The organism is Cytobacillus sp. QJM3NY_8, from assembly GCF_056173585.1.
Genome location: NZ_CM149681.1, coordinates 4758158 through 4815828 on the forward strand (window position 1 = coordinate 4758158; position 57671 = coordinate 4815828).

Annotated in this window: 51 protein-coding genes, 2 pseudogenes and 3 riboswitches (2 of these 56 running past the window's edge); of the genes and pseudogenes, 12 read left to right on the forward strand and 41 right to left on the reverse strand. The window is 42.1% G+C overall.

Translation table 11 applies throughout. From position 1 onward, the window contains the following. The 3 genes from uvrA to AC0VZ9_RS24435 all read right to left on the reverse strand — a co-directional run. Nucleotides 1–2219: the 5' portion of an excinuclease ABC subunit UvrA gene (gene uvrA / locus AC0VZ9_RS24425; RefSeq protein ID WP_217026076.1), read on the reverse strand. Its footprint begins 658 nt before the window's first position; only the first 2219 of its 2877 coding nucleotides appear in the window; the start codon lies at nucleotides 2217–2219; its stop codon lies beyond the left edge, outside the window. A 7-nt stretch (nucleotides 2220–2226) separates the two neighbouring features. Next, nucleotides 2227–4206 (reverse strand): excinuclease ABC subunit UvrB, encoded by a 1980-nt coding sequence (gene uvrB, locus AC0VZ9_RS24430; protein WP_251156257.1) that lies wholly within the window; start codon nucleotides 4204–4206, stop codon nucleotides 2227–2229. 393 nt (nucleotides 4207–4599) lie between these two features. Further along, on the reverse strand, nucleotides 4600–4836 hold the full coding sequence (locus AC0VZ9_RS24435) for a DUF2198 family protein (protein ID WP_251156256.1): 237 nt from the start codon (nucleotides 4834–4836) through the stop codon (nucleotides 4600–4602). Between the two features lie 149 nt (nucleotides 4837–4985). On the opposite strand from AC0VZ9_RS24435, the gene AC0VZ9_RS24440 reads away from it, so the two are divergent. Next, nucleotides 4986–5261 carry an alpha/beta-type small acid-soluble spore protein gene (locus tag AC0VZ9_RS24440; protein WP_071156405.1) on the forward strand — a complete coding sequence of 92 codons (276 nt, stop codon included), beginning with the start codon at nucleotides 4986–4988 and terminating at the stop codon, nucleotides 5259–5261. A gap of 157 nt (nucleotides 5262–5418) precedes the next feature. On the opposite strand, the gene AC0VZ9_RS24445 is transcribed toward AC0VZ9_RS24440, so the two are convergent. The 5 genes from AC0VZ9_RS24445 to AC0VZ9_RS24465 all read right to left on the reverse strand — a co-directional run bounded on the left by AC0VZ9_RS24445 (nucleotide 5419) and on the right by AC0VZ9_RS24465 (nucleotide 10573). Then, a complete protein-coding gene (locus tag AC0VZ9_RS24445) occupies nucleotides 5419–6627 on the reverse strand; it encodes a M20 family metallopeptidase (RefSeq protein WP_251156304.1) in 1209 nt (402 codons plus the stop codon). Between the two features lie 27 nt (nucleotides 6628–6654). Then, the gene (locus AC0VZ9_RS24450; protein WP_009331870.1) at nucleotides 6655–7482 is read right to left on the reverse strand and encodes a MetQ/NlpA family ABC transporter substrate-binding protein; all 828 of its coding nucleotides are present in this window, start codon (nucleotides 7480–7482) and stop codon (nucleotides 6655–6657) included. A gap of 18 nt (nucleotides 7483–7500) precedes the next feature. Continuing rightward, a complete protein-coding gene (locus AC0VZ9_RS24455; RefSeq protein ID WP_019383329.1) occupies nucleotides 7501–8151 on the reverse strand; it encodes a methionine ABC transporter permease in 651 nt (216 codons plus the stop codon). Beyond that, the gene (locus tag AC0VZ9_RS24460; RefSeq protein ID WP_009331872.1) at nucleotides 8141–9172 is read right to left on the reverse strand and encodes a methionine ABC transporter ATP-binding protein; all 1032 of its coding nucleotides are present in this window, start codon (nucleotides 9170–9172) and stop codon (nucleotides 8141–8143) included. Before AC0VZ9_RS24460 ends, AC0VZ9_RS24455 begins: the two co-directional genes overlap by 11 nt. Before the next feature lie 109 nt (nucleotides 9173–9281). After that, nucleotides 9282–9382, reverse strand: a riboswitch (SAM riboswitch). Between the two features lie 102 nt (nucleotides 9383–9484). Next, nucleotides 9485–9584, reverse strand: a riboswitch (SAM riboswitch). A 74-nt stretch (nucleotides 9585–9658) separates the two neighbouring features. Then, the gene (locus tag AC0VZ9_RS24465; RefSeq protein WP_009331873.1) at nucleotides 9659–10573 is read right to left on the reverse strand and encodes a DMT family transporter; all 915 of its coding nucleotides are present in this window, start codon (nucleotides 10571–10573) and stop codon (nucleotides 9659–9661) included. A gap of 131 nt (nucleotides 10574–10704) precedes the next feature. Here AC0VZ9_RS24465 and pdxR point away from each other — a divergent pair, with 131 nt between their 5' ends. Continuing rightward, nucleotides 10705–12129: a MocR-like pyridoxine biosynthesis transcription factor PdxR gene (pdxR, locus tag AC0VZ9_RS24470; RefSeq protein WP_284951436.1), complete on the forward strand. Its 1425-nt coding sequence runs from the start codon at nucleotides 10705–10707 to the stop codon at nucleotides 12127–12129. Between the two features lie 125 nt (nucleotides 12130–12254). Beyond that, a complete protein-coding gene (locus AC0VZ9_RS24475) occupies nucleotides 12255–13670 on the forward strand; it encodes a PAS domain-containing sensor histidine kinase (protein WP_475396805.1) in 1416 nt (471 codons plus the stop codon). Nucleotides 13671–13700: 30 nt separating this feature from the next. Here the strand turns inward: AC0VZ9_RS24475 and AC0VZ9_RS24480 are convergent, their stop codons facing one another. Both AC0VZ9_RS24480 and AC0VZ9_RS24485 read right to left on the reverse strand, forming a co-directional pair. Continuing rightward, nucleotides 13701–14456 (reverse strand): NRDE family protein, encoded by a 756-nt coding sequence (locus AC0VZ9_RS24480; protein ID WP_217026073.1) that lies wholly within the window; start codon nucleotides 14454–14456, stop codon nucleotides 13701–13703. A gap of 219 nt (nucleotides 14457–14675) precedes the next feature. Next, entirely contained in the window at nucleotides 14676–15776 is a 1101-nt protein-coding gene (locus tag AC0VZ9_RS24485; RefSeq protein ID WP_009331877.1) for an AI-2E family transporter, read from the reverse strand. 263 nt (nucleotides 15777–16039) lie between these two features. On the opposite strand from AC0VZ9_RS24485, the gene AC0VZ9_RS24490 reads away from it, so the two are divergent. Then, the gene (locus AC0VZ9_RS24490) at nucleotides 16040–16177 is read left to right on the forward strand and encodes a hypothetical protein (RefSeq protein WP_019383337.1); all 138 of its coding nucleotides are present in this window, start codon (nucleotides 16040–16042) and stop codon (nucleotides 16175–16177) included. A 260-nt stretch (nucleotides 16178–16437) separates the two neighbouring features. Here AC0VZ9_RS24490 and AC0VZ9_RS24495 read toward each other — a convergent pair whose 3' ends face one another. The 3 genes from AC0VZ9_RS24495 to AC0VZ9_RS24505 form a co-directional block, all read right to left on the reverse strand. Next, the gene (locus AC0VZ9_RS24495; protein ID WP_019383338.1) at nucleotides 16438–16611 is read right to left on the reverse strand and encodes a hypothetical protein; all 174 of its coding nucleotides are present in this window, start codon (nucleotides 16609–16611) and stop codon (nucleotides 16438–16440) included. A gap of 21 nt (nucleotides 16612–16632) precedes the next feature. Continuing rightward, nucleotides 16633–17262 carry a TetR/AcrR family transcriptional regulator gene (locus AC0VZ9_RS24500; RefSeq protein ID WP_009331878.1) on the reverse strand — a complete coding sequence of 210 codons (630 nt, stop codon included), beginning with the start codon at nucleotides 17260–17262 and terminating at the stop codon, nucleotides 16633–16635. 301 nt (nucleotides 17263–17563) lie between these two features. Beyond that, nucleotides 17564–17884, reverse strand: coding sequence for a hypothetical protein (locus tag AC0VZ9_RS24505; RefSeq protein WP_284951434.1), 321 nt, complete (start codon nucleotides 17882–17884; stop codon nucleotides 17564–17566). Between the two features lie 595 nt (nucleotides 17885–18479). Here AC0VZ9_RS24505 and AC0VZ9_RS24510 point away from each other — a divergent pair. After that, nucleotides 18480–20036 (forward strand): amidase family protein, encoded by a 1557-nt coding sequence (locus AC0VZ9_RS24510; protein WP_284951433.1) that lies wholly within the window; start codon nucleotides 18480–18482, stop codon nucleotides 20034–20036. 234 nt (nucleotides 20037–20270) lie between these two features. On the opposite strand, the gene AC0VZ9_RS24515 is transcribed toward AC0VZ9_RS24510, so the two are convergent. From AC0VZ9_RS24515 to AC0VZ9_RS24530, 4 genes are all read right to left on the reverse strand, one after another. Then, entirely contained in the window at nucleotides 20271–20804 is a 534-nt protein-coding gene (locus AC0VZ9_RS24515; protein ID WP_009331882.1) for a hypothetical protein, read from the reverse strand. Between the two features lie 276 nt (nucleotides 20805–21080). After that, nucleotides 21081–21977: an endonuclease/exonuclease/phosphatase family protein gene (locus tag AC0VZ9_RS24520; RefSeq protein WP_251156253.1), complete on the reverse strand. Its 897-nt coding sequence runs from the start codon at nucleotides 21975–21977 to the stop codon at nucleotides 21081–21083. Nucleotides 21978–22706: 729 nt separating this feature from the next. Next, a complete protein-coding gene (locus tag AC0VZ9_RS24525; RefSeq protein ID WP_475396806.1) occupies nucleotides 22707–23156 on the reverse strand; it encodes a hypothetical protein in 450 nt (149 codons plus the stop codon). A 101-nt stretch (nucleotides 23157–23257) separates the two neighbouring features. Continuing rightward, a complete protein-coding gene (locus AC0VZ9_RS24530; protein WP_192907887.1) occupies nucleotides 23258–24043 on the reverse strand; it encodes an alpha/beta fold hydrolase in 786 nt (261 codons plus the stop codon). Nucleotides 24044–24791: 748 nt separating this feature from the next. On the opposite strand from AC0VZ9_RS24530, the gene AC0VZ9_RS24535 reads away from it, so the two are divergent. Beyond that, nucleotides 24792–26030 (forward strand): MFS transporter, encoded by a 1239-nt coding sequence (locus tag AC0VZ9_RS24535; protein ID WP_475396807.1) that lies wholly within the window; start codon nucleotides 24792–24794, stop codon nucleotides 26028–26030. Between the two features lie 188 nt (nucleotides 26031–26218). Here the strand turns inward: AC0VZ9_RS24535 and mgtE are convergent, their stop codons facing one another. From mgtE to AC0VZ9_RS24555, 4 genes and pseudogenes are all read right to left on the reverse strand, one after another. Beyond that, nucleotides 26219–27577, reverse strand: coding sequence for a magnesium transporter (gene mgtE / locus AC0VZ9_RS24540; protein WP_251266864.1), 1359 nt, complete (start codon nucleotides 27575–27577; stop codon nucleotides 26219–26221). A gap of 199 nt (nucleotides 27578–27776) precedes the next feature. Beyond that, nucleotides 27777–27942, reverse strand: a riboswitch (M-box (ykoK) riboswitch). Between the two features lie 103 nt (nucleotides 27943–28045). Further along, a pseudogene (locus AC0VZ9_RS24545) lies at nucleotides 28046–28656 on the reverse strand (undecaprenyl-diphosphatase). A gap of 334 nt (nucleotides 28657–28990) precedes the next feature. Next, the gene (locus AC0VZ9_RS24550; protein WP_475396808.1) at nucleotides 28991–30184 is read right to left on the reverse strand and encodes a PDZ domain-containing protein; all 1194 of its coding nucleotides are present in this window, start codon (nucleotides 30182–30184) and stop codon (nucleotides 28991–28993) included. A 176-nt stretch (nucleotides 30185–30360) separates the two neighbouring features. After that, nucleotides 30361–31812: a S41 family peptidase gene (locus AC0VZ9_RS24555; RefSeq protein ID WP_217034581.1), complete on the reverse strand. Its 1452-nt coding sequence runs from the start codon at nucleotides 31810–31812 to the stop codon at nucleotides 30361–30363. Between the two features lie 253 nt (nucleotides 31813–32065). On the opposite strand from AC0VZ9_RS24555, the pseudogene AC0VZ9_RS24560 reads away from it, so the two are divergent. Continuing rightward, nucleotides 32066–32833 (forward strand): annotated as a pseudogene (locus tag AC0VZ9_RS24560) (manganese catalase). Between the two features lie 83 nt (nucleotides 32834–32916). Here AC0VZ9_RS24560 and AC0VZ9_RS24565 read toward each other — a convergent pair. The 5 genes from AC0VZ9_RS24565 to AC0VZ9_RS24585 all read right to left on the reverse strand — a co-directional run bounded on the left by AC0VZ9_RS24565 (nucleotide 32917) and on the right by AC0VZ9_RS24585 (nucleotide 37837). Then, nucleotides 32917–34248, reverse strand: coding sequence for a murein hydrolase activator EnvC family protein (locus AC0VZ9_RS24565; protein WP_475396809.1), 1332 nt, complete (start codon nucleotides 34246–34248; stop codon nucleotides 32917–32919). A gap of 157 nt (nucleotides 34249–34405) precedes the next feature. After that, a complete protein-coding gene (ftsX, locus tag AC0VZ9_RS24570; protein WP_009331895.1) occupies nucleotides 34406–35299 on the reverse strand; it encodes a permease-like cell division protein FtsX in 894 nt (297 codons plus the stop codon). Then, nucleotides 35289–35975, reverse strand: coding sequence for a cell division ATP-binding protein FtsE (gene ftsE / locus AC0VZ9_RS24575; protein WP_009331896.1), 687 nt, complete (start codon nucleotides 35973–35975; stop codon nucleotides 35289–35291). The genes ftsX and ftsE overlap by 11 nt, the downstream gene beginning before the upstream one ends. Before the next feature lie 589 nt (nucleotides 35976–36564). Further along, complete coding sequence (gene cccB, locus AC0VZ9_RS24580) at nucleotides 36565–36918, reverse strand: cytochrome c551 (protein WP_019383351.1); 354 nt, start codon at nucleotides 36916–36918, stop codon at nucleotides 36565–36567. 52 nt (nucleotides 36919–36970) lie between these two features. Beyond that, nucleotides 36971–37837 (reverse strand): YitT family protein, encoded by an 867-nt coding sequence (locus tag AC0VZ9_RS24585; protein WP_251156752.1) that lies wholly within the window; start codon nucleotides 37835–37837, stop codon nucleotides 36971–36973. A 293-nt stretch (nucleotides 37838–38130) separates the two neighbouring features. On the opposite strand from AC0VZ9_RS24585, the gene AC0VZ9_RS24590 reads away from it, so the two are divergent. Continuing rightward, a complete protein-coding gene (locus AC0VZ9_RS24590) occupies nucleotides 38131–38712 on the forward strand; it encodes a hypothetical protein (protein WP_475396810.1) in 582 nt (193 codons plus the stop codon). An 88-nt stretch (nucleotides 38713–38800) separates the two neighbouring features. Here AC0VZ9_RS24590 and prfB read toward each other — a convergent pair. The 6 genes from prfB to AC0VZ9_RS24620 form a co-directional block, all read right to left on the reverse strand. Continuing rightward, nucleotides 38801–39914, reverse strand: a protein-coding gene (prfB, locus tag AC0VZ9_RS24595) for a peptide chain release factor 2 (protein WP_099049186.1) whose coding sequence is annotated in 2 segments (ribosomal slippage) — nucleotides 38801–39841 and nucleotides 39843–39914 — 1113 coding nt in all. Because the reading frame shifts where the segments join, the coding sequence is not laid out codon by codon here. Between the two features lie 348 nt (nucleotides 39915–40262). After that, nucleotides 40263–42773 carry a preprotein translocase subunit SecA gene (gene secA, locus AC0VZ9_RS24600; RefSeq protein ID WP_282141036.1) on the reverse strand — a complete coding sequence of 837 codons (2511 nt, stop codon included), beginning with the start codon at nucleotides 42771–42773 and terminating at the stop codon, nucleotides 40263–40265. Nucleotides 42774–43133: 360 nt separating this feature from the next. Beyond that, entirely contained in the window at nucleotides 43134–44189 is a 1056-nt protein-coding gene (locus AC0VZ9_RS24605) for a YecA family protein (RefSeq protein WP_475396811.1), read from the reverse strand. Between the two features lie 289 nt (nucleotides 44190–44478). Next, a complete protein-coding gene (locus AC0VZ9_RS24610) occupies nucleotides 44479–45009 on the reverse strand; it encodes a chromate transporter (RefSeq protein WP_009331952.1) in 531 nt (176 codons plus the stop codon). Then, nucleotides 45006–45581, reverse strand: coding sequence for a chromate transporter (locus AC0VZ9_RS24615; protein WP_009331953.1), 576 nt, complete (start codon nucleotides 45579–45581; stop codon nucleotides 45006–45008). The genes AC0VZ9_RS24610 and AC0VZ9_RS24615 overlap by 4 nt, the downstream gene beginning before the upstream one ends. A gap of 159 nt (nucleotides 45582–45740) precedes the next feature. Continuing rightward, complete coding sequence (locus tag AC0VZ9_RS24620) at nucleotides 45741–47351, reverse strand: gamma-glutamyltransferase family protein (protein WP_475396812.1); 1611 nt, start codon at nucleotides 47349–47351, stop codon at nucleotides 45741–45743. 479 nt (nucleotides 47352–47830) lie between these two features. Here AC0VZ9_RS24620 and AC0VZ9_RS24625 point away from each other — a divergent pair, with 479 nt between their 5' ends. The 4 genes from AC0VZ9_RS24625 to AC0VZ9_RS24640 all read left to right on the forward strand — a co-directional run bounded on the left by AC0VZ9_RS24625 (nucleotide 47831) and on the right by AC0VZ9_RS24640 (nucleotide 51515). Continuing rightward, nucleotides 47831–48220 (forward strand): sporulation protein, encoded by a 390-nt coding sequence (locus AC0VZ9_RS24625; protein WP_009331955.1) that lies wholly within the window; start codon nucleotides 47831–47833, stop codon nucleotides 48218–48220. Nucleotides 48221–48456: 236 nt separating this feature from the next. Next, nucleotides 48457–48735 carry a YkvA family protein gene (locus tag AC0VZ9_RS24630; protein WP_009331956.1) on the forward strand — a complete coding sequence of 93 codons (279 nt, stop codon included), beginning with the start codon at nucleotides 48457–48459 and terminating at the stop codon, nucleotides 48733–48735. A 130-nt stretch (nucleotides 48736–48865) separates the two neighbouring features. Beyond that, nucleotides 48866–49840, forward strand: coding sequence for a BMP family lipoprotein (locus AC0VZ9_RS24635; RefSeq protein WP_475396813.1), 975 nt, complete (start codon nucleotides 48866–48868; stop codon nucleotides 49838–49840). Between the two features lie 13 nt (nucleotides 49841–49853). Further along, nucleotides 49854–51515, forward strand: coding sequence for a methyl-accepting chemotaxis protein (locus AC0VZ9_RS24640; protein ID WP_475396814.1), 1662 nt, complete (start codon nucleotides 49854–49856; stop codon nucleotides 51513–51515). A 213-nt stretch (nucleotides 51516–51728) separates the two neighbouring features. On the opposite strand, the gene hpf is transcribed toward AC0VZ9_RS24640, so the two are convergent. The 9 genes from hpf to flgL all read right to left on the reverse strand — a co-directional run. Beyond that, nucleotides 51729–52286 (reverse strand): ribosome hibernation-promoting factor, HPF/YfiA family, encoded by a 558-nt coding sequence (gene hpf, locus AC0VZ9_RS24645; RefSeq protein ID WP_009331959.1) that lies wholly within the window; start codon nucleotides 52284–52286, stop codon nucleotides 51729–51731. Between the two features lie 229 nt (nucleotides 52287–52515). After that, nucleotides 52516–52716, reverse strand: coding sequence for a YjfB family protein (locus tag AC0VZ9_RS24650; RefSeq protein WP_251266853.1), 201 nt, complete (start codon nucleotides 52714–52716; stop codon nucleotides 52516–52518). Between the two features lie 35 nt (nucleotides 52717–52751). Beyond that, nucleotides 52752–53141 (reverse strand): DUF8042 domain-containing protein, encoded by a 390-nt coding sequence (locus tag AC0VZ9_RS24655; protein ID WP_475396815.1) that lies wholly within the window; start codon nucleotides 53139–53141, stop codon nucleotides 52752–52754. Between the two features lie 7 nt (nucleotides 53142–53148). Further along, nucleotides 53149–53493, reverse strand: a complete 345-nt coding sequence (gene fliT / locus AC0VZ9_RS24660; RefSeq protein WP_475396816.1) for a flagellar protein FliT — start codon at nucleotides 53491–53493, stop codon at nucleotides 53149–53151. Then, nucleotides 53493–53894, reverse strand: a complete 402-nt coding sequence (fliS, locus tag AC0VZ9_RS24665) for a flagellar export chaperone FliS (RefSeq protein WP_251266851.1) — start codon at nucleotides 53892–53894, stop codon at nucleotides 53493–53495. Before fliS ends, fliT begins: the two co-directional genes overlap by 1 nt. A gap of 18 nt (nucleotides 53895–53912) precedes the next feature. Next, complete coding sequence (fliD, locus tag AC0VZ9_RS24670) at nucleotides 53913–56033, reverse strand: flagellar filament capping protein FliD (protein WP_475396817.1); 2121 nt, start codon at nucleotides 56031–56033, stop codon at nucleotides 53913–53915. 13 nt (nucleotides 56034–56046) lie between these two features. Further along, nucleotides 56047–56406 (reverse strand): flagellar protein FlaG, encoded by a 360-nt coding sequence (flaG, locus tag AC0VZ9_RS24675; protein WP_475396818.1) that lies wholly within the window; start codon nucleotides 56404–56406, stop codon nucleotides 56047–56049. Between the two features lie 553 nt (nucleotides 56407–56959). Next, nucleotides 56960–57190, reverse strand: a complete 231-nt coding sequence (locus AC0VZ9_RS24680) for a hypothetical protein (RefSeq protein WP_217034557.1) — start codon at nucleotides 57188–57190, stop codon at nucleotides 56960–56962. 75 nt (nucleotides 57191–57265) lie between these two features. Further along, nucleotides 57266–57671, reverse strand: partial view of a flagellar hook-associated protein FlgL gene (flgL, locus tag AC0VZ9_RS24685; protein WP_475396819.1) — the final stretch only. Its footprint extends 869 nt past the window's final position; only the last 406 of its 1275 coding nucleotides appear in the window; its start codon lies beyond the right edge, outside the window — the gene reads right to left on this strand; it ends in the stop codon at nucleotides 57266–57268.

Below are 57671 nucleotides of genomic sequence, written 5' to 3' on the forward strand. Positions count from 1 at the left end.
GCTTCACATCGTCCGCCTTTTACATTGAAGCTGAAGCGCCCCTTTTTGTAGCCGCGAACTTTTGCTTCATTGGTTGAAGCAAATACATCACGAATATCATCAAACACTCCGGTGTATGTTGCCGGGTTGGAACGAGGTGTCCGTCCGATTGGAGATTGGTCGATATCAATGACTTTGTCGAGGTGATCCACACCCTTAATTTCTTTATGCTCACCCGGCTTTGATTTGGCTCTATGAAGCTTTTGGGCAAGCCCTTTATGAAGGATTTCATTAATCAATGTACTCTTGCCCGATCCTGATACACCAGTAACGGAAATAAAAGTGCCGAGCGGGAACTTAACGCTTACATTTTTAAGATTGTTTTCCTTAGCCCCTTTAATTTCGATAAAGCGTCCGTCATTCTTTCGGCGCTCAATTGGAAGCGGAATGAATTTCTTGCCTGACAAATATTGCCCTGTCAGGGAGTTTGGATCATCCATTACCTCCTGAGGGGTACCAGCTGAAACGATTTGTCCGCCATGAACCCCTGCTCCCGGACCTACATCAATTAAATAGTCGGCTGCCACCATTGTATCTTCATCGTGTTCTACCACGATCAGGGTGTTGCCGATATCCCGCATATTTTTCAGTGTATCAATCAAGCGGTCATTATCACGCTGATGGAGACCAATGGAAGGCTCATCCAGAATGTAGAGTACGCCTGTCAGGCGCGAACCGATTTGTGTGGCCAGGCGGATACGCTGGGCTTCACCGCCGGACAAAGTTCCCGCTGCCCGGCTTAATGTCAGGTAATCCAGCCCGACATTAATGAGGAAGCCTAGCCTCTCCTTAATCTCACGGAAAATGAGTTTGGCAATCTTCATTTCTTTTTCAGACAGTGTCAGATTCTCAAAGAAGCTGAATGCTTCCTCAATCGAATATTCTGTCACATGGCCGATATGCTTTCCTGATACAAGCACCGCAAGCGTTTCCGGCTTCAGACGGTAGCCTTTACAGGAAGGACATGGATGCTGGGCCATGTATTTTTCCATTTGCTCCCGGATATAATCAGAACTTGTTTCTTTATAGCGGCGCTCCACATTGCGGATGACACCTTCAAAATGGATATAATTCTCCCGCACCTGGCCAAAATCGTTTTCATATCGGAAATAAATGCTGTCCTTGGCGGATCCGTATAAAACTTTTTCAAGCAAGTGTTCAGGAATATCCTTAACCGGAACGTCCATATCAATTCCATAATGATTGCATACTGCCTCCAGCAGCTGAGGATAATATTGAGAGCTGGTCGGTTCCCATGGGGCAATAGCATTTTGCTTTAATGAAAGATCCTTATTGGGTATGACCAGATCAATATCTACCTCCAGCTTTGAGCCCAATCCGTCACATTCCGTACAGGCACCAAACGGACTATTAAAAGAGAACATTCTTGGCTCAAGTTCGCCGATTGAAAACCCGCATTGAGGGCATGCGTGGTTCTCGCTGAACAGCAGTTCTTCTTCCCCGATTACATCCACAAGCACCTTGCCATTGCCCAGATTCAACGCGGTTTCCAATGAATCTGCAAGCCTTGGTGCTACGCCTTCTTTTACGACAATCCGGTCTATTACTACTTCTATAGAGTGCTTTTTATTTTTTTCCAGCTCAATCTCATCACCGAGATCCATCATTTCTCCATCGACACGGACACGGACAAACCCCTGCTTTTTGACATCTTCAAACACTTTTACATGTGTCCCTTTTCGGCCGGATACAAGCGGAGCCATAACCTGGAGTTTTGTTCTTTCAGGGTACTCCATAATCCGGTCAACCATTTGCTCTATGGTCTGTGAGGAGATTTCAATATTGTGAATCGGACAGGTTGGACGCCCCACCCTTGCAAATAATAATCGCAGATAATCATAAATTTCTGTCACCGTTCCCACTGTGGAACGAGGATTTCTGCTTGTCGTCTTTTGGTCAATTGAAATGGCAGGAGACAGACCTTCGATCGCATCCACGTCAGGCTTATCCATCTGGCCGAGGAATTGCCGGGCATAAGCAGATAATGATTCCACATAGCGGCGCTGCCCTTCTGCATAAATCGTATCAAATGCCAGTGAGGACTTTCCTGAACCTGAAAGTCCTGTCAGGACGACAAGCTTATCTCTCGGAATGGTGACATCTATATTTTTCAGATTATGGGCTCTGGCACCCTTTACAATCAGTTTATCCATCGCCATTTTTACGTCATCCTTCCGCTTTCAGCTCTAATATTAGATCACGAAGCTCGGCAGCCCTTTCGAAATTCAGGGATTTGGCCGCTTCCTTCATTTCTTTTTCCATATCGCCGATCAGCTTCTCGCGCTCTTTCTTGTTCAGCTTGCCGAGCTTTGCTGACGGCTGGTATTCTTCCTGCTCTTCTGCCGCATGTGTTGCACGGATTGAATCGCGTATATCCTTCTGTATAGTCATTGGCGTGATGCCATGCTTCTTATTGTACTCTTCCTGAATGGACCGGCGGCGCTTTGTTTCACTGATGGCTTTTTCCATGCTGTCAGTGATCCGGTCTGCGTACATAATGACATGGCCATTCGCATTACGCGCTGCACGTCCAATCGTCTGGATGAGTGAACGTTCCGAACGGAGGAAACCTTCCTTATCAGCATCAAGTATAGTAACGAGAGACACTTCCGGTATATCAAGTCCTTCCCTTAGAAGGTTGATTCCGACTAACACATCGTATTTACCTAGACGAAGCTCTCTGATAATCTCAATCCGCTCAAGCGTTTTTACCTCTGAGTGCAGATACTGCACTTTAATGCCGATTTCTTTTAAGTAGTCTGTCAAGTCCTCAGACATTTTCTTTGTTAATGTAGTGATAAGAACACGTTCATTTTTCTGAATGCGATCCTGGATTTCACCGATAAGGTCATCAATTTGCCCTTCGATTGGACGGACATCAATAGTAGGATCAAGCAAACCGGTAGGGCGGATAATTTGCTCAATCATTTCCGGTGTATGCTCAAGCTCATAAGGGCCAGGTGTTGCCGAAACAAAGACAGCCTGTTTCACATGCTTTTCGAACTCAGTAAACGTAAGCGGCCTGTTATCCATGGCTGAAGGCAAACGGAAGCCATGGTCCACAAGCACGGATTTCCTTGCCTGGTCACCATTGAACATACCGCGGATTTGCGGCAGAGTTACGTGCGACTCATCAATCACAATTAGAAAGTCTTCCGGAAAATAATCCAGAAGGGTATACGGTGTTGAACCAGGCGGCCTTAATGTAAGGTGGCGGGAGTAGTTTTCTATGCCGGAACAAAAACCCATCTCCCTCATCATCTCTAGGTCATAGCGGGTCCGCTGCTCGAGGCGCTGGGCTTCAAGCAGCTTATCGTTTTCTCTTAATTCAGCAAGGCGCTCTTCCAGTTCTTTTTCAATGTTCTGGACGGCGATCCGCATTTTTTCTTCACGCGTTACGAAGTGGGATGCCGGGAAGATCGCAACGTGCTCACGTTCACCCATAATTTCTCCGGTGAGGGCATCTACTTCACGGATCCGGTCTATCTCATCCCCGAAAAACTCTACACGGATACAATGCTCATCCCGTGATGCCGGGAAAATCTCCACTACATCCCCGCGTACACGGAAGGTGCCGCGCTGGAAGTCGATATCATTGCGTTCATACTGAATGTCAACGAGCCTGTGAAGAAGCTGGTTCCTCTCAATCTCCATGCCGGTTCTGAGGGATAGCACCATTTCACTGTATTCTTCAGGAGAACCCAAACCATATATACAAGACACACTGGCAATTATAATGACATCTTTGCGCTCAAATAATGAAGAAGTCGCCGAGTGGCGGAGCTTATCAATTTCATCATTGATGCTTGCATCTTTTTCAATAAAGGTATCTGTAGAAGGCACATATGCCTCCGGCTGATAGTAGTCATAATAGCTGACAAAATACTCAACAGCATTGTTTGGAAAAAAGTCCTTAAATTCACTGTATAACTGTCCTGCAAGTGTCTTATTATGGGCAATGACAAGCGTCGGCTTGTTAACCTCTTGTATAACATTTGAAACCGTGAAGGTTTTTCCCGTTCCTGTTGCACCCAAAAGCGTCTGGTGCTTCTTGCCGGATTTAATTCCCTCCACAATTTTTTTGATTGCCCCAGGCTGATCGCCCTGAGGGGAATATTTTGAGACTAATTCAAATTGATCCTTCACCTATAAGCCTCCCGTTCAAATTACTTTTATCTATATATTAATCACAAACCAGCATTGAAAGAATTTAAGTTCCGGGATGCATGGCTGATTTGTCAGTTTTTTACTCAAAACTCATATCATCATTCTACCACAAAGAGCCTAAAACAAACCAACAATATGCGAACGGATATTCGTTTTTTATTTTTACAGGGAAAATATTGCTTGGGAAATATGCCGAATTATCAAGGGGGGTGTCGAAGCAAGGTTAATCAAACGTTTGATTAACCTCCTGAAATTAAATCAATCGTTTGATTGATATTAATTAATAGCTGATCTTACGCGGACATAAATACAGCTGAAATTTCATTATACAAAAAACCTGTCGATACGTTTGTTCGACAGGTTCCGCAAAAATTATTCCGCACTTGGCTTTGTTTTGGGCTTCAGTTTTTGAGCGTACCAAAACCCGACAGTCAATGAAAGTGCGTCTATAACAATCAAGGCAAATGAATTTGTATACCCTTTATAGACAGAAGCAGCAATCAGTCCCACCGTCAATATAAGCCCAATCACACGATTATAGCTTACTCTCGTAAAGAGCAAAACCAGCAAGCCGGGCAGCAGCAGAGCTGACAAGTATTTTAATGCCAACCAAAACACCTTCTTTTGTTTATTCACAATGATTCAGGGTTTCTAACATTAGAATATCTTTTCATAAGAAGATGTACAAGTTTTTTCAGTGTTATTCCCTATGTTCTATCACATAATAAGAAAAAGTACTTATTATGGAGGAATGCATCATGGCAAGAAGAAAAAGACGCCCGCTTGTGCCGGAATCAAGAGCGGCATTAGACCAGCTTAAAAATCAGGTAATGGCAAACCAGGGATACCATGTTGACAATGAAAATCCCGATGTCGTGAAATATGAAATTGCCGAGGAGGCCGGTGTGCCATTGAAGCCGGGATATAACGGCCGTCTTACATCCAAACAGGCAGGAACAGTGGGCGGGAAGATTGGCGGAAGTATGGTGAAGGAGCTTATTCGGATGGCACAGGAACGGATGAAGGAACAGTAGGTAATCGTGAACTTCGGGAAAAGAATGAGAAAATTGGGGAAACGCGGACTTAATTCACGGAAAATATTCAGCAAATTAAGGAAAGAAACCTCCAAATTGAGGAAAAGACTCACTAGAATAAGAAAAAGCTATCCCGCAAAGAGGATAGCTTTTGTTCTTATTCAGCGGCTTTCCGCTCTAAAAATTCCTGTTTAATGGATTTAAGCAGCTCCTGGTCTGTTACCAGCTGGAAGGCAGTGAGTGCGAGCCCTTTTGCCCCGGTTATCAGTGCTTCGTCTCCTTTTACAGATGCTGCAGCCTCACGAAACGGAACTGTATGGGCAACAAGATCATCTGCACCAATTTTAATATAAGGATGAATGGTTGGCACCACTTGGCTGATGTTGCCTGCATCCGTCGAGCCGATTCCATCTCTGTCCCCTTCAACGACCGTTTCTCCCAAGTCTTCAATCACTTCTTTAAACACTTGGTCATATGTCTTGTTTAACAGCAGGTTATCAACTTCATTTTGAAAAGCAATAACATTGAGCTTTGCTCCGGTTGCCAATGCGGCGCCTTCAGCGACAGCTTTAACCTTCCGTGTTACCTCATTAAGACTGGTTCTGGTTGTAGCACGGATGAAGAATCTGGCTTTTGCATACTCAGGGATAATATTTGGAGCATCCCCGCCATGAGTAATAATGCCATGGATTCGTACATCATCCTTTAATTGCTGACGAAGGGCATTAATTCCGTTAAATAGCTGAATAACTGCATCAAGGGCATTGATTCCTTCCTCCGGTGAAGCTGCCGCATGGGCAGGCTTACCGATAAACTCGAAGTCAAGCGGATCAACTGCCAGTGATGAACTGGTCAGGCGGGTATGGTTTGATGGATGAACCATTAGGGCAGCGTCAATGCCTTCAAGTAAGCCATGCTTCACAAAGCTGCCTTTTGCACTTCCATTTGGCCCGCCTTCTTCTGCCGGGGTTCCAAATACTACTGCCTCTCCTCCGGTCTCATCAATAACCTTGCTCAATGCAATGGCTGCTGCCACACTTGTTGTGCCAATGATATTGTGGCCGCATCCATGACCCAGCCCGGGAAGGGCATCATATTCTGCAAGGAATGCAATAGACGGCCCTGGTTTATCGGATTTTTTCCGGGCAAGGAAAGCTGTTTCATGCCCGGCCACTGCCCGCTCAACTTCAAAACCTTCCTTCTCAAGGATGCCTGAAAGCAAGCCAGAGGCAAAAAACTCCTCATTTCCTATTTCCGGGGTCGCATGGATCTGGTGGCTTGCGGAAAGATAAACTTCTTTATTTCCCTCAACATTTTTCTTGATTGCTTCTTTCAGTTCAGATAGTGCTTTTACAGGTGCCGCCATCATTGTTCCTCCTTTATAAATAATTTTTTACCAGCCAATATCACTTAAAGGAATAAAAGTCGGGATCATGCTTCCGTCATATTCCTTCGTAATGAAATCAGCTACATCATCTTCCTGGTAAAGTTCAGCAATTCTCTTAAGCGTTTTGTTATCCTTGTCTTCTGTTCGGACAGCAATGATATTTACGTATGGAGTAGCGGTTTCACTTTCAATAAAAATTGAATCCTTAGTTGGGTTAAAGCCTGCATCTACGGCAATTCCGTTATTGATTACAGAAGCAGAGACATCCGGAAGTGCACGCGGTGTCTGCGCTGATACCATTTCTACAAATTCAAGGTTCTTCGGATTTTCAACGATTTTATTCAAGTCCAGGTTTCCGTCATAGTCCTCGGATAATTTAATCAGGCCGGCTTCCTCCAGTAAAAGAAGGGCTCTTCCGCCATTTGAAGCATCATTTGGAATGGCAATTTTGCCGCCTTCCGGAATGTCTTCTGCCGATTTTACTTTTTCAGAATAAAGCCCCATTGGTGCTAAAACAGTTGTCGCTATTGGGGTAAGATCCATATTATGCTCTTTAATAAAAGTGTCAAAATAAGCGACTGTTTGGAATGCATTCACATCAAGATCTCCTTCTGCAAGGGCAACATTGGGCTGCACATAGTCAGAGAATGTCACAACTTCAATTTCAATGCCTTCCTTTTCAGCCTTTTCTGCAATAAAGTCCCAGATGCGTGTATCAGAACCGCTTACACCTAATTTAATCTTCTTTGTTTCTTCTCCTCCAGTTGTGCTTGAGCATGCTGCAGTGAACACACCCAATGCTAAAATAATGAATGTTAAGAATAGTTTTTTCATGATGTATTTCCTCCTTATTTATCTTCTTCTGATTTTTTTGGATAAGATATTTCCGAATGACTGCAGGCCTTGAACCATGACAACTAAGATCGCAACGGTAATCAGCATGACTGTTGTATCGAATCGCTGGTAGCCGTAGGTAATGGCGAGGTCACCAAGCCCGCCGCCTCCGACTGCCCCGGCCATGGCTGATGCTCCGACCAATCCGATTGTTGCAATTGTAAAGCCTAATACCAGCGAACTAAGTGCTTCCGGAATCAGGAATTTTAGTATTATCTGGCCTGGTGTTGCTCCCATTGCTTCTGCAGCTTCTATAACACCCGGATCTACCTCAAGCAATGAGTTTTCTATTAATCTTGCAATATATGGCCCGGCATAAAAGACTAGCGGCACTACGGCTGCAGCCGTACCTATCGATGTTCCGACAATCAGCCTGGTAATGGGGATAATGGCTACCATTAAAATAATGAAGGGAACTGATCTGAAAATATTAATAATGCTGTTTATGATATTAAAAACAACGAGGTTTTCCAGCAGATGCCCTTTCCTTGTTACGACAAGCAATATACCAAGCGGCAGTCCGATAACAGCTGAAAACAGCAATGAGAATGCCACCATTTGAATCGTTTCGATTAAGGCTTCGATGATTTTTTCCTGATTAACTAGCACGTGTTGTCACTTCCTTTATTGAAACTTTTTCCTGGCTGATGTACTGAATAGCACGTCTGATTTCACTGTCTGGACCCTGGAATTCGACAATCAGGTTGCCAAACGGTGTTCCCTGAAGTTCAGTAATATTTCCAAACAGGACGTTGAAGTCGATATTAAACTTTTTGGCAACCTGCGAGAGGAGCGGCTGCCCGGCAGAATTTCCAACAAAGTTGATTCTAAATACCTTTTGAAGCCCTTGCTGTTTTTCAATCACTTCTTTAATGGAGTCAGGTATTTGATCATTCATGACAGTGCTGACAAAGTTTTTCGCTGTTTGCGTCTTTGGTGATGAAAAGACATTGAAGACGGTTCCTTCTTCGATAATTTTTCCTGCCTCTATTACAGCGACACGATCACAGATCTCTCTGATTACAGACATTTCATGGGTAATGATCAGTATAGTAATGTTGTATTCTTTATTTATTTTTTTCAGCAGCTGCAGGATAGAGCTGGTTGTCTGCGGATCCAGCGCTGAAGTTGCTTCATCACATAATAGAATGGAAGGCTGGGTCGCCAGCGCCCTGGCAATTCCGATCCGCTGCTTTTGCCCGCCTGACAGCTGATCGGGATAGCTGTTTGCCTTGTCTGCAAGCCCCACGAATTCTAATAGTTCATGGACACGCTTTTTGATGTCATCTTTAGGGATCTTAGCCAGTGTGAGCGGCATCGCCACATTGGCAAACACTGTTTTCGAATTTAAAAGGTTAAAATGCTGAAAGACCATCCCGATGTTTCTTTTCACTTCGCGAATTTCTCTTACAGATAAAGCCGTCAGATCATGTCCACTGACAATGACCTTTCCTGAAGTCGGCTTCTCCAGCCAATTGACACAGCGGATCAAAGAGCTCTTTCCCGCACCGCTGAAGCCGATCACACCGAAAATCTCACCTTTGTTAATCTTTAAGTCTATTCCATTTAAAGCAGCTACCTGCTGTCCTCCGCTTTCATAGATTTTCTTTAAATTCTGAAACTCTATCATTCAGCATCTCTCCTTTTCTAAATGTTATATATAATTAATCCTATATGAAAACTAAGAATTATATCCTGAAATTTACCCCTTCTAACAGAAGAGGTTTTTTGAAGTCCCCTCCTTATCTTTCAGGCTATCGCCTGCTGGATTTGGCACAGTGCAGTCTGCCTGCTGCCGAAGCTTCATTGGGCCAGGTCCCTCTGCTTCTCTCGATAAGAATTATTCATATGTTTATGAATAGAATCTTGATGCATTTTTTTCGGATAAAAACAAAAACCCTCTTCTAAAGAAAGAAGAGGGCAGCATTTATCAATGGTCCTCTTCTTATCTTTCAAGCTACGCTTGCTGGATTTGGCACGGTACACTTTTGTCCGCTGCCGAGGTGTCATAGGGCCAGTCCCTCAACCTCTCTGGATAAGAAGATTTTTATTATTCGGTTGTTTAATATGCTTATTACTTTACCACCATAAAGAAAAGGATGTCAATCATTATTTTTCAAATATTTTCACTTGGGCCATTTTCAAAAATTTCCGTTACTTTAACAGAGCTGTCTTTACGGTGAATAATCATCACACCTGCCAGAGCGATTATACCACCCGCAACGGATAACATAGTCGGCACCTCTCCCAGCCAAACCCAAGCAATGACAAATGCTATTGCTGGTGTCAGATAAAGAGAGCTTGTCGCTTCAGAAGTCCCTCCTATGGACGCAAGAAAAGCTAGGGCAATATATGGAATTACCGTTGGAAAAATCCCCAAATAGATGACACTTAAAGTGGATTCGGCCGATGCATGAAAGATCTCATTACCAAGCCCAGGAAGATAAATCAGCATAAAACCAGTCCCTGCCCATACCGTATAGGATGTAAATGACAAAAATCCGTATTTATTAAAATATTTAGTCTGAAACACGAAATAGATGCTTTCTGAAATGGAAGCAAGCAGGACAAATAAAATACCGGTTTGGATTTCAAACCCTCCTCCTGCACCAAGCGAAATAAGTGCGGCACCAGCAAAACTGACTGCGGAACCAGTCCACCTGACCCTTCCAAACCTTTCCCTTAAAAATAAAGCAGCCAACGCAGCCGAAAAGATCGGAGTCATTGATACAATCAAGCTTGCCGGCCCGGCGCTTACTGTTTTTTCCCCAATGTTGAGAGCTGTATGATAAACCGTAAAACCAAGGAATCCAAGTATAAAAATAGCAGGAAAATCTTTTATATCCGGAAGACGCATCCTTGTCAGCAGTGCTAAGACACCAAGTGCAGCCGAACCAACTAAAAGTCTAAAAAGGGCAAGGTGCTCAGGGGAGTACGATTCAAGCCCAGCCCGAATTCCCGGGAATGCGGATGCCCAAAGAATGATGATAGAACTATGCGCCCCGATAATCATAAATTTCTTATTTGCCAACTTCATCCCCCTTATCAACATTTCCAGCCATTATCTGTGCTGCTTTTCAGGATAATCAATAACTGATACAATGTCCTCAACCAATTAGGAAAGAATTTTGCCAGCCAATTTTCATAAAGGCGGTTATATGGATGGATACAGCACAATTGCCAAAATATCAGCAAGTTATTGAGACTATTAAAGGAAAGATTTCCAAAGGGGAATGGCCAATCGGAAGTAAAATTCCAAGCCAGCGGAAACTGGCTGAGGAGTTTGGAGTAAACCGAAGCACAATTATCACTGCTCTGGAAGAACTTGCTGCAGATGGACTAATAGAAGGGAAAACGGGGGTTGGCACAAAGGTTATTAATAATACTTGGACCTTGCTCGCTTCAAGGCAGTCTGCCAACTGGAGTGAATATATCGATACAGGGATACACAGAGCCAGCGAAAAAATCGTTCAAGAAATTAATGATTTAGAAATGGATCCCGCTTTTATACAGCTCAGCAAAGGAGAGCTTTCCCCTGAGATTTCCCCTGTGCAAACGATGCAGAAAGTTCTAAAGGAAGCTGCTGATGAATTGAGTGAACTCGGTTATGAGGAACCAAAGGGGTATTTGCCATTAAGACAGGCAGTTAGTGAATATTTGGCAGCATCTGGAATAGACGCTTCTCCTTCCTCGATACTTATTGTTTCTGGAGGGCTGCAAGCCCTGCAGCTTGTTTCATTGGGCCTTGTGCAAAGAGGGGCACCCGTATTTCTGGAAAAGCCCTCTTACTTATATTCTTTACAGCTTTTCCGGTCATCAGGCATGAATTTAAAAGGATTGCCGATGGATAAAGAGGGAGTTATCACGAAAAGCATCTCTTTGAAGAAATATGAAAAAGGGAAATCCATTTTATATACGATTCCTTCCTACCATAACCCGACTGGAATTTTAATGACAGAAAAAAGACGGAGGGAACTGCTTGATGTTTGCAGAATAGAACAGCTGCCAATTGTGGAAGACGATATTTATCGTGAGCTATGGCTTGATGAAATGCCCCCTCCACCATTAAAAGCAATGGACAAAAACGGCCAGGTCCTTTATATGGGAAGCTTGTCAAAAACATTGAGTCCCGGACTTCGAATAGGCTGGGTAGCAGCACCTGAACCTGTTATCGACCGGCTTGCAGATCTTAAAATGCAGACTGACTATGGTTCAAGTTCACTTTCACAAAGGGTAGCTGAAAAATGGCTGTCCACCGGCCTCTATCAAAAGCATATGGAAAGGGTACGTGAGCAGCTGAGAATTCGTCGTAATACTGCCCTGAATACATTAGATGCTCACTTGTCCGGGATAGCAGAATGGAATTCTCCGGAAGGAGGTTTTTTTATATGGCTGAAAGTACCGTCCAGTATTCCAATTCGAAGCCTCTATCGGCAGGCTATTTTAAGAAAACTGCTGATTAATCCCGGCAGCATATACAGTGACGGGCCGAATCATTTTATACGAATTTCCTATGCTTATGCCTCGCTGAGGGAACTGCAGGAAGGCATATTCATCCTTGGAGAGGAAATTAGAAAGCTCCTATGAGTTTGATACCTGACAAGGGATCCTTTTCACAGTTTGCATAGAGTGAAATTTATCCTATATGTCAATCCAAACATGTATTGTATAATGATGGAAAAGTGCCATTTTTCAAAAAGGAGGGACAGAAAATGATCATGACCGAGAATCCTGCAGATTTATTCGCGGATAAAGTCGAAGCGAGGAATCTGCAGCTGGCCATTCAGCATTCCAGCGATGTGATTGCAAGAGTAACCAAAGAAGGCATTGCTTTATATGTCTCCCCTTCCTGCTTGCCGATGCTGGGGTACTCACAGCAGGACTTTTATCGAAGCAGCCTTTATACATACTGCCATCCAAATGACCGGGACCTCTTAAGAGATGCTTTGGCCGAGCTTGAACAGCTTCCGCATAAACGGGAGACCTTTCGCTTCAGGCATAAGGAGGGGCATTATCTGTGGCTTGAAGCCAATTTTTCAGTCATTAATGACGATAAAGAAATGATGTGCATCATCCGGGATATGACACAGAGAATTATCATGGAAGAGGAGATTCTTGAAACACAGGAGAAGTACCGCTTTCTGGTGGAGTTCTCCAAGGATACGATAGGAATGGTCACACAAAAGGGGATTTGGACCTACATCAATAATGAAGGAAAAAAGCTTTTTGGATTCACGAGCATCAAAGAGATGATCGGCACCTCCCTCCACGACTACATTCCTCCTTCAGAACATTCCACTCTCGATGATTTTCTGCAAACAAAGCTAAGTGTGAATTTTGAGCTTAATCTGATCCGGACTGACGGACAAACGAGAAAAGCCGAAGTCCAGCTGATTCCAACCACTTTCAAGAACAGAAAGGTCTACCAAATCATTATTAAAGACGTGACCGGACAAAAGAAGACAGAGGAAAAGCTGCAGAATGCCGAAAAACTTTCCGTTGTCGGTCAGCTTGCCGCAGGCATTGCCCATGAAATCCGCAACCCGCTTACAGCCATAAAAGGCTTTACACAGTTATTATATGAAGAACATAAAGGAGACTTCGCGGAGGTCATCCTAAGTGAGCTGGAACGGATTGAAGGCATCGTCAATGACCTGCTCGTTCTCGCCAAACCTCAAATAACCGAAATGGAAGAAACCTGCCTGACAAACGTTGTAAAAAGTGTAATCACTCTCTTAAACAGCCAGGCTGTTATGGAGAATATCGTGATCGAACTAACACAGTCACCAGGCGAGTTTTATGTGAAATGTGAAAAAGATAAAATTAAACAGGTGCTGATTAACATCATTAAGAACTCGATTGAAGCCATGCCGGCGGGCGGAAAAATAAACGTGGATATCCGCCAGGAGGACCATTCTGTCATCATCAGAGTCGAGGATGAGGGAATTGGCATACCCGAAGAACGCCTCGCCAAACTGGGAGAGCCGTTTTACAGCACAAAAGAAAAAGGCACAGGCCTTGGCATCATGATCTGCAAAAAAATCATTAAAAACCATGGCGGAAATCTTTACATCCACAGCAGGGAAAATGAAGGAACAACGGTGCGGATTACTTTACCGCTTGCCTAATGAAAGAAGCCAGATGCCTGAACTGGCTTCTTATTTTTGAATAATAAACTCCTGTTCCTGCGGGCTATCCCCTATATGTACCCTTTCCTTATAAAAAATCTCATCCTCTGACATCAGCATCACAGTTGAACTCCTGGTTCCGTAGCCTTCACTTCTGATAAATAAAGGAGACAACATCCGCTCCCACTCCAGTGAAACTCCTGTTTTCGGAAGCATGTCATCAGGGGCAGGGTCTGCATTCTGGAGAAGTGTGAACAAGGCTTCCGTAAAATCCCCTGCTGCATGATCTATTATCTTAGATAACCCTTCCTTCCCCTTTTTCACCTTTGGCCACTCGGTATTCAGCACATGATTGCTCACCCCGTACACTCCTGGTCCAAGCTGTTCTATTCTATCTTCCACGTTCGAGTAATAAAAGAGCTCCTCCAAATTGCCCGCAAGCAGATTGTATCCGGGATAGCTGTTGCGGTGTTCAGATGCTATTTTCATAAATCTAGAAGGCGAAGCACTGCCTTTCAAGAAATCCGCTACGAGATCTCCTCTTGATCTTTTGCCATCTGTCACTGCGTTCGGATCACGGTAGTTTGTAAGAGCTGCAAATCGCCCATTCTTTGTGACACCCATCCATGTCCCCATCTTGCTTAAATCACGTCCAGCCAGAATGGCAGGATGGTCCTCCCAAAAATGGGCCGGTGCAGTCGGGCGCCTATAAAATTCATCGCGATTGGCAGCAACGATAAGCTTGTATGCCGGATGAACCTTATATGCGAAAAGGATTAAACACATTCGGATCACTGCTTTCGTTTTATTTATTATTTTAACTTTTCGGGAGGGAAAAACAAAAAATACCCGCTTTAATTATGTGAAATGTTAGATAAGAAGGGATCATGCCTTAATCTTTTTAAAGGCTAGAAAAGCCCAACAAGCTGTAACCTATTTGATGAATTATGTTAAATAAATTCAGCAATAGAAAAAGCCCCTTTTTTTAAAGGGAGCTTTTTCAATTTAAGTAACCGCTTCTTCCCTCGCTGTCTTCCTCGCCCTTAAAAATCTAACTGTATTTAAGACGATCGTTTTGGTCACAGCATAGGTAGGTATTGCCAGAATCATGCCGAGGATACCGGCAAGATTGCCTGCAACCAGCAATAGGATGATGATGGTGGCCGGATGTGTGTTCAAGGTTTTTCCGAGAATCAGCGGCGACAGCACATTTCCTTCAATCTGCTGAGCAATCACAATGACTACGACCACCAGAAAGGCTTTAGTCGGCGAGTCAAAAAGTGCAACGATTACGGCAGGTGCACCGCCCAGAAACGGCCCAACATAAGGAATAATATTGGTTATGGCAACAATAAGCGCCATGACTAGCGCATATGGCAAGTCGATGATTAAATAGCCAATAAATGAAAGTGTCCCAACAAATAATGCTACTGTAATCTGCCCCTGAATGTAGGAAGAAAGTGTCTCTCCTGTTTCCTTAAGCGTTTTAACCCCCTCTTCCCTGTAAGAAGCAGGAAGGAACTTCGAAACGGCAGCAGGGAACTTATCTCCGTCTTTAAACATATAGAAAAGCAGGAATGGCACCGTTACTATTGTAATCGCAATATTGGTGACCAGGCTGACTATTCCAGCTACCCCCTGTGTCACACGGCTTGGCAGGGTATTGGCATATTCCATAATGCGTGCTTCAATTTCTTCAATCGATATGTAGTCCTGCTCCAAAAACCATTTGAACTCTTCGGTGCTGGACATGGAGTTAACAAAGTCTCTTGTCGTCTTCGCATACCCCGGCAGGTCGTTGAATAATTCAGTCACCTGTCTGCTGATAAGCGGAGCAATGTTGCCAATAATCAGCATTACTAAACCGATAACAGCTGCATAGATGATCAATATCGCTGCCGTTCTCGGCACCTTGTAGCGCTGCAGCAATCTTACCAGCGGGTTCAATAGGAAATAGAGAAATCCTGAAATAATAATTGGAAAAAATAATGTTGATGCAAAAATGCCCACTGGTTCAAACAAAAAAGAAATTTTAGTTGATACATAAATAATTGTTAAGATAAGCAGCAATTGCAAAGTCCAGTATTGCAGTTTTTTCTTTGCCACAATGTCACCTTTTTCTTTGAATTGGATTAACTAAAGAATACCATATTCGTGTGTTTACTCCTAAGAAGATGCTACTTCTATTACGATTCGGAATTGAAAAGGTTTCGGAAAAAGCAATCCATATAATTAAAAATCACACATTCTGCAAGTGGATATATTTACCCATAAATATCTCATTTTTTGGTTTCATCAATCCCATACAGGGTATAAAAGACTATAAATAACAAGCTTTTCCCCTCTTAAAGCCAGGAGTGAACAGACACATGAGTACAATAGACATTTTCAAGAAGGAACTCGTATTACTGAAAAGCGAAATGAATCGCTGTAAGAATGAAAAGATAAAAAAACAAATTTTTAATGATATCCTTCTCATCCAGAATGCAGTCCAGAACTTACTTTAATCTGCTCATAAATTAGATTCCAGCTGCTTTCTTTCCTCACTTGAAGAACAAAAAACCAGCATCCCATTGGCTGAAATACTGGTTTTAGAAGTTATCTTCAAGCTTACTTTAATTTCCTGGCATTTCCCGGAATGGCCCCTATAATATCCCTGTTTTATATCGTTTTTCTTAATTTCGCGGAATTAGATACCTGTAACTTGGATCAAATAGTTTGTCAAAAAGAAACGGAATAAACCTTTAGTAACAACCTTCTTCAACCGTTAGTTTAAGTATCTAAAGAAATTTTTAATTGCATCCATACGTATCTTATGACTACAATCCTCGCAACAAAAAATCTTAGCCTTATTTTCCTTAAATTGTTTATAATTTAGTGAACCTTCGTATACTCTGAAAATCCTTTTACAACTATAACAAAGTACCTCATAGTAAATCATTAAATCCTCCTAAGCGACACATTACTTTTTAGTTGATTTATCGAAGATTGTAACCAATTCCCTAGTATATTCCTGAACATCTAAATGAGGCTTTCTCGTTAATTCAAGGGTGAACCCGTCAATGGCACTTCTTATTGTTAACGCCATCACCCTTGCTGATGATCTGGTGAATTCTCTGAAAACTCCTTCCTGCATCCCTAGGGTAAGAATATTTTCAATCGGAAGTAGAATAGCTTCATCATGGTCTGCTGCAAACTGAAGTTTACCATCAGCAGTTCTCTTATTTGAAACCGTTTCAATAACAGCGAAAACATGCTGACGATTTTCATCTATAAATGTAAGGTTGGATTCAATATACACCCGAAGCATGTCTTTAGGAGACTTTTGAGCTTCTATTCTTGGAGCAATATAGGCTTGCCAAGCCAAATAGTATTCGATAGGTATTTGCTCCAATAAGTCCTCTTTATTTGCAAAGTGATAAGAAATAACCCCCTTACTGATATTTGCACGCTTTGCAATTTGTCCTATAGAGGCTTGAGCGTAACCTACTTCTGCGATTGTTTCAATCGCACATTCCACAATTTGAGCTCTGCGGGCTTTTTCGATGAATGATAATTCTTTTTGGTTAGTTGGTTTGTTTTTTTTACTCATGTACTTATTTTAGTACAGTCGTACAAACAATTCAAACAAAAAAAACCATTTAGTTGAAGATTATCTAAATGGTTTATGCAAATATCCTGCACCATTAGTTCAATAATACCTTACTCCATAATCTGGCCCGATTGTTGAACATCGATCTTCAACTAAACTGCCCCTTTTATGGAATAAGAAAAACTACCGATTCAGAAGCTGATCTTGTATATAAGCACCAAATAGTTTAAGTACAATACTTTACAATTAAATAATTTTACCTTTCTTGTCTGGAAGGAAATATCTTATATCATCTTGTTTTCTAAGTTTTTATTTTTCTAATCTTAATATCCGAGCAATGTATAAGTATCTTTGTTTGTGAAAATAAAAGAATTTCATGTTGCAATTTCCTTTTACTCAACGGAAGGATTTCATCGTAGCCCCAATCATCAAGTCCTTTTGTACCACCGAAGACAATTTCATTAGGCTTATTACCATCAACATTTCTTTTAATATCAAAATCCATTAAGAACTTACGAACGTTTAACCATTGTATTTCATATATCCCCGCACCCTCTTCATATTGCTCAATGACCATTTTAATTGTGGTCGGGTCCTTTGCTTTCCCATTCTCTTGATTCAAAACCGTAAGAGAAACAACTTTACCATCATGGAATGAGTGGTTTTTTAAAAAATTTGATGTCTCTTTATTAAACCTGGGTAATAGTCTTTTTCATTCCTTTACATAGCCCATTACATCCCAATGGTCATCATCTAAAAAATACTTCATTGAAAATCTCTCCTCTACCTATTCAAATTCCTTATCGAATACTATCTCAGAAAATGGTCCGATTGTGGAATTAAGAAAAATAACACTCTTCAACAAACCTGCCCCTGTTGTTAAATAAGGAATATAGGCTTCCAATATACTCGTGCTCTCCATGTCTCCATGAGTACAGTTATGTAGTTTAATCAAATCCACTAGCGAATATTTATGTCAATTAAATGTTGAACACCCCTAATTCTACCAATTTTTTCAACTTGTTTCATTAAGAACCTTAACTTAAAGCGGTTCCAGGCACCGGAAAATATACTGCTTGTTCAAGTGGTATAAAATGAAACCTTCTAATTGGTCAATACTCCCTATATAACCTAGTCTTTCATGACCTTCCTCTTATATACAGTATAAATATAGATTGGTATATTCAAATTATTCCAAAAAATGAAAGGGGTTCGAAATGGAAAAATGGTATAACAAATTTATAGTTTTCTTCACTGCTCTAGTAATGGCTTTGGGACTGTACGCAGATCCAGCAGGTGCTGTTTCTAATTTAGCGAGCCCCGTCGCTGAAAGAGGTTTATCTGTTGAGATTGAGGAAGCGACGATATTTGAATTGCAGCATGAGATGCAGAAGGAGGAGTTAACCTCTGAGGAATTGGTTCAATTCTATCTCAATCGAATTGGGGAGTACGATGACAGCATTAACTCCATCATTACGGTTAACGAAAATGTATTAGAGGAAGCGAAACAACTAGATAAAGAGCGTAAAGCGGGAAACGTTCGCGGTCCCTTGCATGGAATTCCGGTTATATTAAAAGACAACTATGATACATACGATATGCAAACCACTGCAGGATCCCTGTCACTTGAAGGTTCCATCCCTCTAAAGGATGCCTATCAAACAAAAAGATTAAGAGATCAAGGTGCAATCATCTTAGGGAAAGCGAACCTGCATGAATTTGCTTTCGGATTCCAAACAATTAGTTCCCTTGGTGGACAAACCTATAATCCATATGATTTAACAAGATACCCAGGTGGTTCAAGCGGTGGTACGGCAGCAGCGGTTGCTTCCAACTTTGCCGCTGTCGGATTAGGGACAGACACTGGTGGATCCATCCGAATACCATCGTCCTTTAATAATCTGGTTGGACTTCGCCCTACTATGGGACTTGCCAGCCGCGATGGAATCATTCCACTTGCACTATCACAGGATGTCGGCGGACCGATGGGACGAACGGTTGAAGATGTGGCTGTTGTGCTCGATGCAATTGCTGGCTATGACCCAGCAGATCCAGTTACTGAAGCGAGTATCGGGAAAGTTCCAAAAACCTATACTCATTATCTTAAGAAAAATGGATTAAAGAAAGCTCGGATAGGCGTTATTCGCGACCTGTTTGGGAATGATCCTGAAGTCAATAAAGTGATGGATCAAGTGATTGCGGACATGGAAGCGCTTGGAGCAGAAGTGTTTGAGGTAAAAATTCCCAGTCTTAGTCCAATTCTTTCTTATCCAAGCTTAAGCGGATACGAATTTAAATTTCAGTTAAATGATTATTTGGCTGGCCTTGGGCCGGATGCACCTGTAAGAACCTTATCAGATATTATCGAAAGCGGGAAGTTCCATCCAAGTTTGGAAAGTGGATTAAAATCCCGAAATGAAAGAGAATCATTAGAAAATGATGAGGAATACCATGACATTATTACCAATCGTCCTAAAATGGCAAGGGAAAGCTTAATGGTAACGTTTAATGAACATGACCTTGATGCACTACTCTATCCAACTTCGAGTGCTTTACCGGCACAGGTGGGCAAAAGCCAAGGTGCAGGGAATGCTAATCGCTTAAGTCCTTATTCAGGGTTTCCTGCAATCTCGGTTCCTGCCGGCTTCAGTGACAACGGCCTTCCAGTCGGGCTAGAGCTGCTAGGAAAAGAATTCGACGAGCCAACTTTGATTAAACTAGCCTATGCTTATCAAGAAGGAACTAACCATCGAATAGCGCCTGAACTAAAATAAGAATCTTCAAAGAAAAGAGGCTATCTTCAATAAAGAAGAATCGCTTTTTCCTAAACATAAGAATAGGGATTGCTGCAGCGATCCCCCTTCTCTTAACATTAGCACCCGTTGAATAAGGAAAAGGCGCTCATTCTTATTGAATAATCGAGGTAAAAGCTGCCTGATTAGCAGCTGATCATGAACGTAAGCACCAGGGTATACTGCCCTTCAATTAAAAAAAGATCCCTCTTTGATCTAAGTTTGACAAAAGATAAAATGATCATTAGGATTCCAAACGTGCAGATAATCTGCATTGTACCCACGCAGCCACAACACGCCGTTAATTCGTCTAAGATAAAAGCCTTTTGGAAAATCAGCGTCTTCAGATAGTGTCTCCGAGGCTATTGTGATAGAGCCAGATGGAGCTTCATTCCGCTGCAAAGAATTCCCCGAATAACCCTCAGGCTGATTCAGATATTCCAGTCTTAGATAAGGTCCCAGTTCAAGCGGACACAATTCCAAACCTAGTTCGTTCGCTTTTTTAAAGATTTGATCCGTAGTAGCTCCATCAGGGAAGCCAAGATTGCCTGCCGTTAGTTCTACGGTCTGAAGGTTGTACTTTGTATCAGAGGTAGTAAATTTATCATCAGCTAATAGTTTTTCTGCATACTCATTCATCAAGATAGAGTATTGTTGCAATTTCTGGATAAGCTGCGATTTCGTAAGTCCACCAACTTCTATTTTTCTGGTAATAACTTTAGAGTGTATTTTCTCATTTTCAAAACGCAATCGCAGTCACTCCTAACATAGTGGCACATTTGCAGAAACGATACCATGACTACATATATATATTCTGCAATCACCAATAAATTCCCTCGTTGAACTCCTGACCCTTTAGTTTATAAGAAAAAGCTGCCTCGATTGGCAGCCGTATCTTTAAGAAGAGCACCCCATTAGTAGTATAAGAAAAATTAATTACATAGATTTCTAGACTATTAAAATAATAGTGGAATGAGAGCCTTCTTTCTTATTTGATTATTAGTACGCAATCCACCTCTCGGCCACTTACTTTATAGTTATTTCAGCAATAACCGGATAGTGGTCGCTAGGAAATTGACCATTTTTTTGATAGTTATTGATTTCGATCGTATTTGCGGTTACATTTCCTTTGGTAAGAATCCAATCGATGCGGTTGTCTGCTCCGCCGCCTGTTGGGTCACGGAAGCCATTGAACGTCCCAATTCCTTCATTGATTCGTGACTCCGCTGTTTCCCATAAATCATCAAAAGCCTCATCGCTAGTTAATGTTTGATGTGGAAGAGTATCAGGACGAGTATTAAAATCTCCTGTCAGAACAATAGGTAATTCAGGGTTAAATTCTTTGATTCTGTCTAAAATTAATTCAGCGCTCTTTTCTCTCGCTTCGGCGGATTGGTGATCGAAATGCGTATTTACAAAATAGAATTGTTTATCGGTTTGGTTGTCTACAAATTTCGCCCAAGTGACCATTCTTGGAATGTTGTTTCCCCATGTTTTTGAACCGATTACATCTGGAGTATCTGAGAGCCAGAAATGATCATACTCTACTGGAGTAAAACGTTTTTCATCATAGAAAATCGCGGAGTATTCTCCTCTATTACCCCCTTCGCGGCCCAATCCAATCCATGCATAACCTGGTAATACTTCTTCCAAATCCTGAAGTTGTCCATATAAAACTTCCTGCGTACCAAAAATATCTGGATTTTCCATACGAATAAGCTTTTTAATGGTTGGAACCCTTTCAGCCCATGTATGCGGTGATGGATCATTGTTGTTTTCATACCTTAAATTAAATGTCATCACCTTCAAGTTCTGTTCCGTGCTTTCTGCAGCAAAGACATTGGAGATTCCGGAAAACATACTTCCCACCATTGCGAATACCATTACTACCGCTAAAAAAATCGGACTTAATCCTTTTTTCAACAAAATTCCCTCCTTTTTTTGATTACATTTGAAAGTATAGTTTTCAAAAGTAAACACAATGTTAAAAAAGAAGCAGATGTTTGTTTTGTTTTTCTAAGCAAAGGAGAATTCAATAATATCAAGGGATTTTTGATTAAAAATATGAAATTTTCCTTAGAGAATCACTTGTTTTTGTAAATATTAACAGGTTCAATTTACCAGTGAAATTTAAAATTTTTTAATGATATTTAGAATATTTAAATAAATAGCCTTCGATGGGATGGGCATTTATTTAAGCATCTTAGGTGGGAATTTTGCACGAACAGCGATGCTGATTTAACTATATGGCCCGATTGTTGAGTAGAGGTAATAACAATTGTATTGTTCAACTAAACTGCCCCTTTAGCTAATAAGAAATTCAAGAATAAAAGCGTTTATCTTCTTACGATCACTACAATCGTTAGTAATAAAAAATAGTTTTAAAAAGTATTCATTTACATCTGTCTTTCTTCCATTTATAGGGTTTACTTGACCAATTATATAAAAGAGCGAATAAAAATATCATAAAAGATATCCCTATATTATCAACCCACTTAACCTCTTTGTTGACAATTAACTGCCAAATTATTGTTGCTACAAAAAATAGTAACGGATATCTAATGCTTTTCTTAAACAAATTGCCACCACTTTCAATTCCCTCTAGTATTAAATTGCCCCGATTGTTAATTAAGCGGTTTGTTTGTTGTACATTTATTTAAGCAGAGTTTTTAAGACTACTTCTATGTCATTTACTAAATTGTTTTTTGTAATATCATATATAGTTCCAGCACCCCCGCAATAGTAATACCACAACTGAATGATGTCTGCATATTCATCATCTTCTACTGTGTCATCATCAAAATCTATTACGATTTGAGAACGATATTCTTTTTCCAGACACTTTTCGGAACTCAATTCTTTTAATTCATCTCCATCAATGTCTCGGCACACCCAGATTCTTAGGTTTTGTTTTCCTTGGTTTTCATATGAATTTGCATATTTTCTTTGAAGAGCTTTACCCCATTGTTCTGCTAATCTTTCTAGTTCGATTACGCTTCTTTTTAACTCCTCATTTACCCTAACTTCTGGAACATTTACGTACCTTCCGTCTTCCGCTTCTTGTTTGTTTATCTTAAAAAACTGTCTTATTTTATCAAGCAAGTTTTCTCCCCCACCGTTAGAGAATTATTTTTAGATTATTCAACAAACCTGCCCATTTTGTTAAAAAGCAGTATTTCACAAAATAATTCAATATATAATCTTCACTTAATTGGCATTACATCTAGTGGCAGAACGCCATCCTGAATCCAATTTTCAATTATTCCATTGAAGTAATCAGGATTAGCTAATGAGATTCCGTGACCAGCATTAGGTATGATTATTCCTTCACAATTAGAATTATGTAAAACAATGTCTGCTGCTGATTTTTTCATTATTGCCTTTTCTCTTTCACCAACAGTCACTAATATTTTACACTCCGCTTTTTCGAAGCCTCTTGGTATCTCAAAAGACATGTTCTCTTCCAATATCCTAATAAGTGTACCTGATTTCATTAAAGAACTTTCTTTATAATAGGTTTCAAAATATTCTTCATCGAGATAAAGTGCTTTAGCTTGAAGTTTTGAAAATAATTTATTCTTAATGAGTGGAAATGTTAATTTAATTGAAGGAGCAATCATTGTTTTTATATATGGAGAAGGCCTAACTAACGCACTATTTATGATTGCATAATTAACCATATTGGGTTTCATACTCAGCATCTGAACTATAACTTGTGCTCCCAAAGAGAATCCGATGACAATTACCTCTTTTTCAAAAGCCTTTTTTTCTATTATTTCAATAACCCTCTCAGCACTATATTTAATTGTAAAATTCCCTATATTATCATCGTTGCTTTTCCCTTGTTCTGGTAAGTCTATTGCAAGACAATGATAATGACTAAAGTGTTTAATCTGTTTATTCCACATCCAACTACTTACACCACCTCCATGCAAAAAGACCATTAATGAGGCATTTTTATCTCCATACTCGTGATAATATAGACTCAAACGTATCCACCTCTCTAAATGAATATTGCTCATCCTGCTCTTTTAATTTGAAGAAGAAAAAAGCTGCTCGATTAGCAGCTGATCTTGAACATAAGCCCACTTCTCAATTACACAAATATAGGAATCGATAAACTAATTGCAAAGAAGATATATGCTATCTGGGTGATGGTATACATTGTAAGTTCATAGGATGAAAGTTTCCTTTGTTTTTTGGTTTTTCCAAAAGCCGAAGGTAGATAGAAGAACTAATAATAAGTATTACAATGGAAATTGTACGTAAGATTTCTGCATAAAATATCAAGACCCCTCAACTCCTTTTTATACACCCTCAGTGAGTAGCAATAGTCCATTCATTTCATTCACTAAATCTCTGTTTGTTTAAGTAGACACATATTTCACATCCAAATTATAACATTATTCTTCCGCTAAACTGCCCCGTTTGACATGAAGAAAGCTGCCTTAGAGAATGGCAGCCTTATAGAGGATTTTTGTGATAAATAGAGAATTACCCTTCTTATAGAAAAAAATTTAAGAACCTTGACTCCTAATTTTCCCTTCATGTCATTGACCATTTCGATTTTGTTCTTTTCAGCTCTTTGTTAAGATTTTTTTATAAATAACCAATGTTAGCCTTCCACTACTCCCCCAAGGTCCGTCCCATATAAAACTCTATGTTTACACTTTTTTGAAAGTCAGTATAGTTACTATATTTATAAGTTGTATAAATTGACAAAAGAGGTGAAGCCCGATGAAATTAAGGGAGCACAGAAGCTTTGTTCGTTTTTGGATTGCCTCGACAACTTCAAGCTTTGGCACATATATTACAACTCTCGCTCTTCAGGTATTAGTGGTTGGTAATATGGGAGGCAGTGCTGTTGATGTTGGCTGGGTTTCAGCATCTAGATGGCTTCCGTATGTACTGTTGGGATTAATAGCGGGGGTTTTGGTTGATCGCTTTCACCGAAAGACTGTATTGGCGGTAACAGATATGGGGCGCAGCATTATACTTGCCTTCATTTGCTTAATGTCTATCACAGGAGTAATCAGTATTGGCTGGCTAATGTTCCTGCTGGTGCTCTTTGGTGCTTTGTCTCTTTTTAATGATACTGCCTACCAGTCCTTTGTGCCACAAATCGTCCCTCGTCATTTATTAACACGTGCAAATGCACGATTAGAACAAAGCTCAGCTGTCGCGGAAACGAGCGGTCCAGCCATTGGAGGTGGACTCGTCTCATTGATCGGTGCACCATTTGCCCTTCTTTTTGATGCCTTATCATATTTGTTTTCAGGTGTATTAATGGCATCGATTAAACACCAGCCCTCAAAAAAAGTGAAGACTGGACCACTTGGTCAGCAAATCAAGGAAGGTTTGCGATGGGTCTATCAACACCAATACCTTCGTACACTCGCTTTAAACACGCACGCCTGGTTTCTCTTTCATAGCATGACCATGACGACCCTAGTATCCATTTTTTTAATTGAGCTTGGCTTCGATGCCTCACTCCTTGGGTATGTCCTCGCCGCTGCAGGTGTTGGTGCTGTCGCAGGAACCTCTTTATCTCCTCAAGCCGGCGTGCGCTTTGGCGTCGGACGTGCAATTGCTTTTTCTCGAATTCTCTATGCTCCAGCAGTTATCTTGATGGCTCTAGCTCCAGCAACTAACAACTCCGACTCGCAGTACATAGCTCTCATTTTTGTGATTGTTGGGCAGTTCTTTTACGGCTTTGCCATGGGAATCGAAGGTCCTCTTGAAATGGGATATCGACAGTATGTCACGCCATCTCACCTGCAAGGTCGTATGAATGCCACACTTCGATCCATCAATCGTAGTGCAGTCGTTATCGGCGCTCCACTAGGAGGTACCCTCGCTGACGGACTAAGTTTCATAACGGCTTTATGGATTTCAATAGCTGGACTAGCTTTATGCGGACTGTGGTTCAGTCTTTCATCGATGCGAAATGCTCGAATAGAAGATGACGAAATCTAAAATGCATTAAAATAAGAAGATTTGACTGACTACATAATAAAAATATAAAACATCGGTTAATATAAACAAGTTTTTATTCGTAACTTATTCATTATTGGCTTTTGATTTTTTCGCTAACCTGCCCCTTTTATAGAATAAGAAAAAGCTACCTGTTTCGGCAGCTGATCTTGAATTGACAATGCATTTACCTACATCAATTTTGATATAAACATTGTGGCAATTCCAAAGTAAATGAGTAATGAGAGTATGTCATTTAGTGTTGTAATCAATGGACCTGAAGCCACGGCAGGGTCAATATTTAATTTATAAAGAATGATTGGTATGATAGTGCCAGCTAAAGTTCCAATGATCAGTGTCATAACCAAAGAGCTTCCAACCACTACCCCTAAAACGGCATTTCCTTGCCAAACGAGCGCAATGATGGATATTAATGTTCCGCAGGTAAATCCAATGATCAGACCGACTTTTAACTCTCTAAAAATAAGCCTGAAAACCACCCCTTTGTCAATATCACGGGAAACCAGCCCTCTTACGACAACAGCTAAAGATTGGGTGCCTGTATTTCCTGTCATACCTGCTATCATGGGCATAAAGAATGCTAAAGCCACCGCTTTTGACAGCGTTTCTTCAAAACCGCTAATTATTGTTCCGGAAACTATACCAATAAATAAAAGTAAAATGAGCCAGGGAAGACGGCGATAGGCAGCAACAAATGCCTTCGTCTCAAAATCAATGGCTTTACCTGATGCTGAAAGCTTCTCAATATCTTCATTTGCCTCTCTTATAACCACATCAATAATATCGTCTACTGTCACAATCCCTACCAGCTGGTTATTACTTTCCACAACAGGAATTGCCAAGAAATCATATCGCTCAATCATGCGGGCTACTTCTTCCTGGTCAGAATCCGCTGAAACAGAAATGACTCGGCTATACATAATATCGTGAATTTTTTCCTTTTCATCGGCCAGGATTAAATCCCGATAGGATACAACTCCAACAAGCTTCTTATCGTGATCAATGACATATAAGTAATTTATGGTTTCTGAGTACTCAGCAAACACTTTAAGTTTGTCTACTGTTTCTCGAACAGTGAAATGCTGAGGTATCCAGACAAAACGGTTAGTCATCAATCGCCCTGCCGTTTCAGGAGGATAGTTCATGATGTTTTGAACAATTTGGGACTCTTCCTCCTTCATACCTGAAAGGAGTTCCTCTAATTTGTCAGGGGATAAGTCTTCAAGTAAAGAAGCCAAATCATCATTTTCCATTAAGTCCATAACGTGCCCTGACTTTTCTAATCCTAATTTAGTGAGAATCTCCAGCTGATATGGTTTTTCCAGCTCCTGTATTAAGTCAGCGATTTGTTTAGGAGAAAGCAATAACAGGAAGCGTGTGTGATGTTTTTCTGGGAGTCCCTCGAATACTCTTGCAATATCATAAGGCTGGAGTTCTTCTAAGATTCCATGAAATTCTTCCTTTTTTCCTTCTTTTAAAGACTTTATGATTTGAAGAGTTATTTGATCTGCTGGCATATTTATCTTCATTTTTTGTCACTCCTTCTGTAAGGAACAAGGGATCATGTCCCTTATCATATTCTGTTAGATGCATTCTATTTTCATGATGTTTTGAGCAGGGGTCATTTTCCATTACTCCTCACCTCCGGAAAGATAAAAAAACACCTTCATTTTCGAATGAAGGTGCAGGTTTATAGATGACAAAAATAAGAATAACAAACCTGGTTATTCTGTTCCTCCATTCGTAGAGCTTTAGCACTGTGTGGCATAGGACAAAGCCAGCTACATTAAAAACCACCTTAAGTCGATGGTTTCTGTTGACCCATTGGCGTCTTTCGACATTTTTGGGCAGCAGCATATCTCCAACACAGGAGCCTCACCTAACGAGGATATTCAGTTTACAAAATTCAATCTAATGGATTTTTCATTAAAAGTAAACACTTTTTATAAAATTATCTGTTTCTAATTCTTTCTAATTGAGCGTATCATAGCATTCTTTTATAATTCTCTGGACCTGTCCCTGCCAGGAAAAATATATTTTTCCCCTTTTTCATAAAGCAATAGAAACTTTTTTATAAAGTTGAGACGGGGGACAATGTAAGAAACGATTATTGCCGAAACAATGCTTATTAGCGCTCCAGCCAAGACATCTGCAGGATAGTGTACCCCCACCCATATACGGGAAACGCCAACCAAAAGGGCAATGATGATCCAAAGGTATCCCCATCTTTTTTGATAGATGAAAAAAGTCGTACAAAATGCAAAGAATAAAATGGTATGGTCACTTGGAAAGGAATTATCTACTGCTTTCTCTATTAATTTGTTTACATTAGACAATTCTGCAAATGGCTGATTGTTTGAATGCAACTTTCCAGCAACTTTCCAGCAATTTTACCGATAATCTCAGCCATGATAAAGGCGGCAGCAGCCGAGATGATCATAAACCTGTTTTCTTTTCTCCTGGTAAACCAGAAAATTAAAGCCATTAACCCAAGGACAAATACCATATACTCGGCTAAAAATATGAAAGTATGGTTTAAATATGTATGTTCTTTACCAAAGTCATTAATGATCCTAAACAGTTCCACGTTCATTTGAGATAAATCCATAATATATACTCCCTTCCTGTTTTATGACTATGAAAGAAGTATAGACAATCTTTTATTAGTTAAAAATCGATTTATCTTACATGAATCTAACAATTATGTAATATGAAAGCAGCTGCTGAAGTCAGTGAACGGACTTTAGGGATGATCAAAACAAAACGTTTTGAGTAAAGTCTCTTCTAGTTATTTATCTAACCGCCCCGTGAGTTTCAGAAAACTTCACATTTTTTAATCAAAAAAGACCCTTCAATATAATTAATGAAGGGTCTCTATAAATGTTATGAAAATCTTTCCGGAGGATTAAGTACGTATTCCGGCTGTTAATGAAAAGTAACACTTACATCGCTTCACTATCCCATTTCTTCTCTTCCTGCACAAAAAGCAATCCAAGTTCATGATGGTCGCCCTCATAAAGAGCCCGCTGGACGAACCGCACCTGGCCGTTCACATCAAGAACCTCAAGTTTGCAGTGAGCCCCGTTCTTTTGCAACGCTTCATAGAAGCCCTTTTCATTATGGATCTTCACACCATTGACTTTTGTAACAACCTCTCCCACTTGCAGAGACATTTTATAAGCTGGTGAATCCGGAACTACTCCAAGCACCATGATTCCCTGATTGCGCTTGGAAAAGTAAGACGGTGCCTGGTCCTCTGCCATTCTCTGGCGGAGAGAGATGAATTCACGCCCGATGATAGCCAGTGCGGCTGCACCCACAGAAACAAGCGGATACCAGTAGCCTGCAGATGAAATCAGCAAAAGAAGTACGCCAAACACGCAGATTCTTTGTCCGAGCAATGCTGTTGCCTCTTTAGGAAGCGTGCCCTGAATCCGCTGGTAAAAGCCGATCGAAAAAGGGACAAGAATGAGCGAATACACTTCCCCGCCGATTGGAATCACTGGCCACCAATCAAATGGCAGCTGCAGTGCCTGACCGGGAATAAGCAAAAACACAGGCACCATCCAGATTCTTTTTGATTCATGAATGCCGATCGTCTGGCCCCGTTTACTCTTTACAAGCCTGGGAGATGTCCCTTTCCGGCCGTTTCTTATAATCAGGAAGCCTTCTGCAATAACAAGAAGAGCCAGGAGAACAGCGATGGACGGAAAGATGGAAGAGTCAAGGTCCGCTGCCGACTGGGCGAATGATGGCAATGGCCATTTCTGTTCAGCAGCAAACATTGTTGCGAAAAATGCAAAGCCCAGCGTATAAACAGGCGCCATCCATCTCACTTTTGCCGTAAAGCTCCACAGGAACGTAAGAACAGCAGTAAGAACAATCGTTTCCACTGGTACGACAAGTCCTGCTCCAACCATCACAACACTCACTGATAGACCTGCCAGGATACCCAGAGGAAGAAGCTGCCTCAGCTCAAAATAAGCATTTTCAGCACGAACAGAAAAGTCTTTGCGCTCACGCCTTACTCGGGAAACCCCCAAAAATGCAGCTACAAAAAACAGGTAATAAAATACCGGATTCAGCAGCAGCTTTCCTGTTCCTTTTAAAAACTCAAAAATCCACTCCTCTATCAAACTTGCCACCAGCCTCTATTAATAAATTCTCATGAATTATGTAACAAACAGAAAACTCTATTACTCTATATTCTACCAAAAGCGCCTTCCAAAACCTATCACAATCTGGCTCAAATACAAAAATAGCAGAAGGAAAATCCCTCCTGCTAATGAAAGATTGCATTCGACAAAATTGGCTATCTTGCAATATATCTCAGAGCCGTTTGCAGCTGAAGATCATTCTGCTCTTTCCTCATTTCCTCGATGGCGGCCTGTTCAAGCGCTGCTGCTGTTTTCTTGTCTATCCGGCCGGATGCTTCAAGCTCTTTTTGCTTCTGAAATGCTTTTACAGCGGCTGCAGTGGAATCATTGAAGTAGCCATCTGTCCGTCCTGGAGCATATCCAAGGCCCGCCAGAATTTCCTGTGCATTCTTCACCATTTCATTATTCATATCGATTGCCAAAGGCTTCTCCACCTGCAAAGGATGTGTTTGGTAGATGTCTGGCTGTTTGACCTCGAGAGTTGGCTTGATTCCCTTGTTATGGATCCAGTTTCCGTCAGGTGTCAGCCATTTAAACAAAGTAAGCTTGATATTGCTGCCATCTCCCATCGGAACAGGCTGCTGAACAGTGCCCTTCCCAAATGAGTTCTCACCGATTATGGCGTACCCTTGAGCTTCCTTTAAAGCGCCGGCAAGAATCTCCGATGCAGATGCACTCCCTTTATCAACAAGTACAGCAATCGGATAGCTTTTAGGCTTTTCAAGCGTGGAGAAATACCTCATTTTTTCTCCATCCCGTTTTTCTATCTGCAGATATGGCTTATCAGCCGTAACCAATTCCTTCAGGATTTCCTGTACTGATGTCAGGAGGCCTCCGGGATTTCCGCGCACATCGATTACAAGGCCCTCAATCCCCTCTTTCTCCATTTCACTCAGCTGTTTGGCAAATTCCTTGGATGTCTCTTCGGAAAAGGAGGTGATTTCCAGATATCCTACATTCTTTCCTCTTTGCTTCTTGATTTCCGAGTATACTGTAATTTGTGGAATCTCATCTCTTTTTACCTCTACCTTTAAAGGTTCCTTCAGTCCCTGGCGCGCAATTTCAAGCTCTACCTTTGTTCCTTTTTTCCCGCGGATCTTCATGGTAGCTTTATATAAATCAAGACCCTCCACACTTTCCCCATCCACTTTTAAAATTTCATCTTTTGGCTTAAGCCCTGCTTTTTCAGCTGGTGAATCTTTAAACGGTGCAACAATGATGATCTTACCTTCCACCATGCTGACTTCTGCCCCGATTCCTTCAAAAGAAGATTCCAGTGTATCACTAAATTGTTTGGCTGTTTCTTCATCCATATAAACAGAGTAAGGATCTTCAAGGGTTGCAAGCATGCCCTGGATGGCTCCCTCCACGAGCTGCTTTTCCTCTACTTTTTCCACATAGCTATTTAAGATTAACTGATAGGCCGTTTCCATCTTTTCGATTTTCTCTTTTTCAATTTGTGTTCCGTTTTCCTTAGAATCTATTAATTGATTTCCTGCCCCTGTCTGCGGAGCTTCCTTTGCCAGCCACTGCATACCTGCATATGTACCGCCAGCTCCTGTCAGCAAAGATCCCGTCATCAGAACGGCGATCCATTTTCTGCTCATCTTCATCTCCCTTTCTATTTTGCAGCGGTCTCTTAGGCCTTTATAGTAACTTTCCATCATGAATGATGAATGACCTTGCTCATCACATCCTATGCAGGATAAGGACAAGTTATGTTTTCAATTATCAGGTTAGGCATATGCACAATATCTCAATTTAAGAATATATTAAGGGGAATTTCACATAAAGGGTGTGTGCAAATGTTCTATCATCAAGGAACTTCAATAGAATGCCAAGCCGGATCAACCAGACTGGGTGTATGCTAAAAAGCTCCAGGAGCTGATTGGCGGACAATTTGGGGAAATGTCTGTGGCGATGCAGTATTTATTTCAGGGCTGGGGAGCACGAAAGCATGATAAATATCGGGATTTATTAATGGATACGGGGACCGAAGAATTGGCCCATATTGAAATGCTTGCCACCATGATTGCCCGCTTGCTGGATGGCGCTCCTGTAAAAGAGCAGGAAAAAGCTGCCCAGGATCCGCTTCTTGCTGCGATTTTGGGCGGAATGAACCCGCAGCATGTGATTGTTTCCGGTCTTGGTGCCATGCCTGTCAGTAGTGTCGGGGTCCCTTGGCAGGGTGGTTACATCGTAGCCAGCGGAAACCTGCTGGCTGATTTTCGTGCAAACCTGAATGCCGAGTCCCAGGGACGTCTGCAGGCTGTCCGTCTGTATGAAATGACTGATGACCGCGGTGTCAAGGACATGCTGGCCTTCTTAATTGCCCGTGACCGCATGCATCAAAACCAATGGCTTGCTGCGATAAAAGAGCTTGAAGCCCAGGAAGGGAAAACCGTGCCAAGCACATTCCCGAAGGAGCTTGAAAAAGAAGAGTTTTCCTAAGTATTTATGAACCTTTCAAGAGGAGATGAAAGCAGCCAGGGCCGCTGGGCTCAAGGTCGGAGCATGGATGGCCAGGGAACCTTCCAATACATGCAGGAAGTTCCGCCTTTTGCTCCAGCACCTAAGCTGAAGCCGGCTCCTCCATATATTCATGACACTCCTCCAAGCGTAAAATAAAACGTTGATAATAGGATTAAAGACCTGCTTTACGGGTAAAAGAAAAGTGGAAGAAGCTTAGCTCCTTCCACTTTCACTATTTTTTATAGAGGCACAATGCCTACTGGATTAATCGCATTTGATTTTGCTGCATTCCAAGAACCTCTGTGAAGTTCAAAGTGCAGATGCTGGCCATAAGATTGTCCAGTATTACCCATGATACCGATTTGCTGGCCTTTAGAAACAGTCTGGCCAGATCCTACAGAACGGCTTCTCATATGAGCGTATACAGTTGTGTAAGTTTGTCCGCCAATAGAATGAGCAATAAATATCGCATTTCCATAACTGCTGGAGTAGTATGAACGGATTACAACACCGTCTGCAGCTGCCACAATTGGCACTGTACCGCCTGCAGCAATATCTACACCAAAGTGCTCGCCTAATGAACGATTACCAAAACCGGAAGAAAGTCTTCCTGCTGCTGGTCTTGTCCAAGCACCGCTTGAAACGGATGGTGCAGAAACCTGCGGGCTGCTTGATGAGCTGCTTCCTGCTGATGAACTTCCTGCTGATGAAGAGCTGCTCTTTTTAGCCGCTTCCTGAGCAGCTTTCTGTTTTGCCAATTCAGCTTGTCTTGCTGCCTCAGCTTGTCTTTCCTGCTCAAGCTTGATCGCTTTTTGAATTGCTGCTTCCTGAGCTGCAAGAATTTCATTTTCTTCTGCTAATTCAAGTTTATGAGCATGCATTTCCTCTTCTTCATGCTTTAGGGATTTAAGCAGTTTATCTTTCTCTGCCTTTTGGGCATTTAAGCTCTTTTTCATGCTTTCAAGCTCGGCACGCATCTTTTCTAAAGAGGCAAGCTCTTCTTTTACCTGAGCCTGTTTTTTCTCCAGCTCGTCTTTATCCGCCTGATGCGCTTTTAGAATATCCTGGTCAGCTTCTACGATTGTTGCAACTGCTCCAACGCGCTCAACAAAGTCTCCAAAGCTTTGCGCACCCATTAAAACATCAATATAGCTCACCATTCCGCCAGTTTCCTGATAGTTGCGGGCGCGATCTTTTAATAGTTCATTTCGCTTTTTGATGCGCTCTACTAATACTTCAATTTCGGCTTCTAATTTTTCAATTTCCTTTTTTGTTTCTGCAATCTGGCCGTTTTTCTCTTCAATCTTTGCTAAAGCATCACTGATCGCTTTATCAAGGCGCTCAATCTCACTTTGTACAGACTGCTGCTCGCCCTGATTTTCATTAATCTTTTTATCTGTATCGGTAATCTTCGATTCTACTCCTGAACGCTGCTGGTTAATTTTGTCCTTTTGGCTGTTTAGATCGTTTAGTTTATTTTCTGCAGACGCCTTTTCAAGAGGCAGTCCGACTGTTGCGCTGCCAAATCCCAAAATGGCAGCCAATGATAATGTGATGATGGATTTCTTCAATTTTCCGATTTCTCCTTTCAATGAACACCATATGTACAGGTCAATCGTTCTATTTTTTTAACTATCTCTGAAACATTTAACACTGGTGAATCGTCTATTATTATGAGGCTTGAAGGCGCCTGGACAGGTTCCCCCCGCAGGGCCTTCTAAGCTGGTTTTATACTTTCAGGAACTTCCTGACTGACATCAAGCTTCCCCATACACCAATAAGTGCACCCATCAGGATAATAAGTCCGGAGATCTGATAGACAAACGGACTAAATTCCAGCAGCTTGATAAAGTGTCCTTCAAGCTTTGGCGCCAAATAATCAAAGGCATAATAGTAGGCTGTCGAAACAAGTGCAATCGGAATAATCGATCCAAGCAATCCAAGCCATAGGCCTTCAAGGAAGAATGGCCATCTGATGAAGGAATTGGTTGCTCCTACCAATCTCATAATCTCAATTTCTTTTCTTCGAGACATGATCGTAATTTTAATCGTATTTGAAATCAGGAACATAGCAGTAAATAATAGGCCGATAATCAATACAAGGCCAACATTTCGGCCGGCATTGATAAAGTTAAATAGCTTCTCAACCTGGCCCTGGCCATATTTTACTTTTGCGGCATATTCCATTTTTTCAATCTGTTTCGCAGCTTTCATTGTATCTGCCGGGTTTTTCGTCTTTACGATAAATACATCGTTCAGCGGATTATCCTGTTCGAACAGTTTGAAGGCTTCTCCTTCTTCACCAAGGCTGTCTATTAAACTATCAAGCTCTTTTTCCTTAGTTGAATATTCAACTGTTTTAACTTCGGATATTCCTTCGATTTTTTGCCGTAAAACTTCCTGATCCTGCTCATTTGCAGCAACATCGATGTGAACGCGGATTTCCACGTCCTCTTCAATGGTTGTAGCCACCTTGTTGAGATTCATCATAATGACGAAAAATACGCCAACCAAAATGAGCGTTACTGTCACCGCACTTGCCGAAGCAAACGTCATCCATCCATTTCGTCCGAGGCTCTTAAAGCTTTCACGGAAGTGCCGGCCCAATGTTCTAGCTTTCATAGCCGTAATCACCTCTTTGCTCGTCACGCACAATCCTTCCGCCTTCAATGGCAATTACGCGGTGCTTAATCGTGTTAACAATTTCTTTATTATGAGTTGCCATGACCACAGTCGTTCCTCTCGTGTTGATTTCATCGAAAATGTTCATGATTTCCCATGAAGTATCCGGGTCAAGGTTTCCTGTAGGCTCGTCCGCAATCACGACCTTTGGAGAATTTACGATGGATCTGGCGATGGAAACACGCTGCTGCTCCCCGCCTGATAATTCGGTCGGAAGCATTCTTGCCTTATGCTTTAAACCTACAAGGTCCAAAGTTTCCATGACTTGTTTTTTAATATTCTTCGGATGCTCTTCAATAACCTCAAGAGCAAAAGCAACATTCTCATAGACAGTCAGTGTCTGGAGTAGCTTAAAGTCCTGGAAAACGACACCGATTTTACGTCGCATTAGCGGTACCTTTGCATTCTTTAATGTAGCCAGATTTACTCCGTCAATAGTTATCGTTCCACTCGAAGGCTTTTCTTCCCGGTACATCATTTTGATAAAAGTGGATTTACCGGCACCACTCGGTCCTACTACATAAACAAACTCACCTTGTTTGATATGCACATCAATCCCGCTGGCTGCTGTAACGCCATTGGGGTATCTCTTATAGACGTCTTTCATATCGATCATATATATCACCTAGCATCTAGTGTGTATTAAGAATTAAATAACAGACGGCTTTTTTCGCTAAAAAACGACATCCTTTCGACATAGAGGATGACAAAATACTTGTAAATACTGCCTAATTAGCCATCTAAAATTCTCACACAACCCATTATAACATCATAAGTTGTCAAAATAACGGAAAAAATTATTACAGTTTCTTTTCAATCCCTTAACTATTGTTACTTTTTTCCTGAGTTTCATTAATATTCTTGGGTTTTATTCGCTCAATCGAAGAATTTTTCCTTCTTTTTGCATATTGCATTCACTCGATATTTGTCACATATTGTCTTTCCTCAGCAAAGCTGTAAAGAAAATAGCCTCGTTGTTTTTGCACCTTAATGCAGTCCGTTGATTTGCGCTTCAGTATGCTCGCTTTCCGCGGGGCGGGCGCTGAGCATCTTCGGCGTTTCTCGTCTTGGAGTCTCATCTTCTGTCCCGCTGCTCCGTGGAGTCTCGCACCTTCCGCTCCAATCAAATCAGTAACAGCATACCTAACGATAACAGAAAAAATAAAAACGCCCTGCTGAACAGAACGTTTTTATTTAGAACCCTATTATTTCTTGCCTGCTAGCCAGGATGCTACTGCAGAAGCTTCTTCTCCCTGAAGCAATCCTTTAGGCATAGCTCCTTTACCGTTAGCAATTGTGTTTTCAATATCTTCCTGTGATAGGCTGGCACCAATCTTATCTAGTGCAGGTCCTACACCGCCTTCAAGGTTTGCACCGTGGCAGCTTGAACATTTCTGTTCATAAAGCTTTTGTGCATCACCAGCATCAGCAGTATCAGTCGTTGTTTCACCGCCGCCGTTTGTAGCAGTGTCCTTGTCTTCAGCAGCATCGTCTCCGCCGCCGCAGGCTGCAAGAACTAAAGATGTACCCATCAGTAATGCTAGTAGCTTCTTTTTCACCTATAATTCCCCCTCAGGAAAAAATACTAAGTACAGCTATATTATACCAACACTATGCTCGTTTGAAACCCTCGCCCAACACCTCGGAAGCATCCGTAACAATGATAAATGCAGTAGGATCAATGGTTTGAACCAGTTGTTTCAATTTTGTGAACTCCGTCTGGTCCACCACACACATGAGGACTGGGCGTTCATGGTCAGTATAACCACCGTATGCTGATAGTTTTGTCACACCTCGGTCAATTTTATTCAAAATTCCTTCACGAACTTCATTTTGTTTTTCAGTAATGATTAAAGCCATCTTTGTCCGGCTGAATCCAAGCTGTATGAGATCGATTGTTTTGCTTGTTACATATAAAGCAATTAAGGCATACAGCCCCTGCTCTATGTCGAAAATAATCGCAGCCGACAGTACGATCAATCCATCGATTATCGCAACACAGGTTCCAAGAGACAAACCTGTATACTTGTTAATAATCTGTGCTGCAAGGTCTGTCCCTCCTGTTGATGCTTTACCCCGGAAAACGATGCCTAAACCCAGGCCAACGCCAATTCCGCCAAACAGAGAAGCCAGCAGCGGATCTGATGTCCATGGCTCATATTCTTTTGTAAGGAAAACAACTAAGGGCAGAAAGATTGTTCCTGCCAGCGTTTTTGCCCCAAATTGTTTGCCGAGCAAAAGTACGCCTGCAATAAAAAGCGGTATATTAAATGCCCACTGCACGTATGCGGGCTCCCAGCCAGCAACCGCATCCAGGATCGTACTGATCCCGCTCACCCCTCCTGATGCAATTCGATTGGGCAGCAAAAACACGTTAAATGCAATGGCGACAATTCCAGATCCTATTAAAACATATATGTACTCCAGCAATCTCTCCGCTTTTTTACTATAAGTATATCCTCTTCTATTCTTGCCCATTTCTTCTCCCTCCGGTGTCCCCGATCTATACAGAATTAAGTCATATTCCATTTTTACCGTCAGTGAGTATAGCATGGAGTCTTGAGCCTGTAAATGCCATTAAACTGCCGTATTAAAGGACTGTAGTTCCCTACCTCTGCCTTTCATTATGTTGTGACAAAAACAGTCAATTTATCATGCCGATTTTTGTATGAAATGTTTATAAGCTTTGTTCCGGGGTCCATTTGTACTGCTTTCTCAGCAGCATGAAATATAGCGGCATGTGGTATAATGTCGAAAAGGAGGTGAGAAAAATGGAGAAGATACTTAATGAAATTTTAAGTACCTTAAAGGAACATTCAAAGAGATTTGATTCGGTTGATCAGAGGTTTGATTCCATTGATCTAAAGTTTGATTCGGTTGATCAGAAGTTTGATTCCATTGATCAGAGATTTGATTCGGTTGATCAGAAGTTTGATTCCATTGATCAGAGATTTGATTCGGTTGATCAGAAGTTTGATTCCATTGATCAGAGATTTGATTCGGCTGATCAGAAGTTCGATTCCATTGATCAGAGATTTGATTCCATTGATCATGATATTTCTGATGTTAATAGCAGGCTTGGGAACGTTGAAAACAGTATAGATACTGTTGATAATAAGCTGGGAATTGTTGAAAATAGCATTGAAAGACTTTCTGAACAGATTGAGAACAATGCCACAGAATTCAGAAGTCATTTTAAGCATATTGAAACGAAGTTAGAACAGCATGAAGAGACTTTCAATGTGATTTCCGACGCTATAAAAGGTACGAAAATTGATATTGTACACCTCAGTGAAAAGAGCGGGGTTCATGAAATGGAAATAAACCAGCTCAAAAAGCGTATCCACTCCTAGAGCAATCCCCATTCACCGGCTAGCTCAGTTATAATTCCATAAAAAAACAAGCCTATGCCGGTTATGCCAGCATAGGCTATTTTACGCATTAATCCTGAGGCAAAATCAATTTCGAACGCAAATATGCGTTAATAAACATATCCAGGTCACCGTCCATAACTCCCTGGACGTTGCCGACTTCAGTGTTGGTGCGGTGGTCTTTTACCATGGAATACGGATGGAAGACATAGGAGCGGATCTGGCTTCCCCAGCCGATGTCTTTTTGCTCACCGCGGATTTCAGCCAATTCTGCTTCCTGCTCTTCGATTTTCTTTTGATAAAGCTTAGCTTGCAGCATTTTCATGGCACGTTCGCGGTTTTTGATCTGGGAACGCTCTGTCTGGCAGGTTACCACGACATTGGTCGGCAAGTGAGTGATACGGACAGCAGAGTCAGTCGTATTGATATGCTGACCGCCTGCTCCGCTTGCACGGTATGTGTCGATTTTCAGATCTTCGGTACGGATGTCGATTTCAATTTCATCATTGAATTCCGGCATCACTTCACAGGAAACGAATGAAGTATGGCGGCGTCCTGATGAATCAAATGGCGAGATCCTTACCAGACGGTGTACACCTTTTTCCGCCTTTAGGTAGCCGTATGCGTTATGGCCCTTAATGCTAAGGGTAACACTCTTGATGCCCGCTTCATCTCCTGGCAGGTAATCAAGTGTTTCAACTTTGAAGCCTTTCTTCTCTGCCCAGCGTGTATACATACGAAGCAGCATGCTGCCCCAGTCCTGTGACTCGGTTCCGCCTGCACCCGGATGCAGTTCAAGAATGGCATTGTTCTTGTCGTATTCCTCGCTTAAAAGAAGCTGAAGCTCGAAATCGTTCAGACGCTTAACCAAGTCCTTGAGTTCTTCCTCAAGATCTGCCTGCAATTCTGCGTCGCTCTCTTCTTTTACTAGCTCGTAAGTTAATTCCAGATTCTCAAACGTTTCGTATAAATCGTGGAATTCAACTACCTGTTCTTTCAGTGAGTTTGATTCGCTGATAACGACCTGTGCCGCTTGCTGGTCATCCCAAAATCCAGGCTGCAGCATGACATCATCAAGCTCAGCGATGCGCGCCTCTTTGTTTTCTAAGTCAAAGAGACCCCCTAAAGTCCGCTAAAATCTTAGCTGTTTTTTCAAGTTCATTGCGAATATCTGCTAATTCCATTTCCGTCACCTCAAAAATTATTTTTTTCATATTATAGCTTGATTATCTGTAAAACCATGTTTCCTATTAGGTTTATCTCAATTTTCTCCAAGAGAGAAGCCGGCAAAGCTGTTGCCGGCTCAATTGTTTATTTTAAGTGATAAATAAACTTTTAACGTCGATAATTGTCTAGCTCCAGCTCCTACCCCCTCGAGGTCACAAGCCAATCCTCCCAAAAAGGCAAAGAACGCCTTTCCGGGAGGTTCGTCTTGTGCTTGGGCCCCCCAGGATGGGGGTCATGCAGACGTTGCCACAGGACGTGGCGTTCTTAGTCTGCGTTCCTTCGTGGGCAAGGCGCTTCCGCTTTTCTTATTCTGCACCACAGCAGTTTTTATATTTCTTGCCGCTGCCGCAGATGCATGGGTCGTTGCGTCCAACGTCCATCTGCTTGACGACAGGCTTTTTCTTAACCTTTTCACCGTCTTCTTTCGGGTTGACGGCCTGGCCTTTGGCCACTTCCTGGCGCTCGAGGTTGTTGCGGATTTCGGCTTTCATGATGTACTTCGCAACATCTTCTTCGATGGAAGCGATCATGTTTTCAAACATTGCAAAGCCTTCTCCCTGGTACTCTCGCAGCGGATCTGTCTGGCCATACGCACGCAGGTGGATTCCCTGGCGAAGCTGATCCATTGCGTCAATGTGATCCATCCATTTGGAGTCAACCGCACGAAGCACGATGACTTTCTCAAATTCACGCATTTGCTCAGGGCTAAGCATTTCCTCTTTTTCATTGTAGCGTTCTTTAACCTTGGCAAAAATGGTTTCGGAGATTTCCTCCGTATCCTTGCCGCGGATATCATTTACGGTTAGGTCGCCTTCATTTAGAAGGTTTCCATTTACGTAGTCAATGATGCCCTGCAGGTTCCAGTTTTCCTCGTCTTCATGCCCAGGTGCATACCCTTCCACATTACGCTGGATGCTGGTCATGATCATCTTTTCAACAATTTCTCTCAAGTTCTCAGACTCCAGAACTTCATTACGCTGACCGTAAAGAATCTCACGCTGCTGACGGAGAACATCGTCGTAAGAAAGAAGCTGCTTACGGGCATCAAAGTTGTTGCCCTCAACGCGTTTTTGCGCAGATTCAACGGCTCTTGAAACCATTTTACTCTGGATTGGCTGAGTGTCATCCATTCCAAGGCGCTCCATCATCGATTTCATATTGTCAGAACCGAAGCGGCGCATCAATTCATCTTCCATGGAAAGATAGAATTGCGTGACACCAGGGTCTCCCTGACGTCCGGAACGTCCCCGGAGCTGGTTATCGATACGTCTGCTTTCATGGCGTTCTGTACCAATAACGCATAGGCCGCCAAGTTCCTTCACACCTTCTCCGAGCTTGATATCCGTACCGCGCCCTGCCATGTTAGTCGCGATTGTCACGGCACCCGGCTTACCTGCGTCCGCGATGATTTCTGCTTCACGGCCGTGGTTCTTCGCATTTAGGACGTTATGCGGAACACCTTTTTTGGTCAGGTATTTAGAAATGATTTCAGATGTTTCGATAGCCACTGTACCGACAAGCACAGGCTGTCCTTTTTTGTGGCGATCAGCGATATCTTCCACAACCGCACGGAATTTCCCATCCATTGTTGCATAAATTAAATCCGGACGGTCATCACGGGCGATCGGGCGGTTTGTCGGGATCACAATAACGTTCATATTATAGATATTGCGGAATTCCTCTTCTTCCGTTTTCGCCGTACCAGTCATACCGGCAAGCTTTTCATACATACGGAAATAGTTCTGGAATGTGATCGTTGCAAGTGTCATGCTTTCGTTCTGGATTTCCAGGCCTTCCTTAGCTTCGATAGCCTGGTGAAGTCCATCACTGTAGCGGCGGCCCTTCATCAGACGGCCGGTAAATTGGTCAACAATGACGATTTCGCCTTCCTGAACAACGTAATCGACATCCAGATGCATGCTGGAATGTGCTTTTAATGCCTGTGTAATATGGTGGTTAAGTGCAACATGAGAGATATCGAAAAGGTTATCGATTCCAAAAGCCTTCTCTGCTTTGGTCATCCCCTCTTCTGTCAGCTGTACCCCTTTTGTTTTTTCATCATATGTGAAGTCTTCATCTTTTTTCAGGCGGCTGACAAAGGCATTAGCCTGGATATAAAGCTGAGTGGACTTTTGTGCTGAACCTGAAATGATCAGCGGTGTACGAGCTTCATCAATGAGGATGGAGTCCACTTCATCGATTACGGCATAGTGCAGCGGACGCTGAACCTTCTGCTCTTTGTAGAGAACCATGTTATCGCGAAGGTAATCGAATCCAAGCTCGTTGTTTGTGCTGTATGTGATATCCGCAGCATATGCTGCCTGCTTTTCTTCTTTGGAAAGCCCATTTAAGTTCAAGCCGACAGTCAGTCCAAGGAATTCGTAAAGCTGGCCCATTTCAGTGGCATCACGGCTCGCAAGGTATTCGTTGACCGTTACAACGTGAACGCCTTTGCCGGTTAGGGCATTGAGGTAAACCGGCATAGTTGCAGTCAGCGTTTTACCTTCACCCGTTTTCATCTCAGAAATATTTCCGTCATGAAGGGAAATCCCCCCCATTAACTGAACCGGATAAGGATATAAGCCAAGAACGCGCTTTGCTGCTTCGCGGACAACTGCAAAAGCTTCAGTCAGCATATCATCGACTGTCTCGCCCTTTTGGTAGCGGGCTTTGAATTCTTCCGTTTTCTCGCGCAGCTGCTCGTCCGATAATTTTTCCATATCAGATGCAAGTGCATCAATTTGTTCTGCCATTTTGGTGAGGCGTTTTAATTCGCGTTTATTTTGATCAAACACTTTATTTAAAATCCCAAGCATAAAAACGCTCCTTTATGTTGGATATGACAGCACAAGTGCCTTGTTGATGACTCAAGGCCCGGAACTATGCATATCTAATTTCAAAGTCTATTTAAGCATAGGTAGTTAAAGATTCGCTCTTTCCCGGCGGAATCCTCCCATGAAAATTCACATTATTTCTTATTAATATTACCACTTTGGGAGGGGGGTGACAACTTATGCCGCATGCGCGCTATTTCAGATCTTTTAATTTGCTGATAGTTGGGGTTCGGTAAACACACTCTTCTCTTTTTTGAATACTGCCTAGATATCCGCTTTACCGGTCAGTCCGCGCCAGATCCACATTACCGCAAAAAAAAGAGAGCAAAAATGCTCTCCTTTTTATGAATTCGACGATTCAATCAGTTCAATAATGGTTTTCTCAACTGCATCATAAATTTCACCATAATAAGCAGAGACACGGTTCGCATTGATTCCGTATTTCTCTCCGAATTCCTTCTGAGTGAGATTTTCCTTAGTTGGCGCTATCGTGCTCACAAGGTATCGAAGACCCGCAACATAGTTGTCAGGCTTTTTGACCTGTTTGCCCGTTTTCGTCAGATACTCCATCCAGAGTGAAATCCCCATACCGATCAGCCATGGTTCTTCGCCGGCTTCTGTCATGTCGTCCCGGAACATGTTGGCAACCTGCTCTGCACCCTTGGATGGCCAGTCGAAATTGTCCATAGATGGAACTGCCAATGATTTTGGTGTGTCATTCATGAGGTCAATGAAGTATTCAGCCAGGTATTCTTCAGGATCATCGTATTTTGCATCCTCAAAGGAATACTGAATATAGTCTGCAAACTTTGCAGCATTTTCTCCTGGCAGGTCGAAAATCGCCGGAAACGCTACATATTCTTCTCCATAAGGAAGAAGCATGGCAAAGGCAAAGTTTCCTTCATGAACGTCCATATCACCAAATAGGGAGATATTGTAAACCTTCCCGGTCAGGCAATCTTTAATGGCTGCTTTATCTTCAGTCACCTCGGTCAGTATCCCAGCTGCCGCTTTGCTGTCTCCCCACGATTTTAAAATGTTTTTTAAGCGCGGACGTGCAACGGCCGGTAATTTTGCATGAATGAACTCATCCATAATGGAGTCCATATCTTCCAGCGTTCCAAATAGAATGTACCAGAAAGAGTGTATAAATTCATAAAACTCTTTTTCCTCTGGTTCAATGTCTTCAAGGATATCCAGAAGATCCATGAAATCTTCTTTCATGTCATCTGCAAAATGAGTAAGCGCATAGGCCCTTACTTCCTTTTGAAGCTCAAGAACTTCGTGATTCAAAACATCCTTAATTGATACAGCATCTTTGCTGCCGCAGCACTTTTTATATTTTTTTCCGCTCCCGCATGGACACGGTTCGTTTCTGCTTACTTTTACTGTTGACATCTTCTAAATCTCTCCTACAAAATTCGTTTAACTCTACTATCCTAACATTTATCAGCAGTTTAGGCATTAATCAAGCGGATTTAAACATTTGGCAGGTTAAGGAAGCCGGGATTGCGTGCTTTTTTGCATGATTTATCTGATTTCGGTCAATACATCAGTCTTATCGTTCAGTTTTTCAATATATCGGTCAGTTCGCGTCCTAAACAGCTTTCCAGCAGGCCAAAATAAAAACAACAAAACGGTGAGTCCACAAAACTCACCGTTTTCGTTCATTTTATTTTTTTGCCGATTATGCTAAGAAAATCCCCCCATAAACAAGCGCTCCTGCAATGACAAAAGCGGGATGCACTTTTAGTTTTTCCAAAAGGAAAAAACTAAGCAGCCCAATGAAAAGCGTCTGCCAGATCCCAATTCCATCATAGGATGAAAATAGGAAATCATAAGTCATAACGCCCAGCAAAACAGCGATAATCGGCCGAATATAATTGGTCATCCGTTTAACACGGGGGGATTCTTTATACCTCATCAGCAGCCCAAGCAGAGCGAGCATTAAGATCATGGAAGGTGCTACTGTTGCAAATACACCAATTATAGATCCAAGAACCCCTCCCTGCTCATAGCCAATATAGCCTGCCATTTTTGTTGCAATCGGACCTGGCAGGGCATTGCCCATTGCCAGCATTTCACTGAATTCATTCGTTGTCATCCATTCATAATTATCTACCACTTCATGTTCAATCAAGGGAATGGATGAAGGTCCTCCGCCGTATCCAAGGATCCCGGGGATGAAAAATGCCAGGAAAATCTGCACATATATCATGCGGGATTCCTCTCCTTTTTAGCTTCATTTTTTTCTGCAGCATCCTTTTTCAGAAGGGCAGTCACGAGTGCAATAAATATAATAATTCCAGGATGAATATTCACAAATTCGATAAGAACCAGACTGGCCGCTACAAAAAGAAGTGTCCAAGCCCAGCCGAGTGATGACTTTGTAGACTTTTTAATAAAATCCCATGTTAAAGTAGCAAGCATAACAGCAACAACGGGAACGACCGCCTTCGTCATGCCGGCAACCCATGGCTGATCCTTTAAGTTATTTAATGCCGTTAAAAGAACAATCATAAGGATGATGGTTGGAACCATTGTAGCTATCAGCGCGTTCAGCATTCCCAGAAACCCGCCTACCCGATAGCCAATATATCCCGCCATTTTTGTATTAATAGGTCCAGGCAGCGCATTGGCGAGGGCTAATATATCTCCAAACTCGTCTGAATCCATAAATTTAAAGGTATCCACAACCTCTTTATGGACCAGCGGAATGGCAGAAGGCCCGCCGCCAAAACCCAAAATGCCGGACCGAAAAAACGCAATGAAAATCTCCTTTTGTTTCATGTGTTCACATCCTCTTCACCAATTGCAGAGACAAGCCATGCCCCTTTTCGCCTTGCATCCCGAAAAAGCAGATGAAGGAGCGGCCATTTTTTTCCGCTCCCCAGTATCTTTTATATGGTTATTTTACTCTAATATGCGTGCTGCTTTCCTCAATTTTTATTACCAGGCGGCAATCGATCCGTCTGTTCGGGCTTCCGTTCCGCCCATGAGCACGCCTGTTTTTGGATCACGCCAGATAATCTGGCCGCGTCCGAATCCGCCTGTATCAACGGTTACCTCGATTTGATGTCCTTTTCGGACCAAAGCCTGGGCAATATGATTAGGGAAGTGCGGTTCCACCTGGACCTTTTTCCCTTCAATCCACTGCCATCTTGGCGCATCAAGGGCTGCCTGCGGATTCAAGTGGAAATCCACTGTATTCATGACCACCTGCATATGCCCCTGCGGCTGCATATAGCCTCCCATCACACCGAACGGCCCAACCGCTTCGCAGTCTTTTGTCAGGAATCCAGGGATTATCGTGTGGTACGTTTTCTTGCCGGGCTTCAGTGCATTATGGTGCTCCGGATCAAGAGAGAAATCGTGTCCGCGATTCTGAAGGGCAATTCCCGTTCCAGGAACGACAAGACCGGATCCAAAGCCCATATAATTGCTTTGGATGAAGGAAACCATATTGCCTTCGCTGTCTGCTGTCGCCAGATAAACAGTACCTCCACGTGGCGGCTGGTAAGGCTCAGGTGTCAGAGCTTCGCCGGCAATCTCACTGCGGCGCGATTCACCGTATTCCTCTGAGAGCAGTTCTTCAACTGTCACTTTCATTTCCGCAGGATCTGTAATAAATGCCTTGCCGTCTGTAAAAGCTAACTTCATCGCTTCAATTTGTTTGTGATATGTATCCACCGTGTCTTTATCGCGGAATTCAAACCCTTTTGCTATATTTAAACCCAAGAGAGCGACGAGACCCTGGCCGTTCGGAGGGATTTCCCAGACATCATATCCGCGGTAATGAACTTTGATGGGATCAACCCATTCCGCCTTGTAATCTTCGAGGTCTTCCTTGGATAGGAATGCATTGTATTTTTTTGAAAAAGCATCGATTTTTTCAGCAATTTCCCCGCGGTAAAAGCTTTCGCCATCTGTTTCGCCAATGGCTCTTAAAGTGGCTGCATGCCCTTCAGAGCGCCAGATCTCTCCAATTTCAGGAGCCCTTCCATCTGGAGCAAAGGTTTCAAACCAATGCTGGAATTGGTCATCCGTCAGAATCTGTTTAAACCTATTATAAGCATACTGCCAGTACTTGCCGAGTATCGGTGTTAACGGATAGCCTTTTTCAGCATAATCAATTGCGGGCTGGAGGACATCTTTTAACGGAAGCCTGCCGAAACGCCTGGAAAGCTCAGCCCACGCGGATGGAGCACCAGGCACCGTAACCGGCATCCAGCCGTGCGTCGGCATTTTTTCGATGCCTCTTTCCTTTAATGCTTCTATGGAAATGGACTTTGGAGCAGGGCCGCTTGCATTTAATCCATGCAGTTTCCCTTTTATCCAGACTAGTGCAAATGCATCGCCGCCGATTCCGTTTGATGTCGGTTCAACCACGGTAAGAGCAGCCGCTGTTGCAATTGCTGCATCTATGGCATTTCCGCCTTTTTTCATCATATCTAATCCAGCCTGTGCAGCAAGCGGCTGGGAAGTAGCCACCATGCCGTTATTCGCCATGACGGTCGTTCGCTGTGATGTGTATGGGTGGCTGTAGAAATCAAAGTTCATGGAGTTCACCTCTGTATTAAAGTGTTAAAATAATTAATTTTGATTATATCAAATTATATAAATATTATGTTAGTATTTATTTCGGAAAACTAAATTAATGATGAAATATTGACAAAGTCCGGGGTATACAATATGATTTAGCTATAAATTGAATAGTTTCTCCTAAAGGGGAGTAGCTTTTACAGCAGAGTCGTCATTACGGAGCAAATGCTCTCGGCTTTGTTGGCAATCTAAACAATTGTTAGCAAGACCTTTACCAAATTCGGTAGAGGTCTTTATTTATGGGCCTTTACCACCGCGGTAAAGGCCCTTTTTATATACAGGCCCGCACCGCCACACGTTTTACTTTATAAAATGGAGGAATAGGTAGAAGGAAAATTTCTTGAAACTTTATCATGAGTAACACGTAAAGAAGGAAACAGCAAAACTGTGGTGTGAGCGAGCAGCTCCCCCCTAAAAAATTAGAGGAGAGATCTTTGTTGATTTTACGAAAATACATGTCAATGCTTGGAATAGGCTCTGCAAAAATTGATCTGCAGCTGCCAAAGCTTCAATATACGCCAGGGGAAAATGTGAGCGGAATCTTCCTGATTGAAGGAGGAACCATTGATCAGCAGATTAAGCGGATTGAGTGTGACCTGGTCATGGCGTCGCCTGAAGAAGAGAAGGAGGAAGTGATCGGGACATCGACCATTCTATCCACCAAGGTCATTGAATCAGAAGAAACCAACAAAATGGACTTTAACTTCCAGCTTCCTGAAGACATTCCCTGCTCTGCACCAGACCGGATTTTTCAATTTAAAACAAGACTGATTTTTAACGAAGGCGTCAAAAGCGCCGACCTGGATAAAATCACGATTATTCGATAACCAATCCTAAGGAGGAAGAAACGAGTGTAACATATCCCCTCTTAACCTATAGAAATTTATAAAAAGAGGAGATTCATACCTAATTGAACACTTTGCAAAAGTGGCTAATTTTATTTACGTTTTGAAGCATACTTGAAACAAGCTATCTATCAGCTGCCACACTTGAGGTGAAAAACCCGCCGCGCATTCAGGTGTCAGTTCCCATTCAGCGAATGAACTAGAAAAAGGTGAACTAAATGAAGTTTCTCAAACGCATCAAATTTGTATTAAAATTTTGGAAGTTCCTGCCCTTCTTAAAGGATTACTTTCTATCACCGGAAGTAACGGCCGGTAAAAAGCTTTTCCCTGTTGCGGCCGGACTTCTTTATATCCTTCTGCCGCTCGATCTTGTACCCGACTTCTTGTCGATCTTCGGCTTTACGGACGATATTGTGATTACATCGTTTGTTCTTCAGCAAATGGTGAAAATGGCACCGGAATCATTGAAGCGAAAATATAAGGTCCTGGAGGAATGATGTTAAGCCTGTGAATGCAGGCTTTTTTATTTTGCCATTTTTTTCGAGTCAGGGTCTGACTTCAGACTTAAGACCTCCGCCTTTCTGCCGATAATAGGTAAGGCGAAATACAACAACATGGAGGTCTACCTTGAAAAAACTACTACCTATTCTGCTTCTATTAAGTCTACTTCTGGCAGCCTGCTCTGCCTCTGAACAAAGCACAAACCAAAATAAAGAATATAAGATTGGCATTCTCCTATCTGATACAGGCCTGGGGGATGAGTCTTTCAACGACTCTGCCTTCCGTGGCCTGGAAAAAGCGCGTGATGAGCTGGGCATTCTTTTTGATTACAAGGAAGCCCCGGACGGAAATTTTGAAAAGCCTCTTGAAGAGCTTGTAAAAGAAGATCATGATCTAATCATCGGACTGGGTTTCACCGCACAGGAAGCACTTGAAAAGACGGCGGAGAAATATCCAGAAAAGCAATTTTTGCTGATTGATGCTGTTTCCGAGCTTGATAATGTGGTCTCACTTACGTTTAAGGAGCATGAAGGAAGCTTCCTTGTCGGGATGCTCGCTGCCATGACAAGCAAAACAGACAAGCTGGGATTTATCGGCGGTGTTGATGTACCTGTCATCCATCATTTTGAAAATGGATTTATTCAAGGCGCCAAGCACTTCAATCCGAAAATAGAAATTTTAACAGAATATACCGGAACCTTTGGGGATGCGGCTCTCGGTGAAAAAGTCGCCGAGAAGCAAATTGCGGCAGGAGCTGATTTTATCTACCCTGCTGCCGGATTCACCGGTTTTGGCGCACTGAAAAAAGCCGAAGAAAAAGGCGTGCTTGCCGGCGGTGTCGATTCCGACCAGTATTTTGTTGCCGAAAAAGCCGTTGCCGCATCGATGGTCAAAAACATCGATATTGCTGTTTTTAACTTGGCAAAAGAATTGACGGAGAGCGGAAAAATCGAAGCTTCATCCTATGTATGGGGACTGGCAGAAAACGGTGTCGGTCTTTCTGAAATCCGCGTCATTTCCTTAACAGAGGAGCAGAAAGCAGCAATGAAAAAAGCAACTGAAGACATAATCAATGGAAAAATCACAGTAACAGCTGAATAAAGGAGCATCCAAGATGACATTACGAAACCGCCTTATTATTGTCACGCTGATCCCACTTGTGCTATCAGTCAGCATGATAGGCTTTATCATATACCAAACGTTACACATTCAAAGCTCCGCTAAAGATGATGTGGACCTTTTACTGAAAGTGAAGGACCTGGAGCAAAGCCTTGTTGTGACAAGCCAGTCGCTTGCCAATTATACCTATAATTCCAGTGATGCCAACAAAGACGAGGCACTAACCATGATGACAGAAGTCCAGGAAAACCTGGCTGCCCTCTCTTCGGTTGCCTCAGTTCCCGGGCATAAAAAAATTATCGGCAGCATTGAAGGAAAATATGCAGAGCTGTCGGATGTATCCACCGAAGCCTTTGAAAAAGGAAACAAAGCGGAAATCAAGCGCCAGAGTATAAGAATATCCGGTATTTTAAATGATATGCACCTTTTAAAGAAGCGCACAAATGAATGGTATGAAGGCATTCTTCAGGAAACCAGCCAGAAAATCGCCTTTATCACGAATTCCTCCCTAATAGGAAGCGTACTGCTAATCTTGTTATCAGCTATTTTCTCATGGATGGCTGCGAGAAAGATTACAAAACCAATTAATGCGATCGTGGATAAAGCAGAGAAAATTTCAGAGGGAGACTTAACAGCAGACCTATCGCAGCTTACTTTTAAAGAGAACAGCCGATATGAAGTGGATAAACTAACGGAAGCTTTCTCAAAAATGGTGGTGAATCTAAAAGGAACCGTGCAATCCATTGAAGAAGTCAGCCAAAATGTAAAAGGATTTGCCGAAGATGTGGCTTCTTATATGACCAGCTTAAATGAAAGCAGCAGCCAGGTGGCTGTTTCAACGGATGAACTGGCGAGAGGCAGCCAGGCCATCTCTGAAGACGTCCAGGCTACCGCTGAGTTAATGAGCGTAATGGGGGAGCAATTTTCAGCGGTCCATCATTCCAGCGAGCAAAGTGCCACACAAAGCACACAAGCATTGGAATCTGTTGATCAAGGCAGAGTGTCTTTAGAAAAACAAATGAAGCTTGCTGAAGAGATTTCCAGTTCGTCTAACCATATTAGAAGTTCAGTCAGTGAATTTGCCCAGTTCACCAAGGAAATTGAAGGGGCGGCCAACACGGTTAAAGATATTGCGGATCAAACCAATCTGCTGGCCTTAAATGCAGCTATTGAAGCAGCCCGTGCCGGTGAAGCCGGAAAAGGATTTGCGGTTGTTGCTGAAGAAGTACGGAAGCTTGCTGATTCTTCATCCAAAGCAACAGAATTGATTGCGTCAATGGTCAGCAATATCCAAAATGGGATCAGCAATATATACACAGCTACTGAACAGGGACATGCACTTTCAAAAGAGCAATCCCAATCGATGAGCGAGACAGAACAGGTTTTTGAAACCATTTCCGGGCATGTGTCCGGCATTCACAATCATCTGGAAAGACTGGTTGAAGATATGAAAAATTCTAGCGATATGAGCCAGCAGGTCATTAGCGCTGTGGAAAACATTTCGGCGGTAACAGAAGAAACGGCTGCCGGTACTGAGGAAATCTCAGCTTCTACGGAGGAACAGCTTCGCGCGTTTGAGCAGGTTATGGTGAAGGTGGAGCAGCTGAAGGAAATGACTGGGGTTATGGAGAGGGAATTGGAGAAGTTTACGGTTTAGGCGGATTTTTGAAAGTGTCGTTTTACTGAAAAGTGAACGATGCAATTAGGTCGGGGAAACCTGCGAATAGAAGTATAATTCATGCAAATAACTTCGGCATTTCTGCAAATAAAACGGCGAATTTGCAAATAGCAGACCAATTCCTGCAAATAGCCCAATAGTGAACCCAAACAAACGAAAACCCCGCCTCAGCAGCGGGGTTTTCACGTTTTATTATTGCGCTTCAATCAGACCATACCGGCCATCTTTACGCTTGTACACTACATTGGTTAAGTTAGATTCTGCATTCGTGAACACGTAGAAGCTGTGGCCCAGCATGTTCATCTGCAGGATCGCCTCTTCACTGTCCATTGGCTTCAGGTCAAAGCTCTTTTGGCGGACAACTTCAAGGTCGTTATCCTCCTCTTCCGCTTCTGGCGCCTCTATCTCATTTTCTAACGCTGCAAACACAGCAGTCAGATTGCCTTTTTCACGGAATTTGCGGTTCACTTTAGTTTTGTGCTTACGGATTTGGCGCTCCAATTTATCGGTAATCAAATCAATCGCTGCATACATATCATCATGATCTTCCTCTGCACGAAGTACCAGATTCGGCATCGGAATCGTTACTTCCACTTTAGAACGGTTATTATTATACGTTTTTAAATTTACATGTACATTTGCATCAGGAGTTTCAGTAAAATACCTTTCTAACTTAGCAATTTTCTTCTCTACGTACTCTCTAATTGCTGGAGTTACCTCAATGTTTTCACCACGAATGTTGTAATTCATACGTGAACTCCTCCTTCTCATTATACAATGACAGCCTTTTCATTAGCGTTTACTGTGAAAATCACCAGTAATGTCTGAAAAGGAAATGCCTAGTCTTAAAAGTATATTAAGACTATGTATTTATATTTCTATTTTACCCCTAAAAACTCCTGCTGAAACTGGTAAAAAGATTGAGAATATTTGTCGAATTGGTGACGTATATAAAAAAACGAGCAGCTTCTTTGGCTGCTCATCCTTTTATATCAATATTGCCGCCCAAGTGGGGCTGGGCTGCGTGCTGGAGGGCCTGTATCTGAGACCCGCTCATCATCTTATGAATAAATTCTGCATTTCCCTCCGCTTGATCCATGGCTTTCTTCATAACTGAGATGGATGCCTGCCGCTGGACCTGCCCTTGGGATAAGACCATGGACATTAATGGGATATCCAAGGGAACACCTCCTGGCTATTTAAGCCTGATCCTATTTAGGACTGTATATATGGATTTAATTCCTGCTGAATATTTTTATGCCACTCTGCAAATGCAGGATAGAGCTTTTTCGAAATGATCTCCTGTCTAACAGGAAGATCGTCAAAGTTCTGAATAAGCAGTTCAGCCTGATCGGCTACTGCACTAATATCAGCAATAGCCTTTAGCATCGTGTGATTGCCTTGAACAAGATGGCTAAGCTGTTCATGAGCTGAAGCGACTTGAGGGAACGCCTGAAAAACATCACTAAGAAGGCGATCTCCCTCTGTTTTACTGAAATCACTAAAGCTTTTTACTATATAATCAAACGCTTCATCAATGGTATATAAAAGATCGCTGTAATCCTTCATAAAAAGGTACTGCTTTTCGGTCAGGGTCATCAACATTAGTCACCTATTTTCTTTTATCGTAAAACATACCGTCCGTTGCCATGGATTGATAGGGATTAGCATATTTTCCGGTTGATTCCTTTTTAACGCTTAAGTCTTTGATGTCTTTTTGAATAAACAGCTTTTCCCTTGTCATTAGCTGGGTGACTTTTGCATTGAGGCTGATCAGCCTGGCTCCAAGATCCTTTTCGGTGTCTGAATATGGAGGAGCCATGCCAGCCATTGCATGCTGGCGTTTTTCAAGCAGTATTTCGACGGCATTCATTTTCGCATCACGGTCAAGCTTAGTATGTTCCAGAGTTTTGATTAGCTCAAGGGTTAAATCATAAAACCTTTGAACCGAACTCACTACACTGTACCGCCTTGGGAGAATTGCTTCTGGCGATTGACCTGGATGACTTCCTTCCATGTGTCTCGGAATTCGGTTACAAGGCCCCCGACTTCATCAAGAATACCTGTATCATTCTTGATATTCGCCTCCATCAGTCTCCGGTTCATATAATCATATAAAGACATCATGTTTTGAGATACCTCTACATCCATATTCAACGTCACCATCAGCTCTTGAATAATATTTTGCGCCTTCTGGATATTGGTGTTTTTCGCCTCAATGTTTTTGTCCATGATGGCTTTTTTCGCCTGATGGATGAACTTCAGGCAGCCGTTATATAGCATGAGTGTCAGCTCTCCAGGAGATGCTGTATTCACTGAGTTTTGCTGATAAGATTGGTATGGATTGCTTACTGCCATTTGTAACACTCCTTTTTATTACATGCCGCCAAATTGGTTCATAAGGAACATGGACTGCTCATTGGAACGCTGAATCGCTTTTTCCATGGCGGTGAACTGCCGCCAGTAGCGGTCTTCAACCTGCTTTAATTTATCTTCAAAGCTATCAATTCGCTTGCCTACATCATTCAATTCCCTGCCGATAGTGAACTGCTGGTTGGTTGAAAAGCTGTTTCCGGCTTTTGTCTTCAATTTGTCCATTGCAGCGTTCACGGTATCATAAAGCCTGTGGGCGATCCCTCTTTGCCCGTCTGTCTGTCCTTCTCCTCTAAAAAGATTCTCAACAGACACAGGATCATCTTCGATTGCCTTTTTCAGGGCGGCTTCATCAATTTCCAGCTTACCGCCTTCTAAATAATTGCTGGTCGTTTTAATGCCGATACTGGCCAGCTGATTATAAAGCGGAGAAACCAGATCATTCGTTACGGGCTGGTAAAAGTTCATCCGCATCCCAGATAAGACAGACTGAAGCGTAGAATCCTTGCGCAAGAGACCGCTTTTAGCTCTCTCTTCCCATTGCTCCTGCTGCTTGTCCGATAACTGCTCACGCTGTTCATCTGTTAATGGGGTGTAGCTTCTATAGCGTTCTTCACCGGTTTTTTTCTGGATTTTATCGATCATTTCATTGTATTTATCCACAAATGCCTTAATATTATCAAAAACCTTTGTGGAGTCATTGCTGACATTGATGCTGACCAGCTGATCTTCAAACGTCTGCTTAAGAGTAAAGGTAACGCCGTTCACTTCAAATGTGTTTGAGCTCCGATTAGTAGCCAATCCATTAATCACGAATTCAGCATTTCTTCCTTCTTCTTTGACCGCAGCCCCTTTAAAGCGCAGAACATCATTCAGAAAGCTGCCGCTTGTCGTGATTTCAGCCCCGCCTTTATTAAAATCACCCGTCTCTGTGCGGGTCATCGTCATTTGGCCAGTAGCACTGTCAAAGAACATATTCACACCAGCGCTTGAAGCATTTACTTTACTGATGACATTATTTAGAGACTCACTGCCTGAAATAAGGAAGGAATCATGACGCTCCCCTTTAGAAGTTGAGGTATCTACTGAAAAAGCAGTGTATTTGTGGTCATAGGCAATCTCCATACTCATCGTTGTACTAGATCCCTCTGCCGGCTTTTGCATATCAGCATTAAACGTGATTTTCCCTGTTTCGTAGTTAAGGGTGCCTACCACTTTATTGGAATCATCGAGTATTTCTCTTTCCCCATTCACGATATTGCCCATTGAAAAAGTTTTCTCAGTGGTCGTTCCGGACGCTGTTTCCTTTATTTTAATGCTTTTCACTTCGTTCAAAGCACCTTGAGCCAATTGAATAGAGGAAGTGCTGCTTGAAATAGCGTGTAATCCCGTGCGTTCAGTAGCCACATAATCAATCTTAATGACACTTCCCTTTGCAGGTTCCTTGCCAAATTGCAGCGTTCCATCTTCTTTTACCAGCACTTCATTCTCTTTTAAGGGACGGTTCGTTGCACTTAGTTCTGCCTCACTCAGTGCATTTAACCCTACTCCATTAACCTTCACACTCCAGGAGCTAAGTTCATTTAGATCCACCTTGGACATATCCCCGAAACTAATGGCAGCCGGATCGGTCACATCAATATTTTTACTTAAAACGGCACCATTTTTCCAAGCACTAGCGACAGGGTTTCCATTTGAATCTGTATGATTGCCTTTATACATAAAGCTGCTTTCCTGTGCATATAGGCTTTTGCTTGGGTCTATGGACTTTCCATCCGCAGAGATGTTTCCGCCATTCACACGAGTCTCAGCACTAGCCAGCTGTGTTACTTTCGAAATCGAGTAAGAAGACTGGCTTGCTGCGCCGCTTGCTGTGGCAGTTACCATTGCTTCATTTGAAGAAGTTGTCAGACGCGAGCGATAACGTGTAGTCAGCTTCATCTGCGTCAACTCACTTCTAAAATCCAATAGTAATGAATTCATTGCACGGTAATCATCGCGCTGCCATTCCAATACTTGTTTCTTCTGCTTTAATTTATCTAGAGGCATCCGTTCTGCCTTCATTAGGTCCGATACAAGCTGGTCAATATCCATCCCGCTCGCCAGACCACCGATTCTAACCAATGGAATTCCTCCTTTAAATCTTCTTATCTACCATTAATCCAACAAATTCCGTCATCGCTGCGTACATGTCCAGCATTTTCTTTGATGGGATTTCCTTTACTACTTCCTGGGTTAGGTCATCGACTAATGTTACGTAATATTCATTTAACTCTTCATGAAGAACAAATTTTAATGAGGTGTGAGAAGCTTGTAAGAACTCGTTCATACTATCGACTACTTCTGTTAGCTGATCTTCCTTCAGTGGTTTAACATGTTTACCTGTTGTCTGTTCGAGTATTTTAGATTCTTTTTTGGTAAACTCATTATTTACTTCATTATTATTAGAAAATCTAGGTGTTAGAGGCATGTGTTGAGATGATAACTGATCGATCATGAAAATCCCCTACCTATATTAAATGTATTTCTTAGTTTTTATATCGGTAAGGGAGCCGGAATGTTGAGAGGGAAATTAGACAGAGAGAATATTGTGATATTACGATCAACATCTTTATTAGGACTATTTAAGGGGGAACCATCCACTTTAGTTCATTATCGCATGTAGGGACAGGTACCGTTTCTTTAAATGTGGCAAATGTAAATAGATGTTGGTTGATTCTTTGTATCCAAACATTTAACGACATGACAAAGTACTCCCTATCCACATCTCCGCATAAGAACTGCTGCAACAATTTATAGCCATCTTTTGAATTTCGTACACATCGATTCTTGCAAAGCATGCTCGATTCCTTCCATTAGCAATAAGTTAACAATGTTCACACGTTTTGCAGATTGATTTTTCATGATTATGATTCCCCCTCCAAAATAGAAAAAGGACTTCCCTCGGAAGAGAGAAGCCCCATTACGATGAACATCATGTAGATGAATGCTTAATGTTATAATATATACTTAAATTTCCAGATTTACGTTTAAATTTAATTATTAAAGATTTAGTTTCTTTGTACCCTAACTTCAATATAGCCGTTAGAATTACTAAAAATCCTAAGACCCATTTTATACTCAGGATGACATTGGACAATATCACACTCTAAATCTTGTTTATTTTGCCCAATGTTAGTTACCTTTACTACTTGAAGTTTGGCAACCTTTTTATTCGAAGCAAAAATATCTAGTATTTCTCCCTGAGAATATAACGTGTCTTTATAAAGCATTATTTTCATATCCTAATTCCTCCTTTTTCCATTAACTTATAAAAAGGGACTCTAGTAAATCTAGAGTCCCCAAGATAAATAATATTAACGAAGAAGTTGTAGAACTCCTTGTGGTTGTTGGTTCGCTTGAGCCAACATTGCTTGTGCTGCTTGAGAAAGAATTGAGTTCTTTGTTTGATTCATCATTTCTTTAGCCATGTCTACGTCACGGATACGAGATTCTGCAGCAGTTAAGTTTTCGGAAGATGTGCTCAAGTTGTTGATTGTGTGTTCTAGACGATTTTGGTTTGCACCAAGTTTAGAACGCTCAGCAGATACTTTATCAATTGCTGCTTGGATAGTTGTTACAGTTGCTGCAGCATCATCATGTGTTAAAACACTAAGAGCTTGCTCTGTAGTTGTGCTGCTTGTGCCATCTGTAACAGCACGCTTTGCATCAGCAGTACCTTCAGTAGAAATACCTAAAGCTTTTGCTCTCATATCAGAAATA

Coding starts and splice junctions, on each gene's coding strand:
- AC0VZ9_RS24440 (WP_071156405.1), top strand. CDS start 4,986: ATGGCAAGAAGAAAAAGACGCCCGCTTGTGCCGGAATCAAGAGCGGCA.
- AC0VZ9_RS24445 (WP_251156304.1), bottom strand. CDS start 6,627: ATGGCGGCACCTGTAAAAGCACTATCTGAACTGAAAGAAGCAATCAAG.
- AC0VZ9_RS24450 (WP_009331870.1), bottom strand. CDS start 7,482: ATGAAAAAACTATTCTTAACATTCATTATTTTAGCATTGGGTGTGTTC.
- AC0VZ9_RS24460 (WP_009331872.1), bottom strand. CDS start 9,172: ATGATAGAGTTTCAGAATTTAAAGAAAATCTATGAAAGCGGAGGACAG.
- pdxR (WP_284951436.1), top strand. CDS start 10,705: ATGGATACAGCACAATTGCCAAAATATCAGCAAGTTATTGAGACTATT.
- AC0VZ9_RS24475 (WP_475396805.1), top strand. CDS start 12,255: ATGATCATGACCGAGAATCCTGCAGATTTATTCGCGGATAAAGTCGAA.
- AC0VZ9_RS24480 (WP_217026073.1), bottom strand. CDS start 14,456: ATGTGTTTAATCCTTTTCGCATATAAGGTTCATCCGGCATACAAGCTT.
- AC0VZ9_RS24490 (WP_019383337.1), top strand. CDS start 16,040: ATGAGTACAATAGACATTTTCAAGAAGGAACTCGTATTACTGAAAAGC.
- AC0VZ9_RS24495 (WP_019383338.1), bottom strand. CDS start 16,611: ATGATTTACTATGAGGTACTTTGTTATAGTTGTAAAAGGATTTTCAGA.
- AC0VZ9_RS24500 (WP_009331878.1), bottom strand. CDS start 17,262: ATGAGTAAAAAAAACAAACCAACTAACCAAAAAGAATTATCATTCATC.
- AC0VZ9_RS24510 (WP_284951433.1), top strand. CDS start 18,480: ATGGAAAAATGGTATAACAAATTTATAGTTTTCTTCACTGCTCTAGTA.
- AC0VZ9_RS24535 (WP_475396807.1), top strand. CDS start 24,792: ATGAAATTAAGGGAGCACAGAAGCTTTGTTCGTTTTTGGATTGCCTCG.
- mgtE (WP_251266864.1), bottom strand. CDS start 27,577: ATGAAGATAAATATGCCAGCAGATCAAATAACTCTTCAAATCATAAAG.
- AC0VZ9_RS24555 (WP_217034581.1), bottom strand. CDS start 31,812: ATGAGCAGAAAATGGATCGCCGTTCTGATGACGGGATCTTTGCTGACA.
- ftsX (WP_009331895.1), bottom strand. CDS start 35,299: ATGAAAGCTAGAACATTGGGCCGGCACTTCCGTGAAAGCTTTAAGAGC.
- ftsE (WP_009331896.1), bottom strand. CDS start 35,975: ATGATCGATATGAAAGACGTCTATAAGAGATACCCCAATGGCGTTACA.
- AC0VZ9_RS24585 (WP_251156752.1), bottom strand. CDS start 37,837: ATGGGCAAGAATAGAAGAGGATATACTTATAGTAAAAAAGCGGAGAGA.
- AC0VZ9_RS24590 (WP_475396810.1), top strand. CDS start 38,131: ATGGAGAAGATACTTAATGAAATTTTAAGTACCTTAAAGGAACATTCA.
- secA (WP_282141036.1), bottom strand. CDS start 42,773: ATGCTTGGGATTTTAAATAAAGTGTTTGATCAAAATAAACGCGAATTA.
- AC0VZ9_RS24605 (WP_475396811.1), bottom strand. CDS start 44,189: ATGTCAACAGTAAAAGTAAGCAGAAACGAACCGTGTCCATGCGGGAGC.
- AC0VZ9_RS24610 (WP_009331952.1), bottom strand. CDS start 45,009: ATGATATATGTGCAGATTTTCCTGGCATTTTTCATCCCCGGGATCCTT.
- AC0VZ9_RS24615 (WP_009331953.1), bottom strand. CDS start 45,581: ATGAAACAAAAGGAGATTTTCATTGCGTTTTTTCGGTCCGGCATTTTG.
- AC0VZ9_RS24620 (WP_475396812.1), bottom strand. CDS start 47,351: ATGAACTTTGATTTCTACAGCCACCCATACACATCACAGCGAACGACC.
- AC0VZ9_RS24630 (WP_009331956.1), top strand. CDS start 48,457: ATGAAGTTTCTCAAACGCATCAAATTTGTATTAAAATTTTGGAAGTTC.
- AC0VZ9_RS24640 (WP_475396814.1), top strand. CDS start 49,854: ATGACATTACGAAACCGCCTTATTATTGTCACGCTGATCCCACTTGTG.
- hpf (WP_009331959.1), bottom strand. CDS start 52,286: ATGAATTACAACATTCGTGGTGAAAACATTGAGGTAACTCCAGCAATT.
- AC0VZ9_RS24655 (WP_475396815.1), bottom strand. CDS start 53,141: ATGTTGATGACCCTGACCGAAAAGCAGTACCTTTTTATGAAGGATTAC.
- fliS (WP_251266851.1), bottom strand. CDS start 53,894: ATGGCAGTAAGCAATCCATACCAATCTTATCAGCAAAACTCAGTGAAT.
- flaG (WP_475396818.1), bottom strand. CDS start 56,406: ATGATCGATCAGTTATCATCTCAACACATGCCTCTAACACCTAGATTT.
- AC0VZ9_RS24680 (WP_217034557.1), bottom strand. CDS start 57,190: ATGAAAATAATGCTTTATAAAGACACGTTATATTCTCAGGGAGAAATA.